Source organism: Pajaroellobacter abortibovis (assembly GCF_001931505.1).
Taxonomy (GTDB): domain Bacteria; phylum Myxococcota_A; class Polyangia; order Polyangiales; family Polyangiaceae; genus Pajaroellobacter; species Pajaroellobacter abortibovis.
Window position 1 is genome coordinate 1,107,657 of the sequence record NZ_CP016908.1, and the last position, 57,671, is coordinate 1,165,327.

48 protein-coding genes and 1 tRNA gene (1 of these 49 only partly in view) are annotated in these 57,671 nt (G+C 46.4%); 35 read left to right on the forward strand and 14 right to left on the reverse strand.

What is annotated here, in order from left to right; translation table 11 throughout:
* The 13 genes from BCY86_RS05560 to pnp form a co-directional block, all read left to right on the forward strand.
* Positions 1 to 174, forward strand: the 3' portion of a protein-coding gene (locus tag BCY86_RS05560) for a TolC family protein (protein WP_172824816.1). The gene continues 1,125 nt to the left of window position 1, outside the view; only the last 174 of its 1,299 coding nucleotides appear in the window; the start codon falls outside the window, past its left edge; the stop codon is at positions 172 to 174.
* Positions 171 to 1,358 carry an efflux RND transporter periplasmic adaptor subunit gene (locus tag BCY86_RS05565; RefSeq protein WP_075276848.1) on the forward strand — a complete coding sequence of 396 codons (1,188 nt, stop codon included), beginning with the start codon at positions 171 to 173 and terminating at the stop codon, positions 1,356 to 1,358. Before BCY86_RS05560 ends, BCY86_RS05565 begins: the two co-directional genes overlap by 4 nt.
* Positions 1,359 to 1,362: 4 nt before the next feature.
* On the forward strand, positions 1,363 to 4,467 hold the full coding sequence (locus BCY86_RS05570; protein ID WP_075276849.1) for an efflux RND transporter permease subunit: 3,105 nt from the start codon (positions 1,363 to 1,365) through the stop codon (positions 4,465 to 4,467).
* Entirely contained in the window at positions 4,464 to 5,618 is a 1,155-nt protein-coding gene (locus BCY86_RS05575) for a DUF2786 domain-containing protein (RefSeq protein ID WP_083604221.1), read from the forward strand. Before BCY86_RS05570 ends, BCY86_RS05575 begins: the two co-directional genes overlap by 4 nt.
* Positions 5,619 to 6,991: 1,373 nt before the next feature.
* Positions 6,992 to 7,456, forward strand: a complete 465-nt coding sequence (locus BCY86_RS05585; RefSeq protein WP_075276851.1) for a c-type cytochrome — start codon at positions 6,992 to 6,994, stop codon at positions 7,454 to 7,456.
* A 142-nt stretch (positions 7,457 to 7,598) separates the two neighbouring features.
* On the forward strand, positions 7,599 to 7,793 hold the full coding sequence (locus tag BCY86_RS05590) for a hypothetical protein (RefSeq protein WP_075276852.1): 195 nt from the start codon (positions 7,599 to 7,601) through the stop codon (positions 7,791 to 7,793).
* Positions 7,794 to 7,907: 114 nt separating this feature from the next.
* On the forward strand, positions 7,908 to 8,363 hold the full coding sequence (locus BCY86_RS05595; protein ID WP_075276853.1) for a DUF507 family protein: 456 nt from the start codon (positions 7,908 to 7,910) through the stop codon (positions 8,361 to 8,363).
* A gap of 214 nt (positions 8,364 to 8,577) precedes the next feature.
* Positions 8,578 to 9,441, forward strand: a complete 864-nt coding sequence (locus tag BCY86_RS05600) for a YicC/YloC family endoribonuclease (protein ID WP_245776204.1) — start codon at positions 8,578 to 8,580, stop codon at positions 9,439 to 9,441.
* Positions 9,438 to 10,076, forward strand: a complete 639-nt coding sequence (gmk, locus tag BCY86_RS05605; protein WP_075276855.1) for a guanylate kinase — start codon at positions 9,438 to 9,440, stop codon at positions 10,074 to 10,076. Before BCY86_RS05600 ends, gmk begins: the two co-directional genes overlap by 4 nt.
* 59 nt (positions 10,077 to 10,135) lie before the next feature.
* Positions 10,136 to 11,053: a PfkB family carbohydrate kinase gene (locus BCY86_RS05610; protein ID WP_075276856.1), complete on the forward strand. Its 918-nt coding sequence runs from the start codon at positions 10,136 to 10,138 to the stop codon at positions 11,051 to 11,053.
* A 314-nt stretch (positions 11,054 to 11,367) separates the two neighbouring features.
* Positions 11,368 to 11,892: a membrane dipeptidase gene (locus BCY86_RS05615; protein WP_075276857.1), complete on the forward strand. Its 525-nt coding sequence runs from the start codon at positions 11,368 to 11,370 to the stop codon at positions 11,890 to 11,892.
* Positions 11,893 to 12,350: 458 nt separating this feature from the next.
* Positions 12,351 to 12,620, forward strand: coding sequence for a 30S ribosomal protein S15 (rpsO, locus tag BCY86_RS05620; protein ID WP_075276858.1), 270 nt, complete (start codon positions 12,351 to 12,353; stop codon positions 12,618 to 12,620).
* 294 nt (positions 12,621 to 12,914) lie between these two features.
* Positions 12,915 to 15,161, forward strand: coding sequence for a polyribonucleotide nucleotidyltransferase (gene pnp, locus BCY86_RS05625; protein ID WP_075276859.1), 2,247 nt, complete (start codon positions 12,915 to 12,917; stop codon positions 15,159 to 15,161).
* 676 nt (positions 15,162 to 15,837) lie between these two features.
* Here the strand turns inward: pnp and BCY86_RS05635 are convergent.
* Positions 15,838 to 16,287 carry a septal ring lytic transglycosylase RlpA family protein gene (locus BCY86_RS05635; protein ID WP_075276861.1) on the reverse strand — a complete coding sequence of 150 codons (450 nt, stop codon included), beginning with the start codon at positions 16,285 to 16,287 and terminating at the stop codon, positions 15,838 to 15,840.
* Between the two features lie 124 nt (positions 16,288 to 16,411).
* Here BCY86_RS05635 and BCY86_RS05640 point away from each other — a divergent pair, with 124 nt between their 5' ends.
* Positions 16,412 to 18,928 carry an insulinase family protein gene (locus tag BCY86_RS05640; RefSeq protein ID WP_075276862.1) on the forward strand — a complete coding sequence of 839 codons (2,517 nt, stop codon included), beginning with the start codon at positions 16,412 to 16,414 and terminating at the stop codon, positions 18,926 to 18,928.
* Entirely contained in the window at positions 18,925 to 20,067 is a 1,143-nt protein-coding gene (locus tag BCY86_RS05645) for a phospholipase D-like domain-containing protein (protein ID WP_075276863.1), read from the forward strand. The genes BCY86_RS05640 and BCY86_RS05645 overlap by 4 nt, the downstream gene beginning before the upstream one ends.
* A 990-nt stretch (positions 20,068 to 21,057) precedes the next feature.
* Here the strand turns inward: BCY86_RS05645 and BCY86_RS05655 are convergent.
* Positions 21,058 to 22,698 carry a VanW family protein gene (locus BCY86_RS05655; RefSeq protein ID WP_075276865.1) on the reverse strand — a complete coding sequence of 547 codons (1,641 nt, stop codon included), beginning with the start codon at positions 22,696 to 22,698 and terminating at the stop codon, positions 21,058 to 21,060.
* A 291-nt stretch (positions 22,699 to 22,989) separates the two neighbouring features.
* On the opposite strand from BCY86_RS05655, the gene ychF reads away from it, so the two are divergent.
* The 9 genes from ychF to BCY86_RS05700 all read left to right on the forward strand — a co-directional run bounded on the left by ychF (position 22,990) and on the right by BCY86_RS05700 (position 33,909).
* Entirely contained in the window at positions 22,990 to 24,096 is a 1,107-nt protein-coding gene (gene ychF, locus BCY86_RS05660) for a redox-regulated ATPase YchF (RefSeq protein ID WP_075276866.1), read from the forward strand.
* Positions 24,097 to 24,313: 217 nt separating this feature from the next.
* Positions 24,314 to 24,832 carry an NADH-quinone oxidoreductase subunit NuoE gene (gene nuoE / locus BCY86_RS05665; protein ID WP_075276867.1) on the forward strand — a complete coding sequence of 173 codons (519 nt, stop codon included), beginning with the start codon at positions 24,314 to 24,316 and terminating at the stop codon, positions 24,830 to 24,832.
* Positions 24,829 to 26,184 (forward strand): NADH-quinone oxidoreductase subunit NuoF, encoded by a 1,356-nt coding sequence (gene nuoF / locus BCY86_RS05670; RefSeq protein WP_075276868.1) that lies wholly within the window; start codon positions 24,829 to 24,831, stop codon positions 26,182 to 26,184. Before nuoE ends, nuoF begins: the two co-directional genes overlap by 4 nt.
* Positions 26,185 to 26,220: 36 nt before the next feature.
* Positions 26,221 to 26,781, forward strand: coding sequence for an NADH-quinone oxidoreductase subunit J family protein (locus BCY86_RS05675; protein ID WP_075276869.1), 561 nt, complete (start codon positions 26,221 to 26,223; stop codon positions 26,779 to 26,781).
* A complete protein-coding gene (gene nuoK, locus BCY86_RS05680) occupies positions 26,778 to 27,080 on the forward strand; it encodes an NADH-quinone oxidoreductase subunit NuoK (protein ID WP_075276870.1) in 303 nt (100 codons plus the stop codon). Before BCY86_RS05675 ends, nuoK begins: the two co-directional genes overlap by 4 nt.
* A gap of 21 nt (positions 27,081 to 27,101) precedes the next feature.
* Positions 27,102 to 29,645, forward strand: a complete 2,544-nt coding sequence (gene nuoL, locus BCY86_RS05685) for an NADH-quinone oxidoreductase subunit L (protein ID WP_075276871.1) — start codon at positions 27,102 to 27,104, stop codon at positions 29,643 to 29,645.
* 23 nt (positions 29,646 to 29,668) lie between these two features.
* Positions 29,669 to 31,564: a complex I subunit 4 family protein gene (locus BCY86_RS05690; RefSeq protein WP_083604222.1), complete on the forward strand. Its 1,896-nt coding sequence runs from the start codon at positions 29,669 to 29,671 to the stop codon at positions 31,562 to 31,564.
* A gap of 5 nt (positions 31,565 to 31,569) precedes the next feature.
* Positions 31,570 to 33,051, forward strand: coding sequence for an NADH-quinone oxidoreductase subunit N (locus BCY86_RS05695; RefSeq protein ID WP_075276872.1), 1,482 nt, complete (start codon positions 31,570 to 31,572; stop codon positions 33,049 to 33,051).
* Positions 33,052 to 33,057: 6 nt separating this feature from the next.
* Positions 33,058 to 33,909, forward strand: coding sequence for a hypothetical protein (locus tag BCY86_RS05700; protein WP_075276873.1), 852 nt, complete (start codon positions 33,058 to 33,060; stop codon positions 33,907 to 33,909).
* Here BCY86_RS05700 and BCY86_RS09780 read toward each other — a convergent pair.
* Positions 33,862 to 34,176, reverse strand: a complete 315-nt coding sequence (locus BCY86_RS09780) for a tetratricopeptide repeat protein (RefSeq protein ID WP_156865101.1) — start codon at positions 34,174 to 34,176, stop codon at positions 33,862 to 33,864. The two genes, BCY86_RS05700 and BCY86_RS09780, sit on opposite strands and share 48 nt — an antisense overlap.
* Before the next feature lie 232 nt (positions 34,177 to 34,408).
* Between BCY86_RS09780 and BCY86_RS05705 the strand changes: the two genes are divergently transcribed.
* On the forward strand, positions 34,409 to 36,097 hold the full coding sequence (locus tag BCY86_RS05705) for an adenylate/guanylate cyclase domain-containing protein (RefSeq protein WP_075277609.1): 1,689 nt from the start codon (positions 34,409 to 34,411) through the stop codon (positions 36,095 to 36,097).
* Between the two features lie 59 nt (positions 36,098 to 36,156).
* Entirely contained in the window at positions 36,157 to 37,125 is a 969-nt protein-coding gene (locus tag BCY86_RS05710; RefSeq protein WP_075276874.1) for an acetyl-CoA carboxylase carboxyltransferase subunit alpha, read from the forward strand.
* A 127-nt stretch (positions 37,126 to 37,252) separates the two neighbouring features.
* On the opposite strand, the gene BCY86_RS05715 is transcribed toward BCY86_RS05710, so the two are convergent.
* The 6 genes from BCY86_RS05715 to BCY86_RS05745 all read right to left on the reverse strand — a co-directional run bounded on the left by BCY86_RS05715 (position 37,253) and on the right by BCY86_RS05745 (position 39,518).
* Entirely contained in the window at positions 37,253 to 37,576 is a 324-nt protein-coding gene (locus BCY86_RS05715) for a hypothetical protein (RefSeq protein ID WP_156865102.1), read from the reverse strand.
* Positions 37,577 to 37,808: 232 nt separating this feature from the next.
* Positions 37,809 to 38,165: a hypothetical protein gene (locus BCY86_RS05725; RefSeq protein ID WP_075276877.1), complete on the reverse strand. Its 357-nt coding sequence runs from the start codon at positions 38,163 to 38,165 to the stop codon at positions 37,809 to 37,811.
* Between the two features lie 87 nt (positions 38,166 to 38,252).
* On the reverse strand, positions 38,253 to 38,474 hold the full coding sequence (locus BCY86_RS05730) for a hypothetical protein (RefSeq protein ID WP_075276878.1): 222 nt from the start codon (positions 38,472 to 38,474) through the stop codon (positions 38,253 to 38,255).
* A gap of 33 nt (positions 38,475 to 38,507) precedes the next feature.
* Complete coding sequence (locus BCY86_RS05735; protein WP_075276879.1) at positions 38,508 to 38,687, reverse strand: hypothetical protein; 180 nt, start codon at positions 38,685 to 38,687, stop codon at positions 38,508 to 38,510.
* Between the two features lie 105 nt (positions 38,688 to 38,792).
* A tRNA-Thr gene (locus BCY86_RS05740) sits at positions 38,793 to 38,864 on the reverse strand.
* Between the two features lie 243 nt (positions 38,865 to 39,107).
* Complete coding sequence (locus BCY86_RS05745) at positions 39,108 to 39,518, reverse strand: hypothetical protein (RefSeq protein ID WP_075276880.1); 411 nt, start codon at positions 39,516 to 39,518, stop codon at positions 39,108 to 39,110.
* 728 nt (positions 39,519 to 40,246) lie between these two features.
* Between BCY86_RS05745 and BCY86_RS05750 the strand changes: the two genes are divergently transcribed.
* From BCY86_RS05750 to BCY86_RS05775, 6 genes are all read left to right on the forward strand, one after another.
* Complete coding sequence (locus BCY86_RS05750; protein WP_075276881.1) at positions 40,247 to 41,569, forward strand: Stp1/IreP family PP2C-type Ser/Thr phosphatase; 1,323 nt, start codon at positions 40,247 to 40,249, stop codon at positions 41,567 to 41,569.
* 117 nt (positions 41,570 to 41,686) lie between these two features.
* A complete protein-coding gene (locus BCY86_RS05755) occupies positions 41,687 to 42,052 on the forward strand; it encodes an ATP-dependent Clp protease adaptor ClpS (RefSeq protein ID WP_075277610.1) in 366 nt (121 codons plus the stop codon).
* Positions 42,027 to 44,288 (forward strand): ATP-dependent Clp protease ATP-binding subunit ClpA, encoded by a 2,262-nt coding sequence (gene clpA, locus BCY86_RS05760; protein ID WP_245776205.1) that lies wholly within the window; start codon positions 42,027 to 42,029, stop codon positions 44,286 to 44,288. The genes BCY86_RS05755 and clpA overlap by 26 nt, the downstream gene beginning before the upstream one ends.
* Positions 44,289 to 44,340: 52 nt before the next feature.
* The gene (locus BCY86_RS05765) at positions 44,341 to 44,823 is read left to right on the forward strand and encodes a universal stress protein (protein WP_075276883.1); all 483 of its coding nucleotides are present in this window, start codon (positions 44,341 to 44,343) and stop codon (positions 44,821 to 44,823) included.
* An 89-nt stretch (positions 44,824 to 44,912) separates the two neighbouring features.
* Positions 44,913 to 46,787, forward strand: coding sequence for a M1 family metallopeptidase (locus tag BCY86_RS05770; protein WP_075276884.1), 1,875 nt, complete (start codon positions 44,913 to 44,915; stop codon positions 46,785 to 46,787).
* Positions 46,772 to 47,704, forward strand: a complete 933-nt coding sequence (locus tag BCY86_RS05775) for a hypothetical protein (RefSeq protein ID WP_075276885.1) — start codon at positions 46,772 to 46,774, stop codon at positions 47,702 to 47,704. The genes BCY86_RS05770 and BCY86_RS05775 overlap by 16 nt, the downstream gene beginning before the upstream one ends.
* Here the strand turns inward: BCY86_RS05775 and BCY86_RS05780 are convergent.
* Positions 47,648 to 49,156 carry a glycogen synthase gene (locus BCY86_RS05780; RefSeq protein WP_075276886.1) on the reverse strand — a complete coding sequence of 503 codons (1,509 nt, stop codon included), beginning with the start codon at positions 49,154 to 49,156 and terminating at the stop codon, positions 47,648 to 47,650. The genes BCY86_RS05775 and BCY86_RS05780 overlap by 57 nt on opposite strands.
* A gap of 79 nt (positions 49,157 to 49,235) precedes the next feature.
* On the opposite strand from BCY86_RS05780, the gene BCY86_RS05785 reads away from it, so the two are divergent.
* Complete coding sequence (locus BCY86_RS05785; protein WP_075276887.1) at positions 49,236 to 50,288, forward strand: pseudouridine synthase; 1,053 nt, start codon at positions 49,236 to 49,238, stop codon at positions 50,286 to 50,288.
* A gap of 80 nt (positions 50,289 to 50,368) precedes the next feature.
* On the opposite strand, the gene BCY86_RS05790 is transcribed toward BCY86_RS05785, so the two are convergent.
* The 4 genes from BCY86_RS05790 to BCY86_RS05805 form a co-directional block, all read right to left on the reverse strand.
* On the reverse strand, positions 50,369 to 51,700 hold the full coding sequence (locus BCY86_RS05790; protein WP_245776206.1) for a ParA family protein: 1,332 nt from the start codon (positions 51,698 to 51,700) through the stop codon (positions 50,369 to 50,371).
* Between the two features lie 49 nt (positions 51,701 to 51,749).
* Complete coding sequence (purH, locus tag BCY86_RS05795; RefSeq protein ID WP_075276889.1) at positions 51,750 to 53,321, reverse strand: bifunctional phosphoribosylaminoimidazolecarboxamide formyltransferase/IMP cyclohydrolase; 1,572 nt, start codon at positions 53,319 to 53,321, stop codon at positions 51,750 to 51,752.
* A 387-nt stretch (positions 53,322 to 53,708) separates the two neighbouring features.
* On the reverse strand, positions 53,709 to 53,843 hold the full coding sequence (locus BCY86_RS10775; RefSeq protein ID WP_420814553.1) for a sigma factor-like helix-turn-helix DNA-binding protein: 135 nt from the start codon (positions 53,841 to 53,843) through the stop codon (positions 53,709 to 53,711).
* 854 nt (positions 53,844 to 54,697) lie between these two features.
* Complete coding sequence (locus tag BCY86_RS05805; protein WP_075276890.1) at positions 54,698 to 55,399, reverse strand: response regulator transcription factor; 702 nt, start codon at positions 55,397 to 55,399, stop codon at positions 54,698 to 54,700.
* Between the two features lie 157 nt (positions 55,400 to 55,556).
* On the opposite strand from BCY86_RS05805, the gene BCY86_RS05810 reads away from it, so the two are divergent.
* Entirely contained in the window at positions 55,557 to 56,198 is a 642-nt protein-coding gene (locus tag BCY86_RS05810) for a DUF47 domain-containing protein (RefSeq protein WP_075276891.1), read from the forward strand.
* Positions 56,191 to 57,216 (forward strand): inorganic phosphate transporter, encoded by a 1,026-nt coding sequence (locus BCY86_RS05815; protein WP_075276892.1) that lies wholly within the window; start codon positions 56,191 to 56,193, stop codon positions 57,214 to 57,216. The genes BCY86_RS05810 and BCY86_RS05815 overlap by 8 nt, the downstream gene beginning before the upstream one ends.
* Positions 57,217 to 57,671 lie beyond the last annotated feature (455 nt).

The following is a 57,671-nucleotide window of genomic DNA, read 5'->3' on the forward strand; positions in this document are numbered from 1 at the left end:
CAAAAACTCGCTCAAGAGATTGAAACGGGTCATATCGGAATCCGAGATGCACTTTTTATGCAGGAATCCATGATTCAATTTTTTGTCGATCATATTGAAGCCAAACGCCTCGCTTGCATCGCTGCAGTCGAATGGGCTCACGCTTCAGGTGCTCCTCTCGAGGCTTCCCTATGAATCCAATTATCCAACGGGTGGTTGTGGGATGGGCCGTAGCCCTTTCCCTCCTCACATGCAAGAAAAAAGAAGCTCAAAAGAAAGAAGAAATCACGCTTGAAATTTCCGGACACGTCGATGAGCCTGAACATAAACCGCTTTCGACACTCATTCATCTCGAGCACACGGTGATCAACGAGGCTAAGATCCAAACAGAACCGGTACAGAGGGGCAAAATCGCCACTATCCTCACACTGTCAGGAGAGATCGTAGCCGATCCTGATCGAAGTGCCCAGATCACGGCCTCCTTAGCAGGACGGATCGAGCGGATCATCTCTTTAAAGGAAGGGAAAGTAGTCAAGCGCGGTGAAATGCTCGGTATGATCCGCACTCCAGAAGCTGCCAAATTAGGAGCCTCTTTTTTAACCACCTCTAAAAAAGCAGCCGCTGCCCGCTCTAACGTGGAACGACTCGAAGCACTCAACCAGATGAAATTGATCCCTGACCAAGAATTGATCACCGCACGGGCTGAAGCAGAAGCCTTAGAGGCCGATCAGCACAGCGCTGAAGAACAGCTTCAGACCGTAGGTATCTCACCCGAAAAGGTAGGCTCCCTCATCCCTCTTTTTGCACCTATTTCAGGGACTATTGTGGCACGAAATGCCGTGTTAGGTCAACCCGTAACTCCAAATGAGAGCATAGCGACGCTGGTCGATCTCAACGAAGTGTGGTTTGTTGGCCGGGTTTTCGAAAAAGATCTCGAAAAAATTAGGATTAACGCACCCGCTGAAATAGAATTGAATGCTTATCCCCGCGAACGTTTTGAAGGAACGATCGAATATTTAGAAAAACGGATCGATCCCTCCGTCCGCACCATCCAGGCTCGGATTCGACTGACTAATAGGAGAGACCTCCTGCGGATCGGCCTGTTCGGAGTCGCGCACGTGACCCTTCTAGAGGAGGGAAATAGGCCTCGTACCCTTGTCATCCCCCGTCAAGCCATTACGGATGTAGGAGGTAGTCCCGTCGTATTTGTCCAGCAACCAGATGGTGATTTTCAGCTTCATTCTATTGTGACAGGAGATGAGGCTGCAGGAAAAGTAGAAGTGATCTCAGGGCTAAGGGAGGGGGAGATGCTGGTGACCAATGGAGTCTTCTTACTCAAAAGCGCTGTCCTCAAAGGAAGCATGAAAGAGGAGGACTAACCGCGTGTCTTTGCTCTCCACGATCATCCACTGGTCTCTTCGCAATCGACTGCTCGTTCTTGTACTGACGCTCATTGCGTTTGTACTCGGGATTCAGTCGGTATTGAAACTCCCCGTAGACGCCCTTCCAGACATCACCAATGTTCAAGTCCAGATTATCACCTCGACCCCCGCCTTCTCCCCCCTTGAAGTAGAGCAGTACTTAACGATTCCGATTGAACGCGCCCTCGCCGGCGTACCTCATTCGATCCAAGTACGGTCGCTCTCCAAGCACGGATTATCCGTCGTAACCGTCGTTTTCGAAGAAGGAACTTCCATCTATTTCGCTCGCCAACAGATCAATGAGCGATTGCGAGAGGTCGAGAGAAACATCCCGGCAGGGTACGGCAAGCCCGAAATCGGCCCGATTACAACAGGGCTCGGGGAAATCTTTCAATTCACATTGCATAACGATCACCTTAATCTCATGGAACTCAAGGAACTACTTGACTGGACGATTATCCCCCAACTTCGCACTGTACCGGGCGTCACTGAGGTGAACAGTTTTGGAGGAGAAGAGCGGCAGTACAAGATTATCTTGGATCCCAAACGGCTTCAGGCTGCTGGAATTTCTATCGCGGAAGTGGCCAAGGCACTGCAGCGCTCTAATGCTAATACAGGAGGGGGCTATATCGAACACAACCAGGAGCAGTGGATCTTCGGATCAGAAGGTCTAGTCAAAGATTTAGAAGACTTAAAACGGGTTGTGATCGGAGCGACCCCTCAAGGGGTACCGATCACTGTTGCTACGGTTGGCGAAGTCCAATTTGGACGGCGGCTGCGGATGGGGGCCGCCACAGCCAATGGTCAGGGTGAAGTCGTGATCGGGGTTGCCCTCATGCTTTTGGGTGAAAATCCGCGGACGGTCACTCAGAGCATCAAAGATAAGTTGGCCCTTCTTCAACCTTCCCTTCCCCCCGGAACCCGCATCGAACCCTTTTATGACCGCATGCTCTTCATCGACCAAACGCTCTGGACTGTTACTAAGAATCTGATCGAGGGCGCCCTTTTGGTCATTGCCGTCTTGTTCTTGCTCCTAGGGGATTGGAAGGCAGGTCTCGTCGTCTCAGCATTAATTCCTCTCTCTTTTTTATTCGCTCTGACGATGATGAATCTCTTTCACATCTCAGGAAATCTGATAAGTTTGGGTGCCATCGACTTTGGTCTCATTGTCGATGGAGCAGTCATTATCGTAGAAAATGCTGTGCGGCGCCTTGGTCTCAAGAGAAAGGAGCTCGGGCGAGCTTTAACTTCCGAAGAACGTATTACTGTTGTGCAGGATGCAGCCACCCAAGTCCGAACAGCCAGTGGGTTCGGAGAGGCGATCATCGCCGTCGTATATCTCCCTATCCTCACCTTAACCGGAACAGAAGGGAAACTGTTTCAGCCGATGGCGATTACGGTGCTGTTCACCCTTGCAGGCGCTTTTGTGTTCTCGCTCACGCTGATCCCAGTGCTGGTCAGCTATGTGATTGTCCCTTCCACCCACCTGCATGAGACTAAAATATTCAATGTTATCCAGCGCCTCTATCAACATCTACTGCACAAGACCGTGCACTACCCCAAGCTCGCTGGGTTATGTGGGGGGGCTTTGCTGCTCTTGTCTACAGCCATATTTGCTCACCTGGGGGCAGAGTTTGTCCCTACCCTCGATGAAGGAGATATCCTGATTTACGAGGCGAGGAGGCTCCCCGGGATCTCCCTGACGGAATCCCTTGCAACGACCACACGTCTTGAAAAAGCGTTTCTAACCGTCCCTGAAGTATCTCAAGCAATCAGCAGGACAGGAGCCCCCCAAATCGCCACTGATCCGATGGGGGTCGAACAAACCGATATTTATATCCTTCTCAAAGAAAGGAAAAAGTGGCGCGAGGGATTTCCTAAGGAAAAGATCGCTGAAGAGATTATTCGGAGCGCACAACACTTAGTCCCCGAAGTGAATGGTTCGATCTCACAACCGATTCAGATGCGAACTCACGAGCTTATTGCGGGAGTCCGCTCGGATGTGGCCTTAATGCTGTACGGCCCTCGTCTTGAACAACTCACCGAACTGGCTCAGAAAATGGGCTCGATCCTGTCCACTATTCCCGGGGTGGTCGATCTCCGGATTGAACAGATCGATGGCCTCAAGTACCTCAGGATTATCCCAGATCGAGCGAAACTTGCACGGTATGGCCTTACGATAGAGGATATTAATCAACTTACGGACACCATCGCTATAGGACATCCCGTTGGGATGGTGCTGGAGGGGGACCGACACTTTAGCATTGTCATCCAAATTCATGAAAGTTTCCAAGAAAGTGCTGAATCATTACTCAACTTACCGCTTAAAGCCATTACTGGTCAAATGATCCCTTTAGGGGACGTGGCTGCGATCCGGTTTACCCCAGGACCCGCTCAAATCAGCCGGGATCAACAATCGCGACGCCTGTCGATCGAATTCAATATCCGTCAACGCGATATGCTCTCCGCAGTAGAAGAAGCCCAACAGAAAATTCATGAGCAGGTCAAGATCCCTATCGGATACTGGATCGAATGGGGCGGCCAATTCGATCATTATCTCACAGCCAATCGACGCCTTGCGCTTATTATCCCGCTTGTGCTTGGGCTGATCCTGTTGCTTCTCTGGCTAGGGATAGGCTCCCTACGAGATGCTTGCCTAATTTTTGCTCATATCCCTTTCGCCGCTATAGGAGGAGTCCTCGCCTTAGCCATCCGAGGGATCCCCTTCTCCATTTCAGGAGGGATAGGGTTCATCGCATTATTCGGTGTGGCCGTCCTCAATGGCATTGTTTTGATTGGATTTGCCCATGAACTCGAAAGAATAGGTTTCAGTCGCATGGAGGCGATTTTGAAATCCGCTAAAGAGCGCCTCCGTCCCGTCCTGATGACCGCGGTAGTTGCCTCCCTAGGTTTTATGCCTATGGCTCTGTCCATCGCGCCAGGGGCAGAAATCCAAAGACCGTTAGCGACTGTCGTCATTGGAGGGATCCTCTCTTCCACACTTCTCACCATTTTCCTCCTGCCTGTAATCTACGCAGCTACAGGACCCAAACGTACAGCGATATGAGCCATTCTTCATCCGACAAATCACACTTCTCCACTCCTGAATCCTGGAATGCTCATCTCGAGACATGCCTCCTTCGAGAACTGCTCGCCCATTGGAAATCGATTAATTTCAGGCAATTTAAAAACCAAATGACCCCTCCCCTCTTCCGATTGAGTGAAAGCCAGACTAAATTGGGAGAGTGGAATGGAGCTTTACGTACCCTCGAACTTTCCCGACCTTTCCTTCTGAATAATCCCTGGTTAGCCGCGGTCGAAGTCCTCAAACACGAAATGGCCCATCAATACGTAGAAGAAATTCTCAAAGTTCGCAGAGAACCCCCTCATGGACCCACTTTTCAGAAGATCTGTCACGAACGAGGAATTGATGCAAATGCAGCAGGTTCCCCTGCTGTACCCCCCCCTCCCTCCGAACACACCCCTTCCAAGAAACTCCACGAACGGATCCTTCATCTTCTCGCTCTAGCGAAAAGTCCCAATCCTCATGAAGCAGAAGCCGCTGCTGTAGCCGCCCAACGCCTCATGCTCAAGTACAACATCACTGTTCTTCAAAGTGGACAAGCACTCTCGTACAGCTTTCGCCAATTAGGCCAACCTAAAAGGCGCGTTTTTGAAAACGAACGACTTTTATCACTTATTCTAACTAAACATTTTTTCGTAGAAGCGATTTGGGTGCCTGTATACCTACCCCACCTGGCTAAACGAGCCACTGTCTTAGAAATCATGGGGACACATGAAAACCTCGAACTGGCAGAGTACATCCACACATTCTTAACGTACACATCAGAACAGCTGTGGAAACAACAGAAACGTCAATGCCCCGGAATTCATTCAGGGCAGAGACAAACTTTCTTGGCAGGAGTTATGAACGGATTTCTTGACAAATTGTCCTCCTCCAGCAATAGAAAACATTCTTTAGAATTGGTACAGGTCAAAAACCAAGAGCTGACCTCTTTCTCACAACGTCGCTATCCCGCTGTAGAGCGCGTTCGATATAAAGGACAAACCCACAATGAAGTATACGCCCAAGGGAAAGACGTAGGGAGCCGCATTGTCCTTTTCCGAGCTATTCAAGGCGAAACTCGCTTTCAAGGGAAAAACCTACCCGTCTTCTCCACAATTGCCTACATTAATTTACAACAAACGACCAGGTAACCTTAATATCTCCATCAACTCTAACAAAAAAATATATAAAATGATCGGAGACTTTCATTCTTTTTAAAATAGGATATACTTAATCATCAGATATATTTAGCATCCTGTTTGATAATTCTTTAAGGGAAAGCAATAAAAAAGTATTTTTTCAAAGTCAAACGTCATTTTTTCTATTTTTCACAATGTATCATATTATCTTATGCCCTGAATGGATATTCCCATGGGACGGAATCTCCCTACTCAGGTGCTGCAAGTAAAGTTGATGACGACTTTAAGAAAGAACTCAGGGAATTATCAGCGCGAGGAACGAAAAATCCGCTAAATATCTCTCTCCATAAGATCATCTATTTAGAACATATCACAACACTCAACATGAAAAGAACCCATGTAGTCCTCCTTCCAGAAAAAGGAGCTCAAGATCAATTAAATAAAATGAGGAGTGCGATAAGAAATTTCGAAGGTGCACTGAAAGCAACAACAGGCATAGTACCAACATACTCTAAAGATAACGATAATGAAGGTCATTTCACACCACCTACGATGTTTATTTGTGAAAAGTTACAGTCAGCATCCAAGCCTCAATGAAAGATATATCATCTTTCCAAGGACTCAAGTTCAGAACAAAATTAGATATGCTCACCGATATGTCTAACCCAAAAGCAGGCTGGAACGTAGTGTTTCTACTAGAATTAGAAGTAGAAGACTCAGATAAAAAGATATCTCGATATGGTTAGGAATCTCGCGCAGTTATACTTTTCCACAATTTTCAGTAGTCGAGAGCAACTTTAGACTTTAACCAATGAGAATTCCATTAGCAAAAAAAGCAATTCTTTTTTTAGGAAAATACACATAACTCTATTCCAGTTCAATCCACTACCCGAATTAAAAATTCACGAAATAAAAGTAAGAAATGGATCTTATGCTCCTACGAAATATCAGCGCGATGAGGATCTACAAAAACCAGAAAAAGAACTAAATGTTCCATTAAGCGATTGTACTATCATCATGAAAAAGTCAAATGTTCAATCTCCCGAATTAACAATAGCAGGTTACTTAAAAAAGACGAGATAAAAAAGAATTCGCAATAATTCATGGTTATTTACTTTCAAACATTCAATCTATCCTTTTGATAGGATATCATTATGTGCCAGGTCACTCTTTAAAAGAGAATCTAAGATTTATGAATAATTGGAAGAACAGAGGTGAAGATAACATGCTCAAAAAAACAGAGATAAATAAATCTGTTTGCACATTAAAATCTATTTAGAATCTTCCTTACTTTTCTTAAATTCCAATCTATTTGATTCAAGCATGTCTCGATGCGTGGTACAAAAAAAGCCAGGGGATGACACCCCCTACCTAGCCTAACCTCAATGAGCCTATCCTCGATCCAACCTCTCTCACGTTTCTTTCTTCTTCTCTCTTTAGGAGAGCTTTTTTTCCATGCTCACTGTCAGCAATCCAGCTGTCGATCTTCTTCCTCTCATGAAGAGCTCAAGACATGGACCCCTGATGAGCACAAAAATGCTCAACAGCCCCCTTCCTCTTCCACTCAATCTCCTGCCCCTAAGGAGCAAACGAATAGCCTCTCTCCTTTGATCGCGATCACGTGGGGGCAAAAGTGCGCCATATGCCACGGCCTATACGGACGGGGAGATACACCGCAAGGGCGTATCATGGGAGCTGCTGTGCTCACAGACAAGAACTGGCAGGAAAAGACAAGCGACAAGAGCATCAAGGAGACGATCCGCCACGGAAAAGGGAAAATGCCACCCTTTGATCTCCCCGATCACGTCGTCGAGGAACTCGTCCAACACATCCGCTCTTTGCCCCAGTAATTCCAGCACAAAAAGAGCCACGTTGGGTTTTTGCTTGATCTCTCCCCTTCTTCTTCCTAGGCTAGCCCTCCACGATAACCTACAGCTATAGAATCTCATGGCGTAAGCAATCCATTTAGATCCATTTATTTTGCGGGGAAGAATGAAATCAGTTTCTTGGTTGACAACTGCAGTAGCTCCCCTCACTCTCGCAGGAGTATGTGGGGCTCCTCTTGGACATGTGGCTGTCCTCGCAGTAACATTCAGTATTTTCCTAGGTACCCTTTCTCTAGATCGAAAAGAGTCCACTCAACCTTCTCATTTTCAGTCGATTGCACACTATCCCGAGCCTGAATAGAAACCCGTCGACTTTCTCTTTTCTCCTTTTCACGAAAATCTATATACGCACAAGCTCCTTGTCCATTCCCCTGTTTGAGAATCTACTTAAATGTAGATGTGAGGAGAGTTATGAATGAAACTATATAGCGGCAATGTTACAGCAATTGCGGCTGAAGCTGTTCGCACACCGACTTCTTATGTCGATATTGAAACGATTTCTCCTCATGAAGTCATTCACCATGTGGAAGCACCTCTCAAAAACTATCTTACGGTTGAACGCGAAGTCAACAATAGAACCAAAGAGATTCTCAATCAGACAGGGCAGCCTCGCTTGCAACAAGGAAGAGTTCGAGAGCTTGTCGCCCAAGAAAAATGGATTCGATTAGGGGGGGAGACAATCGATGGCTTGCTCGATCAACTGATTGCACACCTCTCTCAAGATGACCAAGTCGAAGAAATCTACGTTTCCGATCTTGAACTTCAGCGGAAAATGGCCTCCATTTTAAGAAAACATATGGAAGTCGATAAAACCATTGACGCAGAAGTGAGAGCCTATCTTAAGCACATGATGGAAGACTCCCAAGAATGAGATATTGAACATGCACGCGTTGCAGAAAAGATAAGACGCAAAAAAAGACTGCTTTAACTCCACTAACCCTTTTGAGCTCTTCTCGAGCTCATAATCAAACAGCTGCAGGTCAAACTTTTTTTCTATTGATGATGGATCGGACATTCGCTTCACCCTCACAACTCACGAGATCCTCTCGTAAGCACTCTTCTTCCTGGTGACGTTCATGCGAAGCATGACGGGATTCGGTTTAGGAGAATCTTTCTTAGGGGAAGGGAAAGTCACTGTCGAAATTCGCAGTCTAAACCACCGTTTTTTAGACATCCGCCTCCGTCTTCCTCGACCTTCAAATGATCTCGCTGCTTTTATAGAACAGTTAGCAAGGAATCAGCTCCATCGAGGTCGCTATGAGATCACCGTACGAGCAGAAGGTCCCCCTTTCGAAACCAACATGCTTAATATAGAGCGAGCCCACGCGGCTTATCAGTCTCTATGTGCAATTCGCGATGAACTTTCTCCCCACAGTGAAGTCCCTCTTGTACTCTTAAATTCAATTCCCGATCTATTTATTTGCGCGTTTGAAAAAGAGATCGATGCATTGCGCGCAAGCTTGCGGAAAGCATTTGAATTTGCCCTTGATTCACTCAACACCATGCGCATCCAAGAAGGGTGCCTTCTGCATGAAGATCTATGTCAAAGACTCAACCGTATACGCCATTATACCGCTAGCATTCAAGAGCGAGCCCCCCATGTATACGATCTTCACCGCAAGCGACTCCTTGAAAAAATAGACCGCATCCAACTAACCACCTCCATCGAGATTAACTTCGACCGGCTGGAGCAAGAAGTGGTCTTTCTTGCAGAACGAATGGATATTGCCGAAGAGCTCACTCGGATTGAAAGCCATTGCGTACATTTTTTAAACATTGCCTCAGAGTCTGAAGCGATTGGACGGAAGCTCGATTTCTTGCTTCAGGAGCTGACACGAGAAATTAACACCCTAGGCGCAAAAAGTTATGACGTTTTCACCAGCCATGCGGTAGTAAAGATGAAGGCAGAACTTGAACGTATGCGCGAACAAGTCCAAAATATCGAATGATTTTAGATTCCTCTGAGTTTCTCCTGATTGTCCTCTCTTCCCCAAGCGGTGCAGGGAAAACAACACTCACCAATCGACTGAAAGAACATTTTCAGGATCTTCAATTCAGCATCTCTCATACAACAAGGCCTCCCCGCACCACCGAAATAAGAGGTCGCGATTATCACTTTGTAAACCGATCGGAATTTGAGAAGCTCGCCGAACAGAATACTTTTATCGAATGGGCAGAAGTGTACGGAAATCTTTATGGCACTTCCCGAGACGAGATCGATCGGGCACAGAAGATACCTGGTTGTCGAGGGTTGATCTTCGACATTGATTACCAAGGCGCCCGGCGAATCAAAGCCCAACTTTCTGATGTGCTCGGAATTTTTATTCTACCCCCTTCCTTTCAGGAACTAGAGTACCGGCTCAAAAAACGTGCAAGTGAAACGGAAGAGCTAATTCAGAAACGTTTTGCAAAAGCTAAACTAGAAATTGAACATTATGCCCTCTTTGATTTCATCCTGATCAATCACGAATTAGAACGGGCGTTTTCAGATCTTTGCACAATCGTCCAAGCAGAAAGGATGCGCCGCTTTCGTCAAGCGCAGCTTGCTGAAGCTCTTCTTCATAAGGGGAAGATTTTTCCTTAAAGTTAAGTTCCCAAGAAAAGAGATTCTGAATACTTCATTGCTTTTTTAAGGAGGTTCCTTTGTCATCCAACAACCATGTTTTAATTGTAGGCTCAATCGCTTTTGATGATCTTGAAATGCCTACAGGTATTTATGAAAATGTATGGGGAGGAGCTGCAACCTACGCTTCCATCGCAGCTTCTGTTTTCTCCAAAGTTCATATTGTAGGGGTGGTAGGTGATGATTTTCCCATTTCTCTACTGAATTCGTTTAAAGAGCGGGGGATCGACACGCAAGGAATTGAACGAGCACCGGGCAAGACTTTCCGCTGGCGTGGTCGCTACTCTCATGATCTGCTGAGTCGTATTACGCTAGAAACCCATCTCAACGTATTCTCTCAATTCTCCCCCACCATCCCCGAGAGCGCGCGTCATGATCCATTAATCCTGTTAGGGAACATCCATCCTCGCCTTCAACAAGAGGTATTAAACCAATTGATTGCTCCCCACATGGTGATTGTAGACACCATGAACTTCTGGATCGCTCAAGAGCCCACTGCACTCAACCGCCTCTTAGAAAAAACAGACGTTCTGGTCATCAATGAAGAAGAGACGCGAGAACTATCAGGTATCCACAACCTTGTCAAAGCTGCAAAAAACATTTTAAAACGAGGCCCGAAGCAACTGATCATCAAACGAGGAGAGCACAGTGCGCTTTTATTTGATCAAGAAGACATCTTTTTCGTACCCGCTTATCCTCTTGAGGATGTACTCGACCCTACAGGGGCAGGTGATGCCTTTGCAGGCGGTCTCATCGGATACCTCGCTACCTGCACAGATATATCGTCATCCACCTTGCGAGAAGGAATGTATTATGCGACTGCACTCGCTTCGTTTTGTGTCGAAGGGATCGGCACAGAACGACTCCTCGCTATCTCCACAAACAATCTCATCGAGCGAACCAACAAATTAAAAGAGCTTGTTCTTGTTCACAGATAAGTACCTTCATCGACAGACTCAGCACGACAACTTGTTGAGACGATCAAAAGATTTTGAATGTGAAACTGCGTTTTTTTGAAGCTGCATAAGTGCTGTACAAGCGTCACCTGGCTAGTAATCTTCACACCGATATGTCGATGTGGTTACGGTAGGCTGGTTATGATCTGACTCGCAAGCACTGGCCCCCACCATCCCCCGAGTCACTTTTACAGGCTATGTGGATATTCCACGCATGAGAGTTGGAAATATGGAGGGACAATTCTTTGGGCTTGTTTCCATCCCAGTAAGCGCGCACGGTTGCTGCCCAGCGATCCATGAACAGATTGATCTGCTTGAGCAAGCGATCCATCTCTCCCCCGCAGTCAAGCTTATCCAGAACAAGAAAGGAGATGGAGGTTGCCAATGCAGCTCGTTTGATCGGTGTATTGCTCGGAATCGAAGGGACACACGCGCTCGACGGAGATAGAGAAGCCATAGGCCCATTTGGTCAGCGGGACGTCCGCTACGTAGGCCTCCTCCACGTTTGCGCAAGCCGATTAGGGTTCCCAGCTTATGAATATGGACGACAAGATCACCAAGGACTGACTTCATGGGGGAAGGGATTAATAGAACAATGCACCGCTCACCGTGTGCTGATCGATTTAGCTCATGTCAATTCAAAGGGATTCGAAGAAACATATGCCCCCTCAATATTCCCTCCAATCGTTAGCCACACAGGAGCTCATTTGGTGTTTCGTCATTGGAGAAATATAGAGGACGATCAAATTCGAGCCACTGCTCAAAAAGGGGGTGCATCGGCGTTCTCTTTGCCACCCAATATCTCGGAGGAAGATGGATAGAAACCCTCTGTAGCTCATGTCGAACAGATTCTTCGTATCGGAGGAAAAGATACCCCCGCTCTCAGAAGTGATTGAGACGGCATGATTGTCCCCTTGGGTTAGAGAGCCCACAAGGCCTTCCTCTGGTCGTCAATGCAATATTCGAAAAAGAAATGACGGAAACAGTCACTGACCAAGTCCTCCGAGGGAATGTGTAACGCGTACTAGGAGAGCTGAAATAAATTAGGAATATGGTTCCTACCTCGCCCATATGATCAAAAGGTCTCGGGGGAATCCCATCGTCCCCACGTTACTTGTTGCTCAAGAATCGATCGCCAAAGGACTGAAGGTAGAGATAGAAAACGTTGTCTTGTGTTTTTCTCTCTTGTCAAAATAGTCATTTGTTGTGCTAATGAAGGGATTTTCATTAAGTGTGGATATACCTCGACCGAGATATTTATTATAAAGGAAATGTGTTCATGACTGTTGCTGAAGAAGAAAAAAAAGAAATGATTGAAAAATTCCGCTTGCATGAGAAGGATACTGGTTCCTCAGAAGTACAGGTTGCCCTACTCACAAGCCGTATCCTCCGCCTGACTGAGCATTTCAAAATTCACCTAAAAGATCACCACTCGCGCCGTGGTTTACTCCAGCTCGTCTCCCAACGACGTTCCCTGCTCGATTACTTAAAAAGAACTGACTTAGAACGCTACCGCAAACTCGTGCAGGCGCTGCATCTAAGGAAGTAATTGACTCGCCAAAGAACAGCCTATGGGAAATTGTTTGCTAGATTTTGCTATCCTTTAAAAAGTGGTTTATATTTTTTCTTGCCTAGTTTCTGATAAATTAAGTTATAGAAAGAATGTTGGTTTTTATTTCTCCCGAGTGAAGCTGGTAACCGGCTCGCCTTATCATTCTTATCCTTTCCATTCTATGGGAATCCAAAAGCACCTAAGGCATTCATCAATTGCTACAAGAGATATTCTCAGCGCTCGGCGTTTTGACCGCACGCAGCGGCTTGTTGCGCAAGGAGCGCATTTTATATGACATTTGTGCGCGAGTCCGTTGAGATCAATGGCAAGCCTTTCACCATTGAAACAGGTAGACTAGCAAAGTTCGCTCACGGTTCAGTCGTCGTCACTTATGGTGAAAGCGTCGTCCTGGTAACTGCTGTATCAGGAGAAGTTCGCCCTGGGCTCGATTTTTTTCCATTGACTTGCGAATACATTGAGAAAGCAGCAGCAGCTGGAAAGTTTCCAGGTGGATTTTTTAAACGTGAAGGGAGACAGCGAGATGAGGAAATTCTCGTCAGCAGGTTGATCGATAGGCCCTGTCGTCCCCTATTTCCTGAAGGATACAGAAATGATACCCAAGTGATTGCAACTGTGCTCTCATTGGATCGAGACAATCCAACAGATGTACTTTCTGTGACTGGGGCAGCCGCAGCACTTCATATTTCCAACATCCCGTGGAATGGACCTCTGTGCGGCATTCGCGTTGCCCGGGTCGAAGGGAAGTGGATTGCTTTCCCCACTTTCGAAGAACAAGTTAAAGCAGATATTAACTTGGTAGTCGCCGTTTCAAGAAATGCGATTGTTATGGTCGAAGGGGAAGCGAATGAAGCAACTGAAGAAGATATTGTGGCAGCGCTTGAATTCGCGCGCCAAGCCTCTGAACCTGTCCTCCACTTGATCGATCGGATCCGACAACTTACAGGAAAGGAGAAACAACCGTTTGAGCCCGTTTCCCTAGAAGAAAAGATTGCCGAACGTGTCCGAGAAATCTGCGATCCTCCCCTCAAGGAAGCTACGCTGATCAAAGAGAAAGAGAAGCGCTATGAAGCTTACAAGGGGATCAAAGAAAAGCTGTGCGCTGCGCTGACTTCAGAGTTAGGGGAAGAAGCATTCTCCGATCTAGAAAAACTTATCCGCGAAGAATTCGAGGCGCGCAAGTACCACCTGGTTCGGGACTACATCCTCACCCAGCACACCCGCATTGACGGGCGCAAAGCAAAAGAAATTCGACCTATTGCTACAGAAGTAGGATTGTTGCCTCGAGCACATGGTTCAGCGCTATTCCAAAGGGGAGAAACCCAAGCGATGGTAACCACAACCCTTGGCACTTCAAGCGATGAACAAAAAATCGATGCGCTCACAGGAGAACGGTGGAAACGTTTTCTGGTTCATTATAATTTCCCACCGTTTGCTACAGGAGAAGTCAAACCATTGCGAGGTCCGAACCGACGTGAAATTGGCCATGGCGCCCTGGCAGAACGAGCGCTCGCGCATGTAATCCCTTCCCAAGAACATTTCCCTTATACCATTCGAGTGGTTTCAGAAACCCTTGAATCGAACGGTTCTTCGTCCATGGCTGCTGTATGTGGAGGAACGCTTTCTCTGATGGACGCCGGTGTTCCTATCAAAGCCCCTGTGGCCGGAATTGCAATGGGGTTAATTACAGATGGAAAACAGGCCTTTGTTCTAAGCGATATTCTAGGAGATGAAGATCACCTAGGGGATATGGACTTCAAAGTTTGTGGTACAGCTCAAGGAATCACAGCGATCCAAATGGACATTAAAGTTTCTGGATTAAAATCAGAGGTTTTGATGGAGGCCCTCGCCCAAGCAAGAGAAGGAAGGCTCTTCATTCTTAATAAAATGCTCGAAACGCTGAATTCCCCAAGAAATGAGTTATCAAAGCACGCCCCGCGGATCACAACGATCAAGATCAATCCTGATCAGATTCGTCTCGTGATCGGTCCAGGTGGAAAAACGATCAAAGGGATTATTGATCAGACGGGCGTTGCGATTGATGTTGAAGATAACGGCATAGTCCATGTCGCCTCTTCCGATTCAGAAGCGGTCCAAAAAGCACTTGGGATAATCAAAAGGATTACAGCTGAACCAGAAGTCGGCGCGATTTATAAGGGAATTGTTCAACGCATTACCACTTTCGGCGCTTTCGTAGAGCTTCTCCCCGGAATCGATGGTCTCCTTCACATTTCCGAAATCGCTCACCATCGCGTCGAACGCGTGGAAGATGTCCTCAAGGAAGGGGATTCGATTGAAATCAAAGTGATCGAGATTTCGCGGGATGGGAAAATCCGCCTGACCCGCCGAGAGCTCTTGCCCTCTCCCGATGGAGAAAAAGGAGAATGGACTCGAGAGCGGATGATGGCTGCACGTGAAGTAGGGACCTCAGGATGCGGAGGAGATTACCCGAGGGGTTCAAGCAGATTGGGAGACCGTCCACGGCGTGATTCACCGAGATCGAGCTCCCGGCGTGGTTAAATAACCTCTCATTCACCAAAACCAAAAAGGGGGAAAGAGCTCTCTCTTCTATCCTTTTCCATGACTTATCCCTGTTAGGGAAATACAGTTTAGTTCTTCTTTTTTAAGGAATGGGGAAACCCATATTGTGTCCCAATTGCCATGTTTCTTTCCATTCCAGAAAATTCAAATACGTTACAATTTAATTTTCCAATATACTCCAAACATTGTTTCAGTATCCGTGATTCTATCGGATCCTTAGATTTAACATTAACGCCGTGCTTCTGTGCCATCTCGGAAAGGGCATCCTGTCCAAACTCTGGTAGGCCTTTTATTGAAATATCACAGGCCTTTATCTTCCTACACACACTAATTAACATGCGTTGACGGACTTCTTTTCCTACAATATCTTCTTTCCCTGACTGCAGTGTCTCCTCCGATTACACGGATTGCGAGGATTCTTCATCCCCTCCACAACCGTTAATTCCTATTCTTATCCGCAGCAAAAAAATCCATTAATAAATTCATTATTCCTCCAGTTTAAATTCTTATTGATAAAATATATTTATGAACAAACTTCTTTAATAAGAATATTAATGTATACTTTTATATATAATTTTAGCCTTCAAAAATCGATTCCTAAACCCTACAGGGAACTTATTTAAATCAACAATTGCTATATAAAAAAGACCTTGTTTTATTTCCTAGCTGCGCGAATTACCCTTAATTCGACCCGCGTAACACCCTTATGAATCATCTTTAATTTCGCAGCCGCAGCTTTTGAAAGATCGATAATTCGGTCACGACCCGCGTACGGTCCACGATCGTTAATCCTAACTGCTACTGTTGCATTCGTGTCGAGTCTTCGAACCTGAAACCATGTACCAAACGGTGCAGAACGGTGAGCTGCCGTAAGAGCTCTCGGATCAAAAACCTCGCCATTAGCTGTTTTACAACCAGCAAAACCAGGCCCATACCAACTAGCGAGCCCCACCTCCATATATCCCTGTGAATAATTAGCACCCCAGCGAGCAGTTCGGTGAGACACACAACCTTGCATACAAATCACCGCAACCGCGATCCATTGCCATCTTAAACCATTGATAAAATGAGCAGGAGTGTTCTTTTCACGAAAAGGATTAAACATTCAGAATGAATCCAGTCAAATAAAAATATTTTTTCATTCTTACTTTTTATCTCTGTTATATATTCCTAAGATAGTGCAAACCAAGATTCCAACTCCACTTATCTATCGCCTTCTAATAAGGTATATGAGCTATGGATTGATCTTCGTCTTATTCAGATGCTCTTTTCCCTCCCTTCCCAACTCCCATTTCTCTTCTCTGTTAAAGGAAAATTCAAGAGAGAAATCACCCATTGAAGTACAGACTTTCAGCAAAATCCCTCCTCTCGTTACGATTGAGCGAGAAGGGGATCCTCAAGCTGCAATTGGATTAGCGGTCGTCACCCTTGGAATCGACTCTCAACGAGATACTGAGGTCGCCATCGCTCTTTCCTCTCTGCTGGAAACCCGCCTCCAAAGAAACGGTATGACCAATATCACTGTCATTCCGATGGTAGATGGGTATCGAATCCATCGATTCATTCAGAACGCAGAAGAAGGGGAAAAAATCATCTCTTTACTCCATCAAGCCCTTTTATCTCCGATAGCCCAAGGCAGTGAACAACTGACAGCCCTTCATCAACAGATGGAGTGGCTTCAAAAACAGCCTAGCCTTCTTCCTTCCCTATCAGCCATGGCTCGATGTGAAGGGAAACCGTACCTTCTCCATCCTAATCAAGACGCTTCAAGCAGAAATAGCTCCTCTTTTTTAAAGCCCAATCCTTCCACGATAGAAAGCTGGAGAACACATGCTCATACAGTGGGACGGATTGCATTTGGCATTACGGGAACAGCTTCTACCATTCAACGCGTCTCAAAAGCCTTGATATCCACAGGAGCTTGGCCAGAAGCCCAACAACTTTCTATTTTTACACAATCCCCTCCCCCCATGCCTACTCAACCGGTTTTATCTTATAGTATCGATCCATCTGTACAAAATCAGGCACGTGTTACTCTCGCCTCATGGATCTATTCGGGGTCCAAAGCTGTTGCTATTGCAAATCACATTGTGCATCAGCAAAACTCTTTTATAGCCCGTTTAAACGCGAACTGCCCTCTGTTCTCGATTCAGCAGGTAACAGCCACTGCTCATCCAGAAGGAGGATGCCTCGTCGTTACGATGAACTCTCCATTGTTCCCACCTTCTACAAAAGAAGAAGAGGTCCCCTTCAATTCAGCCTTAAATACATTAAGCGCATGGACAGCTATTGCTGAACAAGAACTGCAGATTACACTGAACACAGAATTCACGGACCTCTTTTCCATCCCCAATATTGTGCTCACCACATCCGATCCGAGAGAGGCTTCCAGTCTCGGAGCATGGTGGGCTCTCGCCAGTCAGACGAATCAGCGCTATCCCACTGCTTCCCCTTCGATAGGAATTTCCTTAGAGATTCCATCCACAGCCGAAATCAAATCCTCTCAAAATCCTTCAGAAAAAAATCAGAATTTTCTAAAAAATTGGGCACGAAACACCATTGCTCTCGCGACCCCTCAGATTGCATTCAAAACCAAAGTAGAGCAAGGACAGGGAGAAATTTGGATACTCCTCGCCTCTCCCTGCGGGACACTCCACGAGAGCGATGAAACGGCAGGACTGACTGCTATGGCGACTCAGTTTGTAGCGGAATATGCAAGTACACGTTTCCGGTCTAAAGAGGTGACGATCGAAGAATGGATCTCAACTGAAGGGGTCGGATGGATAGCGCACACCCCTCGACAACCTCTCGAATCCTCTCACCAGCACGCTCAAAGAATAGCTGATGCTTTAGGGCAAAGCTTGTTTGCAATCCCTCTCGATAGCCTTACCATGGCTCAAACAAGAATAGCAATCCTGGCCAGAAGAGACAAGGATTTTAAAAAAGAGATAGGAATTCCATTGGCAAAGAGTCTCGCTCCAGGACGGCTTGCGTGGTTATTCCCTTTCGGCTCCCCCTCCGTACAGGAAAGGATATCAGATGCAGCTTTGCGCGCCAGCATCTCTTCACTTCAGCAAGGCCCTCTACGGGCTTCTATCCTCGTCAATCAAGAAGATGGACAAGCCCAGGAGATAGCCCGTTTGCTCGATCGATGGGCCAATCATGATCTCGATACACAGCGACACTGCCACGCCACTCCACCTGCCGTTGCTCCACGACCTGGCAGCTATGCGATCAGACTCCCGTCCGGCTCAAGTGCGGAAGCATGGATCGCCTTCCCCCTCTCCCCCAACCATCCCGGACAACAAGAAATCGCTCAGTTGATCGCCATTCTCCTCAATCAAGAGGAGGGGATATTCTCACAAACCTTGAGAAAGAGCAGAATTATTCATCAATGGGGGGCTCGGGTGATCGGCTCCTCCCTTTCCTCAGCCCTTGCAATCAGAATGGAGACATCCCCTGGCCAGCTAGAGAGTGCTGTCGATCAAGCCCGAGCGATTTTGCAACGTCTCCGTCAAGGGGACATCACTCAGGAAGAACTGAGCCAGGCCATTCATCGCTACCAAGAATCCAACTTAGAAAAATTAGTTCATCCCTCCGAGCGCCTTATTGCACTATGGCGCAATGACCCTCCTTTTTCTCTGTATACTCACTCCATGCAGACCTTTCTTAAAGCCATCACTCCCTTTTTAAGTGAAGCTAATATGATCGTTCTCCTAGCCCGCCCAACACCTCCCTCTCTATGAAGATCGATTGCCCTACTCTTCACACTGTTCCATGGTTTTCGGTAGGAGAGGATCGGCTCCGCTTGTTACGGAATGGTGAACAGGCATTCCCAGCAATGCTCGAAAGCATCGAAAATGCACAAAAAGAGATCCTGATGGAATTTTATTGGATAGGGGCCGATCCCATCGGAGCGATGTTTCGAGATGCTCTGACCAGACGTGCAAAAGTAGGTGTGTGTGTCCGCGTAATCTATGATGCCATCGGCAGTTTAACAACCCCTTACCTCTGGTGGCAGCCCCTCCTCCAAACAGGAGGAGAAGTGAGCGTATATCATGCCTTATGGCCATTTGACCCTACCTTTAAACTATCTCTCCTCGAACGGCGTGATCATCGAAAACTCCTTCTCGTCGATGGACAAGACGGATTCATAGGAGGGATCAATCTTGCCTTATCCTGGCTTCCTATTCACCTCGGGGGAAAAGGATGGCGAGATGATTTGGTACACATTCAAGGAGCAACAAGCCAACAGATCCGAGCCCATTTTTACCTTACCTGGCAATCACTCACAAGGAGTCTACCCCCTGTCGATGTACACCGAATTAGCCGGAAAAATGACAGTCCTGTCTATATTTTAACAGACTACCTCCACCATCGACAGAAAATCCATCGGGAATATCTAGCGCGCATGAGCGCCGCAAAAAGGAGTATCGATATTGCCAATCCCTATTTTGTCCCCAACCGTCTTATCCGAATGGGCCTTTTTCGAGCGGTGGCCAGAAAGGTACGCGTCCGCGTGTTACTTCCTGCTAATGGAGACGTTTCTTTCGTTCAATTTGCCACGGAAGCCTTAATTGATTCCCTTTTAAAACACGGAATCGAACTGTACACACTGGCGAAACCAATGATCCATACTAAAATTGTCATTATCGACAATGAATTCACCATGCTCGGTAGTTACAATTTGGATGAGCGTTCCCGGCATAAAAACCTAGAAATGAATTTAGCCATTCAGGATACAGCGTTTGCCGACTATGCAACCCAAGGATTTGAACAAGATATCTGTTCAGCGACCAAATTGGATCTCTACACATGGCGACAACGCCCCTTTTTAAACCGCACCATCGAATGGGTAGCGTGGGGGCTAAGAAAGCTATGGTAATTCATTGAAGAGAAAGAAAACCAAAGGAGATACGAAGGTGTACCTGAGTGCAAAAACAAATATCAACGTGTCCATGTCGATTGCACTCTTGAGCGTCGCTTTATTAATGACAACTCACTGTGGTTCAGAACGATCATCCCCAAATGGAGATACAAAGAAACCTCATCATCAAATCCAATCCTGCAAATCCAGAGGAAATCATTTCTTCTTCTCCACCATAAATTCAAGTAAATTATACGCCAGACAATTCGAAAACGGATCAGCCTAGTGCCTCAACTCCCTCTTATGGCTCTTGCCCTCCGGGAACAACCTCCAGCAACAATAGTTGTATTCATATCTTGCTCATAAACCATGCTACAGTAAATGGCGCTCCTCACCCTCCCCCACAAACTCCAGCCAGTGCACCAATCGTCCCTTCTGCTCTTTCCTTTCGAAGGAACACAGACCAAGATGAACTTTTTGGTTATGGCATCGTCGCTTGTAATATTAGTGTGCAAAGAACAAACAAAAGATCCTAAAATATAAAACCATGATGTTTGTTCCTATTTTATGGACTAGTCCTTACGAATTGCTAGATGGGGTCTAGAACGATTTTAAAGGGAACCATCCTTATCCTATTGTCCTCCCCAATGGGAGCTACGTTGCTACAGTCGGTGAATTCCCACATGGAAACCTAAGCTTCAGTTTGGTCAATTCACACGACGGAGCGTCAAGAGACACTTGCTGCGGAATGACGCATGGACAGGCTTTAGCAATTCAAAATCAAAGAACTGAATGGATGGTCAAGTACAGTTGGGATGGGAATTTATGGAAATGCTTCCAGCCAGGGCCCTGAGCTACTAAACATCAACACTGTGAAATGCGATAAATTTAAGAGATTGCTCTGCATCTCGTGGGGTCAATGGCCAGCGGGTGTTTCACTACCTCAAAGCATCGTAAGCCAGGCAAGACACATTAAAAGCATTTTCGAGACAGTCAAGGAAGACGGGATTAAGGCAGTACCAGCTTACTAGGTACTGCGGCTTCTTCCTGTGGTTTGAGACGCCCCCCTACATCAACTAGAGGCCTTGCAAGCCCCTCTCTGACCGTCCATCCATAGGTTCCATATTTTCCTGGAAACTTCCTCTCCACCATTCCTCCCCCCTTTTCCACTTCTTGGGAGCGAGGAGTATGAACGGTGGGACCTTGGGTAATTTGGAGGTACTCGTCCGCAATGTATTCGGGGCGTTTATTTTCTTCCGTAATGCAAGGCAGGTTTGGATTTCCAGTGCCGACACGCCAAATTTGAGCTGTTGGAGGATAGACATCATTGAAGCGCTCACGCACGGCTGATGCACCTTCTTGCATGACGCGGAATCGCGTAATGCGGAAGCCAGGGATGCCTCGTTGCACCAAAAGACGTTCTCCCACAGGAAGTTGTGGATCTGGCTGGTCCCGTTCAGGGAAGGGAAGGACCTCATTGATCCGGCGTACAAAGGTAGTCGTTTGACGACGGGCAGGACCTAATATTTCAGCCCGAACAATCCCCTTGACAACAGTCTCATACAATACCACCGGAAAAGGATAAGGATTGCGGAATCTTAAAGTAATGGTGGGATACGCCACCGCGGCATCCAATCCCATCTTGATATAAAAAATAGGGCGGGTGTGAGGACGTCGTTCGACAATATCGAGGCCTGCAAAAAAAGCTGCAGCATGCAAGGTGCTGGCGATCTGACAAGTGCCTCCTCCTACTCCATCAACCATCTCCCCTCTCGCAATGACCGGAGCGACTTTATACCCGTTGACCTCCGTACGGGGTCCAACCACTTCATTAAAATCAAATGTCTCCCCTGGTAGCAACACATAACCGTGAATTTTAGATGCAGCTAACCGAAGGTTGAACGTGCGTTCTTCATGCTTGAGATCTCTCACATAGCGGGTTTCGAGGTACCCTAATACGTCATCAATCAAAATACCGTGGAGCAAGGAGCTTGTCCTCGTCGCCTGCACCACCTCAACAACTACCTGCGCTTGATTGAGGCCACTAGAAAAAGCCTCTTCCAGGCATCCAAGTGTAGCGTAAAGATCCATACGGCGGCCCGGTTCATCAGGAAGCACCTGCCTGCGCTCCAAGTCAAGGCGAGCATCCCGAGGGATCCGATCTATCCTATTTTTGAGGTGTAGCAAGAATGCCATCGCCCGATCGTGTTCAATCGCTATAGGAAGCGGCAAAATGATCGGTTTGCCAGCTTTTTTCTGCTGATGAATACGAATCAGAGCACTAGAAGGATCTAATACAGAAGCGACTAATTTCTTCAATCGCGGCATATCGAGTACCGCACCCATCTCTTCAGGTGTGTAGAAAGAAGGGGATGCATCTGCAATCTGAAGGCTGAAAGGGGTTGTTAAATACTGCCTCACAAACGTCTGCGCCTTGTCTTCAAAATCCTCCCCGGGCGCTAAAGGCAGAACTTCCTTTCCCGTTAAGAGAACTGACACATCAGGAAAAGCGCTCTCTTTCTCATTCGGTACGAAAGGAGGAACCAACAGGTAACCAATCCCTCCCCCAATCATGACAAAAGGGAGGAGCCACAGAAAGAAAGCTATCCAGCCTTCCTGTTTCCACGCAGCAACTCTAGAAAAACTCATCTCGGCATCCGAAAAATGATTTTTTAGCCAAGCTGTTGCTGGCGATAAGGATTCTGAGTCCTTTCATAATTTCCAAAGGTTACCACGAAAACTCTCACAGGCCCTATCAGAAAGAAATCGTCGTTTTCGCTTACATCTCCTTTCCTTTTCTTCAATGTATCCACTATAAGGCTAACATCTCCCTTCTTTCATTGAATAAGCAAATGAAAACGCTGCAGTTGATCAACTAAATCCCCTCCACCTCGACATCTTTATTCTACTTAATTCTGGATTATGGATTATGAGGAAAACATGAGCCTTTCTATCGGCCTGGTCGGTTTGCCTAACGTAGGGAAATCAACCCTCTTCAACGCAATCAGCAAAAATAAAGCAGAGGCTTCCAACTACCCTTTCTGTACAATCGAACCAAATACAGGGATCATTCCTATCTCCGATCAACGCCTTGAAGCGCTTAACAGTGTTATCCACACTGAAAAAATTGTCCCGGCAACGCTTCAAATCGTCGACATCGCCGGCCTCGTACGAGGAGCCCATAAAGGTGAAGGGCTAGGGAATCAATTTCTGAGTCATATCCGGGAAGTAGATGCCGTCGTGCAAGTTGCTCGATGTTTTGAAGATAACCACATCATCCATGTGGAAAGCCAAGTCGATCCGATCCGAGACATCACGATGATCACGTTTGAGCTCTGTCTTAAAGATTTAGAGACCGTTCACAAACGGATCGAGCGTGCAAAAAAGCTAGTCAAAGGGAACCAACCGCTTGAGAAGCTAGCCCTCACCATTTGTGAACCTCTTTTGACTCATCTGAACGAGGGAAAAAATGCAAGCACTTTTCCCCTACCCGATCATGAAAACGCGCACTCCATTTTTCAAGCGATGCATCTGTTGACTGCAAAGCCTACTTTCTTTGTGGCCAATGTGGACGAATCTTCTATCAATCACCCTGAATCCAATCCTCATTACATGGCTCTCAAAGCATACGGGGAGCAACAAAAAACCGATGTTATTCCGATATGTGCTAGGGTAGAAGCACAGATTGCTGAACTCGAACCAATCGACCGCCCTGCCTTCTGGGAAAGCATCGGCCTTAAAGAACCAGGACTGCACGCCGTTGCCCGAGCTAGCTATCATACTCTAAACTTGCTCACTTTCTTCACAGCAGGAAAACAAGAAATTCATGCCTGGACCGTTCCTAAAGGAGCGCGCGCACCCCAAGCAGCAGGGGTCATTCATACCGATTTCGAGCGAGGTTTCATTAAAGCAGAAGTTATCAAATGGGAAGACTTCGTGCGGCATGGAGGTGAAGGAGGATGCCGAGAAGCCGGCAAACTTCATATACAGGGGAAAGGTTATGTGGTCGAAGATGGAGATGTGATCCATTTTCGCTTCAACCTATAGAATTTCTCTCAAAAGCCTACCTTGACAAGATTCTCATCTCCCGCTACGCCTATTTTTGTCTTAGATTTTATTTTATTGCACCATCGTTCAATCTTTCTTCAACCATTCTTCATGCAATGGAGGAAGAGGCAGGCAGGCAGCTATCCTCCTTCCATTCATTGCACTGGATTGTCGGTGTACTTTTGTATTCTCCTATTCTACTCTTCCCTGGTGTCTGATGTCGTTTCATCTCTCTGCAGAACGCGAACGCGAGCTTGAGCAAATCATCCAGCGCTATCCAACCAAAATGGCTGCATGTATCCCTGCCCTTCACTTATGCCAAGAACAAGAAGGATGGATCTACGATGAGGTGATTCAATTCGTTGCAGAGCGTCTGGAGTTAAGTCCAGCCCACGTCAAGGGAGTGGTTACTTTCTACTCTCTGTTTAACCAGAAGCCAGTAGGGAAACACCAAATTTGGGTATGCCGTACCCTCCCTTGTGCCCTTCGAGGCGGGTATGATATTTTACACCATTGTGAAAAGCGATTAGGAATTCACGCTGGCGAAACAACACCAGATAGTAAAATCACCCTACGAACAGCAGAGTGTCTCGCCAGCTGCAGTACTGCTCCCATGATGCAAGTGGATAAAGAATATCACGAAAATTTGACGACTGAACGAGTTGATGAAATTCTCGATAAACTTTATGAGTCAAGTGAGTCTCACGTTCACCATCCAACACTTTTTTCTTCATGATTCGAAAAACTGACTATCTCACCCGAAATTATGGAAAGCCTAATGGCTGGACGCTCGATGCTTATATGCAAGCAGGAGGCTATGAAGCAATCAAAAAAGCTTTTGCTATGACTCACCAAGAGGTCATCGAGGAAGCGAAAAAGGCAAACATCCGAGGGCGAGGAGGGGCAGGATTCCCTGTAGGAATCAAGTGGAGCTTCATGAAGCCCCACCCCACTAAGCCTTCTTATCTCGTCATCAATGCAGATGAAGGGGAACCGGGTACGCACAAAGATCGAACCATCATGGAGCAAAATCCCCACGCGATCCTCGAAGGATGTATGATCGGATGCTATGCAATCGGTGCTCACACCACCTATATTTATGTGCGTGATGAGCTGCATTTAAGCAAGGCCCGTTTGAACCAAGCGATTCAAGAGGCTTACGCCCGCGGATATCTAGGATCCAACCCTTCTTTTGCGCCAAACTATCCAATTCACATCCATGTCCACACGGGAGCAGGTGCTTATATCTGCGGAGAAGAAACCTCCCTTCTTAACTCACTCGAGGGGAGACGAGGCGAACCTCGATTAAAGCCACCTTTTCCAGCTCAAACGGGAGCATTTGGATGCCCCACTACAGTCAACAATGTGGAGACCATCGCTACGATACCTACTGCCATTCTGTTAGGGGGAGATGCTTTCTCTCAGCTCTCTGCTCTCCACTCGTTTAAAGACGGAGGGGTTCGCCTATTCGGAGTTAACGGTCACGTTAAAAACCCAACTGTAGTTGAACTGTGCATTGGTGTGACGATTCGAGAGCTGATTGAAGAGATCGGCGGGGGGGTACTCCAAGATCGATCTATTTTAGGAGTCATTCCAGGAGGATCGTCGACCCCCATCCTCCTTCCTTCCGAAACGATCTACGCCCCGGATGAAAAAGATCCGATGCATCCTTGGCACGGCAAGAGCGTGTTGGATGTACCCATGGGGGTAGATACCATGCGTGCTGCAAAAACCATGTTAGGGACCTGCTGCATCACCGTACTCGCAGAAGGGACCTGCCCTGTGCTCGCAATGCAAAATCTGATGCAGTTCTACCACCATGAGTCGTGCGGTCAGTGCACTCCGTGCCGAGAGGGATCAGCGTGGTTAGATCGAACTCTTATCAAAATATTGAACGGGAAAGGTACCCTCGACGATCTGAATCAACTCAGCGATATCGCAAGTCAGATCATGGGGAACACTATCTGCGCCTTCGGCGAAGGGACAGCGATGCCTGCTCTGGCGTTCCTGCAAAAATTCCGCCCCTATTTCGAAGACTATATCCGTAGTACAAGAACGAAAAAAGATGCGAAATTAACCGTTTCCTAATTCCAATTTCACTAGAAACAGGTTCTATTCAAAACAATGAGTGAAGCGACATCAATCTATTTTTATGGATGCAGCGGGATAGCTCTTGCAGGGGCTCTGATCACGAGTGCAAGTTCCAACCCTATACGGAGTGCCATGGGCCTCATGATGGTTATCGTTGCTATCGCTGCCCTCTTCCTCCCACTCCATGCTGAATTCTTAGCTGCAATCCAATTGATGGTTTACGCGGGGGCAGTCGTTGTTCTCTTTCTTTTCATTATCATGCTGCTAGGAGAAGGAGCCATCAGTGAAGATAAACGCAACATCTCTTGGATCCGTAGGCTCAGCCCTCTTGTCTTTTTAATTCCATGGATTGCAGCGATAGGGATGTTTACCAAACACCCAGATGTCCTCCCCTCATTTGAACTCCTTACTGATCATTTCGGAACAATCGAAGGGATCTCCCATACCCTCTTCGAGCAAGAACTTATCCCTTTTGAATATTCGAGCGCACTCCTCATTGTAGCCGCCTTAGGAGCTTTTACGGTAGCCAGAGGCAAAACCATTCTCCCGCTTTCTCAGCCTTCCCCCTCTCATTACGAATCACAGGGATCATGAATACCCATCACTATATCCTCTTAAGTATGCTCTTATTTACGGTAGGAAGCACTGGCTTTCTGATTCGGCGCAATGTGCTCATCGTTCTGATGAGCATTGAATTGATGCTCAATGCGAGCAGTGTAGCGTTTGTTGCATTCAACTGCGCTTATCCTCACAACCAAACAGGTCAAGTTTTCTCTTTTTTCGTGATCGCCATCGCTGCAGCAGAAGCCTCTGTCGGTCTCGCTCTTCTTCTCTCTTTTTATCGTCTCAACCGAAGTACAGATACAAACGAGGCCAACTTATTAAAAAATTAATACTCCCGCTGGTAAAATGCAATGGAAGTCCACGAAGCCACATCTTTATCCATTTTTTTCGGAGCTGATCCAAAACAATTCGAACTGATTGGCGTAATTCTAGGGATGCCTTTGTTAGGAGCTTTTATCAATGGCATCTGGGGTAAACATCTAGGAAAATCCGCAGTTCGCTTGATGGCTCTATCCGCTATCGGCATGAGCTTTATCTGCTCTGTTTTCACATTCTGCATCCTCAAGTCCGGCATCGCCCATTCTGCTCAAGATAGTCGCGAGCCCTTAAAATTAGCATGGACAGCATGGGAATGGATGCACACGGACGGGACCAAGCGCCTTACTCAGCTCTCCATCCCAATTCGGTTCTCCATCGATCCCCTCAACAGCATCATGATGCTGATCGTGACAGGGATCGGATTTCTCATCCATCTTTATTCCACAGCTTATATGGAAAAAGATGAGAGCTATTGGCGGTTTTTCGCTTATCTAAATCTATTCGTTTTCTCGATGTTGGTTCTCATTTTAGCCGATAACCTTCCCGTTTTATTCATCGGATGGGAGGGGGTAGGGTTGTGTTCCTACCTGCTGATTGGCTTTTGGTACAATTATCTCCCCAATGTAGCGGCAGGGAAAAAGGCATTTATTACGAATCGGATAGGAGATTTTGGCCTCATTTGCGCGATGTTTTTACTGGCCCACTATACAGGAGCTTTGGATTGGGTTGGCATTTCAAAACGAGCTTTCTCTTTGATCTCCACTGCCCCTTCTCATCAGATCCATTTGTGGCCTCTAGGAGGGATTCATTATACAGGATTCTGGAAATTCCTTCAACCTGATTCCCCTTTCACCATCTCTGCAGCAACCGCTATAAGCCTCTGTTTATTTCTCGGATGTACAGGAAAGAGTGCTCAGATCCCTCTCTACGTATGGCTTCCTGATGCTATGGCGGGCCCTACACCGGTGTCTGCTCTCATTCACGCAGCAACCATGGTCACTGCAGGGATCTATTTGATCTGCCGCCTCTCCTTTGTATTTATCCTATCCCCCTTCACCATGATGCTGATTGCATGCGTGGGAGCAGCAACAGCGTTTTTCGCAGCGACGATCGCTCTGGTACAGTTCGATATCAAGAAAGTATTAGCCTATTCCACAGTCAGCCAGTTGGGCTTTATGTTTTTAGGAGTAGGAGTGGGAGCCTTCACAGCAGGATTCTTTCACGTTTTTACGCACGCCTTTTTTAAGGCCTGCCTCTTCTTGGGATCGGGAAGCGTGATTCATGCAATGCACGCCTACTACCACAATGATGCTCAAGCCCAGGATATGCGTCTCATGGGTGGATTAAGGCGTCACATGCCCGCCACATTTTGGTCTTTTACAGCAGCTACAGCAGCGATCATAGGATTCCCATTCACAGCAGGATTCTTTTCCAAAGATGAAATCCTTTACAAAGCCTTTACGAATCACACCATCCATCCTTTCAAAAACTATCTAGAAGAGCGCGGTGTCTCTGTTTTTGAGCCCCCTTCATGGCTTGGTCCTACCCTCTACACAATAGGGGCTTTAGCGGCCACAATGACAGCGTTTTATATGGTTCGCGCTCTTCTGATGACGTTCTTTGGAGAGTTCCGAGGGTGGCAGATCGATGGTGCAGATTCCACTCCTATCTCCTCTAGGACGGAGTCTGTCTCAACCTTGCTACATGCTTCCGCATCCTCTCATCATGATGAAACCCATGAGGGATATCCAACGCATGCCCCTGCGCCTCATGAATCTCCCTGGACAATGACCTTGCCACTTCTACTGCTCGGAGCTGCATCGCTCTTTGCAGGTACGCTTTCGATGGGTCCATTCCACATCCAGCCTCTTGAGCACTGGTTAGAACCTTTGTTCGAAAATGCTGTCAAAAGGGCTGTCTATGTGAGCGAAGAGGCAGAACATTTAGAATGGCCGCTCGCTGCTGGAGGGATTGGTGCGTTCGCAATAGGAACAAGTCTCGCCTATTGGATGTATATCCTTAAGAAAGGAGAACCCGGAAAGCGACTCTTTTCTCTCTTCCCAGGTCTTTATCAATTGATTCTCCACAAATGGAAAATTGACGAACTCTATCAGTGTACAGCGATCGCTTTCGTCAAGAGGATGGCCAGCATCACTGCAATTTTCGATCAATGGATCGTAGATGCTCTTCTTGCGCGCTTTTCTAGCTTTATTGTATCCAGCCTAGGTGCACTTCTGCGCACTTTACAGACAGGAACCATTCATGTCTATGCATTCGCCATGGTCTTAGGATTTTTTTCCCTCTCTTGGTTCTTTGTACAACCGCATGTCGACGCAACGATCACACATGAACCCAATGGAGATTGCACCGTGCAAGCTAAATCGGGACTCGGCTACACTTATCGCTGGTATTCACATAGAAACGATCGCCCTGACACAGAGCAATATGGCACTGAATCTTCCCTAACCATCCACCTGCCCGAAAATATCGAGCAATCTGTCCGCCTTGAGATCAGAAACGCATTTGGACAGCAAGCATCCAAAGACTTTCTACTCTCCAGGAAAGAGACTAATTAATAACAAGAAAGGGAGACGAACTCATGGATATCAACCCTATCAATCAATTCTCTTCCCAATCTTGTTCTAGAACAATCAAGATCCACTCGTATCTGCTTCTATGCCTTGTATCGATAGGAGCAGGAGGACTCACCTGGGCTTGTGGGCAAACAGGATGGATCGGCTTTGCCGCACTGCTCGGTGTCCTCGCAAGTCACTCGTACCCGCTCAAGAATCGAATCATAAACGGCGCTATATCAGCGCTCTCCGCCCTATTCATTAAACAACTCTGGAATCATTCTATCGCTCTCCCAGAAGGGCTTCCTATTCAGACCTACCCCCTCCTCTCATGGCTCATAGGGATCCCGATCGGATGTGCCTTCCTCCTTCTTTTCCTTCCTAGACAAGCTCTCCGAACGCTTCAGACGTTAACCTGTTTTGTCACGTTGTTCGTCTTTACAATCAGCCTTCTGCTCCTCAAAGTGCCCATGGGAAAAGAATTTCACTGGGTTCAGAAAATCCATTGGATAGAGTCGTTCGGCATTTCTTACCACGTAGGGCTCGATGGCATCTCCCTCTGGCTCGTTCTCCTCACAACTTTCCTATTCCCCATCGCAGCCTATTCTTCTTTCGGCTCTATCCACACACGCCAGAAAGAGTGGTGCTTCTCCCTCCTCCTCCTCGAAGGGGCACTCGTAGGAGCTTTTGTAGCGCTCGATCTCTTTCTCTTTTATGTCTTTTGGGAACTCGTTCTCATTCCGATGATTTTCATGATCGGCATATGGGGGAGCACCAAGCGGATCTACGCCTCGATCAAGTTTTTCATTTACACGATGTTCGGCTCCGTATTGATGTTGGGAGCAATCATCTATCTCGCTTACAGCTATAGCATAGCTACTCAAGGTTCTCTCTCTTTTGACTATTTTGAGCTTCAACGCGTTTTGATCCCCTACTCTATCGAACGATGGCTCTATACAGCTTTTACGCTCTCATTTCTGATCAAAGTCCCGATGTGGCCTGTGCACACGTGGCTTCCCGACGCCCATACAGAGGCTCCTACAGTGGGTTCCATTTTACTCGCGGCCATCCTCCTCAAACTAGGCACGTACGGCTACCTGAGATTTAGCATAGGGCTCTTCCCCGAAGCATCCACTGAACTCGCCCCCTATCTAGCAGGCATCGCTGTGGTTGGAGGCATTTTATACGGCGCTCTGTGCGCCTGGAAGCAAGAAGACGTCAAACGGCTTGTCGCCTATTCCTCCGTAGCCCATCTTGGATACATCATGCTCGGCCTCTTTGCAGCCACTCCCAGCTCTGTAGAAGGGGCTGTGCTTCAAATGATCAACCACGGTATTTCGACAGGTTTTCTCTTTCTCCTGATCGGAATGCTGTACGATCGGCGACATACTCGACAGCTCAGTGAGTTTGGCGGATTGGCAAAGTCTATGCCTGTATATACAACCTTTTTTGTCATCGCCACGATGGCAAGTATCGGCCTACCTGGAATGAATGGATTCGTCGGAGAATTCATGATCATCGTAGGGACATTCGCAAGTCACACGCTGGGGCAGCTAGGAGGGCTTCAAGCTGTAGGAGCAACAGCAGGCGTAATTCTAGCTGCTGTCTATATGCTGAATCCCGTTGAACGTATGTTTTTTGGCTCCGCTTCGCGTGTAGAAAACAAATATCTTCCCGATTTATCAGGCCACGAATTGACCACAGCATTCCCATTTCTCGTGATGATCTTTACCTTAGGCCTTTTCCCACACATCTTCCTGTCTGAAATTCGAGGTGCAGTAACCCGCATTCAGCAGGAAACACAAATACGCCTCACCCGTTATCCAGGGCTAGGTTATTACGAAGGTCCCGTTCAGCTCCTACCTAAAAAGGTAGAGCCATCCGCTCAACCCTCTTACATCCCATGGAAACCATCTAAGTAACTCTCATGGAAGTCCTTCTCTCCCTCTCCCCCTTTCTCTGTCTCGCTGTAGGCACGCTGCTATTGATGCTCGTCGATGCTTTCTCGAAACAGAGTCCAGGGCTCCCTCTAGGTCTTGCCCTCACTTTTCTTGCGAGCGCAGCTTTTTCTGTTTCAATCTGGTTTTATGGGGTTGAACGACTCGAACACGCCTCTTCTTTCCTATCTCCATGGCTGCTCATCGATAGAACTACCCTTTTTCTGATCGCTTTGCTCTGCCTAGGAGGTTGTCTCTCTGCCCTCTTAGCAGGAGGTTATCTAAAGGAACACCTCCTCGAGCGGGGAGAGTTCTACCCCCTTCTCGCTTTTTCGACGTTCGGTGCGCTCATGACGGCCGCAGCAGGAGACATGCTTACGCTCTTTTTAGGGCTTGAAACGATGTCGATCGGCGCATACGCGATGATCGGTTACCGTCGAGGCTCCTTGCGTGCAACCGAAGCCGCTCTCAAATACTTTCTCCTAGGCTCTTTTGCAGCAGCAATCATGCTCTATGGGATCGCGTTTCTATACGGAGCCACAGGTCATACTGACCTCGCCGGATTACGCACAGTAATCACCCAGCATGAACAAAGCCCCCTAGTTGTGATAGGGCTCATGCTCCTCCTTGTAGGGTTACTCTTCAAAGTAAGTGCTGTCCCCTTCCATATGTGGACTCCAGATGCCTATGAAGGGGCCCCTACTCCCTCCACAGCTTTTATGGCAATTGTGGTCAAAGGGGCAGCATTTGCGATGATCCTCCGAACTTTATTGGGAGTCTTTGGAGACGTCAACGCAATGTCTTGGGCAGCAGGATGGCCTCCTGTGCTCGGCGTCATTGCCTTCGCAAGTATGACTTTCGCCAACTTAATTGCAGCTCGACAAGAATCCGTCAAACGGATGCTCGCGTATTCCAGCATTGCCCATGCTGGATATATACTTGTAGGCGTGCTTATCAATTCTCCAGGCTCCACAGTGGGAAGTGCAAGCGTCCTTTTCTACCTAACAGCATACACCGTATCGACTGCAGGAGCTTTTGGAAGCTTAATCGCATGCGGCAGCCGCAATGCAGAAGCAGTCAGCTACCAGGACCTCGCTGGACTTGGACGACGTCATCCGATGCCCGCATTGGCCTTCTCCTTTTTTATTTTATCCCTGGCTGGGATCCCCCCCACAGCAGGATTTCTAGGTAAATGGTTTATCCTTCAAGCCACCATTCAAGGAGAATGCCATCTCTTTGCACTATTCATCCTATTGAATAGCGTCCTCGCGGCTTACTATTACTTACGCGTCATCGTTTACTTGTACATGAAAGAGCCAAATGAGTGGGATCCTGTCGCACGACCGATGCATTCCTCTTATGTGACAGCGGCTCTCGTTATCAGCGCTATCTTAGTTATCGCGCTCGGGATCAGCCCATCTTACCCCCTCGCTCTCGCTTCTGCTGCAGCAGTCATCCCTGCAGGTGGATAAATACAGATGGTTCTCACCCCTCATTTGGGTGCACTTTTCTCTGTTTTTTTCTTTTCTCTCTTTCATTGTCACCGCTCCACGCCTGAAATTTCATCCAATCAACAGAGCCACGAATCCAAAAGCACTCCTGCCCCCATTCAAACCTCTCCAGTTCAAGCATCCGTTGAGCAGGAGATCAACCCTGCCCATCTACCTCCTTACCAAGGATTCACCGGGTGTATTAAGGGGCGCATTACCGTCCAAGGGGTTCTCCCTCCCCCCCCTTCAAGATCTCCTTCAACACAATGCCCCCCCCTTTCAGCCTACTCAAAATCAACTTCTCAAGCGAAACGTCCCCTCGCTGACGCGATTGTCATCGTGACGGGTTACGCAGACTTCTATATTCCCGAAAAACAAAAATCAAAACTGATCACTATAGAATCATGTGAGACAATACCCCGCATTATCACGCTCACCATGGGACAAGATCTCAATATTCTCAACCAAAGCAGTCTAATCTTCGCACCAACCCTCTCTCAAGGACTCAATTCATTCGCCGCAGTAGCCATAAAAGGAGGTGAACCTATCCGCTTATCCCCTTCCCGCCCTGGTCTTATGCACCTCATCGATCGACTAGGCGATTCTTTTCTGAACATCAAGCTCTATATCTTCCGCCATCCCCTTCACACGTCAAGCAACTCAGAGGGAGAATACACATTACAAGGAATTCCTCTTGGAAAACTGAATGTAACTGCACATGCAACTTCATTCATAGGTGAACAAACCCAATTGATACAGATGCAAGAAGGGCCTTGTCAGAGCGTCCATTTTTCATTTCAAGCGCCCGCCCCAACGACCAGACAATCGGGCTCGCACTAATTCCAAGCGAGCTTGAAGAAACGGATCACCCCCACTCAACCGTAATGCTTCCTGATAAAAAGCAACCGCACGATTCCAATCCTCCTCCTGCTCAGCAAGAGAGCCCCTAAAAAAAGAAGCATACACCTCCGGCGAAATGGCCGGCCCATCACTGATCTGGCCCTGAAACAGACGGCGAACCGGCATAGTAGAAACGCAAGCTTGCACACTCGCACCCATTAACAAACCGATCATCTTAACCAGCCAAGCGTTAATTATCTTCCCCATTTACCTGGATGGAAATACCGTTGCGCTCTGTCCGCTCTCGTCCATGAGACCATCCAACTATCATACAACAAAGGAGAGTTGCCCGATAGAAACAATCATCTCCTTTGTTTTTTCTTCTGTTCTAGGCAAAAATTTTCTAAAAGGATCCTTCTTTCTTACCTTTGTGTTAAGTTCAGCTCCTTGCGCCGCAATTGCAGTTCCATTTAAGCCATTCCATTTCAACGCAAGTCATATGGCCTGTCTCGTTCTCTCAACTCCTACGAAACAATACACGATTGAACTAGAATCATTTAATAGTATAGGGCGCCATCCCCTCAATACCATCCAACTCCTCGATAAAGTGATCTCAAAGGAACACTGCGTCCTTGAGCGCCGAAATCACCAATTTATTCTGCGCGATCTAGGAAGTTTAAACGGAACCTTCGTCAACGGCAAGCGGATCACAGAGGAACATCTGCTCCAGCACGGAGATCAGATCACGTTAGGTACAATACAAGCTCGCTACGAAGATCATCCCCCCTCCCATCCTACTCACACCAAAGATCATTCCCCTATTCCTTCCTCTCCTCCTTCTCTCGATCAGAATGAAGGCGACACAGCTTCCGCTTTTAGCCCAACTCACCGCACTTCTCTACTCAGTCAGACACGAGTGGATATGCTGAATTCCACTGGAGGGATTATTGGAGCCCAAATCGCTTCAAGTTGTCAATGTTTCCTCCCGTTCGAACAAATCCAGCATGATCCCACTCAACTTCGACTAGATTACGAGCGCTTAAGAATCAGCTGGGAGCTCACCCGAGATATTAGCCGCGAACGAAACCTCGATCCCCTCCTCGAACGCATTCTTGAAGCTCTATTCAAATTTGTCAAAGCGGAAAGAGGGGTCATTCTTTTACAGGACAAAGAAGGGATCCTACAGCCACGCGCAGCAAAGCGAAGAGATGGTCTTGACACCCCCATCCAAATTAGTTCCACGATCCTAAGCCATGTGATCGAACAGAAGGCAAGCTTGTTCACTCACAACGCACTCTCTGACTTTTCCGCAGGAAATGCGAATTCCATGATCATCAACTGCATTTCAAGCGCCTTGGTTACTCCACTTATCCATGAAAACAAAGTCCTCGGTGCGCTTTGGTTAGATTCCCCCGCGCTCGCTCAATTCGAACCTAAAGACTTAGAGATCATCTCCTCCATGGCAAGTCAAGCAGCGATGTTTATCGAGAACAATATCCTCTCTCAACAGATAGAGCACGAGATCATTACACGCGATCGATTCGCTCGGCTGCTCTCACCGAATGTCGCAGAACAAGTTGTCTCTGGAAAATTAGAAATCAAAAAGGGGGGAGAAGCGATTGATCAATGTACAGTGTTTAACAGCGATATTCGAGGATTCACCCACATGAGCGAGGGAACTCCCGCAAATGTGATATTGGATATCCTCAACGAATATTTTGAACAGATGGTTGAAATTATTTTTAAATATGAAGGGACTTTAGACAAATTTATGGGGGATGGCATTCTCGCTTTTTGGGGTGCCCCTGTCGCACATCCGGATGATGCAGAACGAGCTGTCTTATGCGCCCTCGAACAAATGGAATTCCTTAAACGATTCAATGCCAAACGGACTCTGGCGCACCAGTGTCCTTTGGAGATCGGAATCAGCATCCACACAGGTCCTCTCGTAGCAGGATATATAGGGAGCTCTAAAGCGTTGAGCTATACGATCATAGGAGATACAGTCAATACATGTGCTCGACTTTGCTCTCTTGCAGCAGGGGGAGAAATTATCATCACCGAACAGACGCTCGCCCGCATCGGAGATCAGTTTGAAGTGGAAGCCCTCCCACTGGTTGCCTTAAAAGGGAAAGAACACCTCAGCCAATCGTTTAGAATCAAAGGGAAGAAAGAGAACAACACTTAGTTCATCTTTTTGGATGGGAGGTTTCCGTGAAGAATTTTGTGTGCTAGCTTTTAATTTTGATGGCCTCTCATGTTCTTTCTTTTGAAAAACCGGTTGTTGAACTGGTTGCACGTGTTCAAGAATTGCGTTCTCTCGAATTAGAAGATCAACATCTCGAACAAGAACTCCACCAGATTGAAAGCACAACCAACGCCCTAGCGCGAGAGTGGTTTTCAGAGCTGAGTCCGTGGCAAAAAGTGCAGCTCTCTCGACATCCCTCTAGGCCTTATACACTCGATTATATCCCGCTCATCTTTTCCTCTTTTTATGAACTCCACGGCGATCGCGCCTTCCGAGATGATGCATCTATCGTCGGAGGCCTCGGTCTCTATCAAGGCAGAAGTGTAGTCATTGTCGGCCATCAAAAAGGGCGGGGGACGAAAGAAAATGTAGAACGTAATTTCGGGATGCCTCATCCCGAAGGATATCGTAAGGCTCTGCGTCTCTATAAGATGGCTGATCGCTTCGGACTACCGATTCTGACTTTTATCGATACACCAGGTGCCTATCCAGGGGTTGGTGCAGAAGAGCGAGGCCAAAGTGAAGCAATTGGTAGCTGTATCGCCACAATGGCTAAAGCGCGTGTTCCTATCATTGCCACGATCATCGGCGAAGGAGGAAGTGGAGGGGCTCTGGCTCTGGGAGTAGCCAACCGCGTCCACGTACTTGAATACGGCACCTACAGTGTCATTTCACCAGAAGGGTGCGCTTCTATTCTATGGAAAGATACTACAAAAGCGAGCGAAGCTGCTGTTCACATGAAAATGACAGCGTCTGATCTGCTCGAGCTAGGTATCGTCGATCGAATCGTACAAGAACCACCGGGAGGAGCCCATCAAAATCTGCAGCAAACTGCACAAGTCATCAGTGAATCAATTGGCTCTGCGCTCGAAGAACTAGCCCCCCTCAGCCCTAAAGAGCTCATCCAGGATCGCTACAGGCGCTTTCGACAACTTGGTTCTTTTAAAGAAGCACTATCCACATCTTAAAAGAATGTTCTCCCTTCCCATCACTCCGTTCTGTTGCCGTTTAAAAATACAAATCTCTTGAGATACACTCAAGTGAAGCTGAGAACGTGACCAGGTCTCACTTTCAAAGCGAGAGCGGTGTGCTATTTCATAGTTTTCTCGTCCTCCATAAAGCTAACCAAAGTTCTTGTTGAACGATCATCCTCTTGAAGTTTGCGCTGAAGCGAGGGGAGCTTAATCCCTTTTTTCGTTCCAATTCCTCTTCACTCAGGAGATAACGTTCTGCCCATACTGTGGGGATGGCAATCCAATCTGGTTTTCTCTCTTCCACATCAGCATAAGCGGTTTGGAGCTCTGTAATACCAAGGAGAGGATTTCGTACTCCGAGTGGTTCAACAGTGACTCGCGATATTCTTCTCCCTGGAGAGAACCTAGGTTGATAGTCGTAGTGAGGATCCATCCACAGACTCATCTCCAAGGAAATACATCAGTACAACAATCATCCCCTAATTTCACTTAAAATCCCAGCCAATATCCAGAGCCAAGTGCTATTTTTGATTCTAGACCACTCATACTCACATCGATTGCTGCACAAAGGCTGCAAATGATTATTTGAGGTAAGAGAAAACGATCCTCCGTCCAACCAGCAAAACAATTAAAAAAAGAGTAAATGAAAGAAAGGCAAGAAGAGGTGTGATCATCGGTCAAGCCAGCCCATCCATCCCACTTATATCGATCGCGATTCCAATTCTAAGGATGACCAACACTCCCACAACAGGAGGATAATAGAGAGAAAAGTGGAGGATACTACCTCGAATAGTACGACCTGCACCAACTATCCCTCTTGGGTAATAGTAGTAGTCACGACTTGCCTGTCCTAACAGAAAGTGAATTCTTTTCAGAAAGCCACTTGGATTGAAGAAAGCACCATCCAACAAGAGCACAGCTCCTATTCCCAATAGGCAGGATAGACTAATATCTTTGACAATCTGTTTTATTTTTTCATGGGACTGGATCCGATAAATGCCAAAAAGCAAAACAGGGATTGTAAAAAGAAACAACGCATAGGCTTGATCCTTCTCGCGACCGCACAATCAACGGACAAAAATGACCATCGAAGATACCGAGAAGAATCCTGTTTAAGGCCTCTAAGAAACAGCCACAATCACCACAAAGACCAAAATAGATAAGGCACATCCAAATTGGATGTGTGTGAATAATAAGTTAGAATAAGATTGAGACTTGCTATCGCTGTAGCCCAGATTCCCGTTCGAAGGATGCTGATCTTCTCCGAGCTTCCCCATGAAAAGGAGAATCCCCAAACACATCACAACAGAAACAACCCGAGCTACCACACTAAGGCTCGTCATCACCCAAACATGGACAGTCCAAAAAAGCTGATATCACATCAATGCTAGCGAAGGAGCACCGATCAGCACTAAAATCCAAATAGGCACAGTGAGAACAGTCAAAATAAATAAATGAAACGGTGGATAAGTGAAGTACTCTCCAAGCGCTCGAGCCTGATAGAGTCCGACAAGAAAATCGCGCGGGGCTACCCCATCATTATCCCAGCCATTCACTTGCAGAAACTCCCCATCCTATCCCTGCAATACGCAATAAAAACACGCTAATAAGAACCCACCCATAACCACATCTCAAGGCTTATCTTAAATCGATCCTCACAGAGCCGCCTTGGGGAATTGAACCCCAGACCCGCGGTTTACGAAACCGCTGCTCTACCTCTGAGCTAAGGCGGCCAACAACCATACGACTTATTTATTTCTATTTACTTGCTCATTATCTAACCCATTTCACATCGGAATCCATGCTCAAATCAGCCAAAGCTCACATAGTACTGCAAAACTACACTGTCACAAAAAAATAATGCTTCATTGACGAATCAGTCCAAGCGCAAGCAACATGGTGAGGTGCTTAAGCCAAGATGAAAGCAGCAACAATCTCCAAACACCATGAGCGAACCCGAGCATTAATTCTTTGCCTCAATCATCATCACCTTCGTCTTCGGTTTCATCGAGGAAGAGCTTATTTTCATCTTTTTCTTCGAACTGCTCCTCCTCGTCTTCGGTTTCATCTATTTCTTCCTCATCATCGTAGCGATGATGAGCAGCAGCAGTTTTTTCTAGTTTTAGATCAACTCCAACCTCTCCCAATTGGGCATCAAGAAGTTCGAAAAGTTCATCCACTTCATCACCGGACCACTCTTCTAAAAGATCTGCAACGAATTCGAAGAAGTCTCCATTATCGAGACGACGCTCGATCTCTTCCACCTGATCCTCTGTAAATGCATCAAGGATATCTTCCCGCAAAGTTTCCGTATCCCCCGCCTCGATCGCATCCTGCGCCGAGACACGGATTTGACGAACGGCGCGTTTATCGAGGTAAATTTCCATGCTTTCTCCTCCAACAAGAATGATGCGTACTTTATAGTGGGTTATCGACCTCAATCAGAAAGCACGCAAAGTATGAAGGGGCGAATACGCGAACCCCCCCTAGGATGTCAACTCCCTCCATAGTTTTTACGGCATTTTTTATCAGTCTATCTATGGATAAAACAAGAACAAGATTCATTCCAACCTTAAAAATCGCTGCTTCAAAGCGCTAGCTCGCTCGATTCACCTTCATGACTCATTTTGGCCTCGGTTTCCAGAAAATAACTTTCGTCATGCATACTAGCTTCTTCCTTTTATTAGCAATCTGCTTACTAAAAGAAAAAGCTCATCCTTAAATTGGATGGGAAATAGCAAATCGATAATAAGGAAAGATGTTCTTATTTTTGGCACATCATCCGTATTTTGGTATGCTCAGAATGCGAGCAAAAAAACTTGAAGGGCATTTTATTTAACCCAAGATTGAAACTGTTTTAAGTCAAGAATAGAATGAATTCATCTACTTCCTTCTTTAAATCACCTTAAGTAAGTATTTCCAAGAAGTGAAAGTTTATCTTTCAAAATATCTATTCTTTTTCTTTAACTAGATTTCTTTTGCTCAAGAGATCGCTACACAAGATCGAAAGGAGTAACATTGAAGAATGGTAATCTATCGTGGATAGAGATGCGGTTTTTCCAAACAGGCCAATTATCTCTGATGTCTCATTCCACTTATTAAAAAGGGTCTGAGTGTGACCTACATACCTGAATCCGTAGTCAAAGGAGAAGTGCATTCCGCCGTAAGAGAAAAATTTACGTCGGGCAATGTATACATACGTTTCCATACAAAAACAGATGTAGGGCAGGTGCGGAAGCACAATGAAGATAATTTTCTTCTTGCAGATATTACCCGAAAAATACGTCAAGATGTAAATCGCACTTATAACTACTTGGTAGGAGAACAGGGTGCTCTATTCGCCGTATGTGATGGGATGGGAGGGGCTGCAGCAGGAGAAATAGCAAGTCAATTAGCTGTAGATGTCCTCTACCAGCGTATGACTGAAAATCTTTCGACCAATGCTCCACTTTTGCGAGATGAACTAGCTTATCAACTCATTCAAGCTATCCAACACGCTAGTTTCCAAATTTTTCAAGAAGCCGCAATTGATAAGACCCGCCGAGGTATGGGAACAACCATCACAGCAGCAGCTCTTGTAGATGACTGCCTTTTCCTCGCGCAAGTGGGCGATTCAAGAGGATATATCTTTAGACAAGGGCGGCTCGTGCAAGTGACCCGCGATCAGTCTCTCGTCAATCAATTGATTGAAGCTGGACAACTCACGGAAGCTGAAGCCAAAAATTTTGAACTTAACAACATTATCCTGCAAGCACTTGGGACTTCAGAGTCGGTACAAGTCGATCTCACATATGTTCCTCTCTATCAACAAGATACCTTACTCCTCTGCTCAGATGGTTTGTCAGGAATGCTAGAATCCGAGGAAATAGAGACAATTCTAGCAATATATAAAGATCCAGAAGAAATATGTAAGGTCCTAGTAGAGCAAGCGAATCAAGCGGGAGGGCAGGATAATATTACTGTGATCATTGTACAATTCAATGGTGATGGCCTTAGTCCTCCAAACGCATTGCAAGAGAATCCACAATACTGCAAATATGCATTCCCAGAGACATACAAACCTTCTTCACAGCAGGATGAACACCTCCAAAATTCTGCACACAACCATCAAGATCATCAACAGTTTCAACTCTACCCAACCACAAAACCTTTCTCTCACCACTCTCCTTCCTCCTCACAGGAATCGTCTCCTGAGAACCCCAACCACACCTTTATATACCCCAATCAACTAGAGTTAATCCCATCCGATTCGTTCTCGGACCATCCTCCCCTCAAACAGAATCCATTACTCCCGCCTTTTGTGGTGGAATCGTGGACACCCTCTAGTCGCAAGCGCTTGTTTTCTCAGAACCCTTATGTCAATGGCTCGGTTTTTCTACTTCTTCTAGGGGTGATTGCTATCTTGATCCTAGGCTCCCTTGCTTTCTCTTTCTGCTAATCTTCTTTTAATTTAGGCAAGAAATTGCTTTATCTTGGAGAATTCTATCCATCTCCCAACAGCGTAACAAAGCGAAAAGTCATCTACAGAAAAGCAAATCTGAGGTATAAAACAGATATGCCTACAAGTTCGTTTTTTCCTTTCAACCAGGAATCTGAAACAGAACAAGAAACCACTTCTGATACCAAGCAAGAGCTGCGTTCTCCTCGGAAATACAAAGTCATCATTCACAATGATGACTTTACAACGATGAAGTTTGTGATTGATATCCTTAGACAGTTCTTTCATAAGACAGAGACAGAAGCAGTACACATCATGCTTACTGTACACAAAAAAGGGAAGGATGTAGCCGGCATCTTCATACGCGACATCGCAGAAACCAAAATTGCCGATGTCACTAGATATGCTCGAGAGCACAGCATGCCTTTACTTCTCACAGCAGAACCAGAAGAACAACATGATGAAGATAAGTCCAGAAGTTGAAATTGCTCTCTCTGTAGCCGCAACCGAGGCAAATCGCCGATGTCACGAATACATCACGATAGAACATCTTTTGTATGCTCTTCTTTTTGACGAAAAGGTTGCTACTCTTCTAAAAAATATGGGGGCGAGCGTCCAGGATATTAAGAAAAAACTCGAAGATTTTTTTGAGAAAGAGCTTGAAGCTTTACCTCACAGGAATCAAGTGCAAAGCCTATCGCTAGGGGTCAATCGGATCATCTGTCGCGCTGCAATCCATGTAGAATCATGTGGCAAGAAAGAGATCAGCAGCCAGAGCATTCTCATCTCCCTTTTCGGGGAACGGGACTCATTCGCAGTGAATGTGTTAGAAGCCACAGGGATCAGTCGTCTAGATGTCCTCACTTCCATCACACACGTCCAAAAAAAAGAGAATGAGACAAGAAATACTCGTTATGAGCCGCTTCCGGCAGAAAACAACTCCTCCTCCGCGTTACAGAATCCCCTTCTCACATTTACAACTAATCTTAACGAGGAAGCGAAACAGAAACGAATCGACCCCATTATTGGACGACAAAAGGAAGTAGAAAGAATAAGCCACATTCTTTTACGGAGAAGAAAAAACAATCCTCTTCTCATTGGAGATGCGGGAGTGGGGAAAACAGCGTTGGTGGAAGGATTGGCTTGGAAAATTGTATCAGGAAATGTTCCCTCTCCTCTTCAAGGTGCAACGATCTACGCTCTCGATATAGGCTCCTTACTGGCAGGAACCCGCTATCGAGGAGAATTCGAGGAACGCCTCAAAGCGATTATCCGAGCACTTCAAAAAATAGAGCGAGCAATTCTTTTCATCGATGAAATCCATTTGATTATTGGAGCAGGTTCAACGGGTGGAAACAATCTTGATGTTTCCAATTTAATCAGAGGTTCTCTCGCAGCAGGAAGCTTGTGTTGTATTGGCGCAACAACATTTCAAGAATACCGTACTTACCTCGAGAAAGATCGAGCCTTCATGAGAAGGTTTCAGTATGTCGAGGTAAAGGAACCTTCGCCGGAAGAGACCATTCTCATCCTTCAAGGGCTTCAGGAAGAATATGAAGAATATCATGGCATTCAGTTTACAAAAGAATCGATCGAATCAGCCGTCCATCTTTCCATGCGTCATCTACACGATCGAAAGCTTCCCGATAAAGCGATCGATTTGATCGATGAGGCAGCAGCTTCCGCAAAACTCTCTCCACAGCCAAAAGCTTTGGTTGAAGTTACTGATATCGAACAAGTACTCGCCCATATTGCTCAAATCCCGCCCCGCCAAGTCTCCCTTCACGACAAGGAACACCTGAAAGAGCTCGAAAGCATGATGAAGAAATCGGTGTTTGGGCAAGACCAAGCGATCGAGCAACTGTCGAGAGCAATTAAAATTGCTCGATCGGGGTTGCGGAATCCCGAGAAACCGATCGGCTCATTTCTGTTTACAGGCCCTACAGGAGTAGGAAAAACTGAAGTCGCCAAAGTGCTTGCACAAGCGCTCGGCATCCCTCTTTTTCGATTTGATATGAGCGAATATATGGAAAGGCACGCTGCCTCTCGTTTAATTGGGGCCCCACCCGGATACATAGGATTCGAGCAAGGAGGTCTTCTCACAGACACCATTTCCAAATCACCTTATTCTGTTTTGCTGCTCGATGAGATTGAGAAAGCCCATCCCGATATCTTCAATCTTCTGCTCCAAGTGATGGATCACGGCCGATTGACTGACATGAATGGGAAAGTAACGTATTTCCGACATGTCATTTTGCTGATGACCAGCAATGTAGGAGTCCGGGATTTGACCAAGCAGACACTTGGATTTTCTAGAGAGCCCCACCAATGGCATCAAAACGATCAAGAATACAAACGGATCTTCAGCCCTGAATTTCGAAATCGTTTAGATGCTCGGATTGCTTTCAATCCTCTCTCCCCTCTCATGATGGAACGCATCGTCGACAAGTTCTTGGGAGAACTTCGAGAAATGCTAGAACAGAAACAAATTTCACTTGAAATAATGCCTGCAGCACGTTCTTACCTCGCCGCTAAAGGATACGATAAAGCATACGGAGCTAGACCTCTCGCACGGGTCATTCAACAAGAAATCAAACAGCCTCTCAGTGACGAGATCTTATTTGGGAAGTTGGAGAAAGGGGGGAATGTGCAAATTGATATGCAATGTCAAGAATTGATCTTCTCTTTTCCTGTACAAAAAAGGATGTGGACGCTTTGATCTACACTTAAATTTATGATATGATAACGTTCCCTTCAGAAAGGAATGTACCATGTTTCCTCTCAAAACGATCCTAGTAGCTACAGACTTCAGTGAGATCTCCGATCGCGCATTAACTTATGCTGCTGAGCTCGCTGAGAAATTCAACGCGCGCATCGTTTTACTTCATGCGTACGAGATCCCTGTTTTTAGCTTTCCAGATGGTGCCGTCGTGGCAACCGTAGATATTATCTCTAAATTGACTAACTCTGCAAACAACGCTCTTCAAAAGAGTGCACAACAGATAGCACAAAAAGGGATAGCAATTGAAGCGCTGTTACGTGAAGGTCCCCCTGCAGAAGAAGTAAATCGCGCAGTAGCAGAAGTGGAGGCGGATCTCATTGTGATCGGGACTCATGGTCGACGAGGTATTGCTCGGGCTCTTCTTGGAAGCGTAGCAGAAAAGATCATTCACATTTCATCGCGTCCTGTTCTCGTGATTCATGAGGCTAAACAAACACCGAAAACTCATCTGACTCCTTCAACAAAGATTTGAAGTCCGGGGTACTTTTCTCTCTTTGTTGCATTGCTCTCCCTAGCTGTTTGTTGTGCTTTTACTCAAGCGCTGCAAGAGCTGAAAGATGGGTGTGCGGAGAGCTTCTAACGAATAGAGCGAAGCCTGAACAAGTAGCTTCTTACCAAATGAACGCTACCCTCAATCCCACAAACCACACTGTTTATGGGGAAGGGATAATTACCTGGCGCAATACGAGTTTGGTTCCCACACGTGAGCTATGGGTTCATCTCTATCTCAACGCTTTTAAAAACAGCGCTAGTGTCTTTATGCAGGAGGCAGTAAGCGGATTCCGAGGAGGGCAGAAACCAACAGACTGGGGTAAAATAGAGGTCCAACGATTCTCTTTGCAAAAAGAAACCAGCAAAGTCGATTTATGGGCAGTTGCAGATATTCACCCAAATGGCGATCAAGACGAAACAGACATTCGTATCCCTCTCCCAGATGATGTCAAACCCGGAGACGAACTTGTTATCGACGTGGCATGGGAAGCCAAGCTCCCCAGCATCGTACTCCGAACTGGTTATTGGGACACATACCATTTTATGGGGCAGTGGTTCCCCAAGATAGCGAGACTCGAAACGGATGGAAAGTGGAGCCACTTCCCTTTCCATCGCTTAAGTGAGTTTTACGCAGATTATGCACATTATGACGTCACCTTAGATGTTCCAGAACAGTTTACCATCGGTGCCACTGGTCCAATCATCGAGGAGAGCATTGCAAATGGAAGGCGACGAGAGCGTCATGTGCAAGACTCCATCCATGATTTTGCATGGTCAGCTTGGGATCAATGGCAATCGAGAAAAGAAACCATAGGCCATACAGAAGTAACTGTTTTCTATCCAAAAGGTTTCCATTCCGTAGTCGAACGACAACTTGCTACTTTGCGTTTTGCTTTCCCCTACTATCAAGAGCGCTATGGGACCTATCCTTACTCGGTACTGACGGTGATCCACCCTCCAGAACATGCTCATGAGTCTGGAGGCATGGAATATCCAACTCTGATTACAACAGGAGGGGCTTGGTATACCCCTTCCAGTTTTCTCATGCCCGAGTTGGTCACCATTCATGAATTCGGACACCAATATTTTTACGGTCTTCTTGGAAGCAATGAAGTGGAATGGCCCTTCCTCGATGAAGGATTAAACGCATACGCTGAACAGGAAGCGTTGGCTCATTTCAAAGGGTCCGGTTCCTTCATCAATTTTTTCGGCTTGACCATCAGCGACACAGCCCATGCATTAACAGGCAATCAAGCAACCCATCAAGACAGGGTGGCGCAACCAGCTTTCTTATTTCAATCCGGAACAACATACGGCAAACTTGTCTACAGCAGAACTTCCACGCTTCTTGAAACGCTAAGACGAGTCTACGGCGATGAAAAAATGCGTGCGGCACTCACTTTATATGCCCACCGCTATCGATTCCTCCACCCAACTCCAGACCAACTGCTCGATACTCTGGGCCAATGCTTAGGGGACGCAGCAAGAGAGAACGCCCACCTCGTGCTTTTTGAACGGGGGTGGGTGGATTACCGAGCAGAAGCTATCGCCTCTCACCCTACTCAAGACCGAGAAGGTTTCTTTGACCAAACGGATCAAACCCCAACAAATGCAACCAATCAAGGAAAAGATCCATACACAGGATGGGTGCTTGTAACACGTCGGGGTACACTACATTTCCCTATCACCATCGAATTGATTTCAAAAGGGGGCTTCAGACAACGCATCCCTTGGGAAGGCATAGAAAACTGGATACGCATTCCCTATCGAGGGGCAACCCCTCTTGAGGCCGCAATAGTAGATCCAGATGAGCAGATTCTGCTCGATCAAGACCGCACCCATCAATTTATAACCACACCCACTTTCAAAGGGCCTGGCTTATTTCGCACGGGGGAACGACTCTTTTATTGGGTTCAAGTACTCCTCCAATGGTTACTCCCATGATCCCTCAAGAGATTTCACACCACACCCACGACACAGAAAAAGCTCATCACTATTCACTACCCACATCTCTTCAGGTTGTTTTTAAACACCACTGGTCACTCCTTGGGTTTTGGGCATGGCAGGTCGCACTTACTCTTGCCGTAACTTCCCCTTTTCTGTTTGCACTTCACAATGTGTATGGCAATCATCCCTCAGGGGACCAACTTTTATGGAAACCAGGAGGGGTGGCTTTACAGGATCTATTGGATCAATATAAGATCGTGATCGATACTTTTTTACCTACAGTCACTTTATGGATAGGATTTGCCTGGTTCGTTGGGCTTATCCCGCTAGCCATGCTGATTCAAGCACTAGGAGATCGCACTCAGCACCTCTCTTTTGTATCCTTCTTAAAAGAGGCACTCCGCTCTTTCCGTCCTTTAGCTACTTTAGCTCTCATCTTCATCAGTACAGAACTGTTAGTCGCAGGGGGAGGTGCTTTTTTTTTGCTGAAAGCTGCGGATACATGGACGATTGCATTGGGAGAGAGAAATGCGGATTTGATCAGTTTCGTGGGAATTGTGTTCTTCTTGATTGGTTCGAGCATCCTAGGTGTATATCATGATATCAGCCGCGTTGAAGTTGTGTATAACCGAATGACCATGGGACAAGCTATGTCCTATGCCTTTCGCCTACCTTGCTCGAAGGTGATCGCGCTCTATGGAACGTGGGCGTGGAGAATTTGTTTAAACGGAATACTCTTAATGGGAGGAGGCTTCCTTGCTCAAGTTTTATCGAGTGAAGGAAAAATCACAATCATTGCATTAGGTGTATTGCATCAATTGTTCCTCTTCACTCAAATTATTTTAAAAGCCTCCTGGCTAGCGAGACTGATTCAAACCTCCTCTTCTCGATCTGTCGTTTTCCAAACCATCTGATGTTCTTCTTAAGAGCAGGCGATAAAGTTGTTCATATTGCCGTGCAGGACGATCCCAACTTAAATCGAGTTTCATCGCTTGACGCACCAACGTAGGCCATCGAGGTGATTGTTTTGCAGCAAGGGCTCGCTCTATTGCTTTCAAAAAATGGCTTACCCGTTTTTCATAGAAAAGAAATCCCGTCCCATTTTCAAACTTTTCATCACAATCGATAATCATCTCATGCATCCCATGAGATGCATAAGCCACAGGCAGTGCACCATATCGCTGGAACCAAAGAGGCATGTCGCGAAGGCGTTTTGGATAAGCCGGGATCAGAGCAATGTCTGCTCCCGCAATTAAGCGATGCAAAAGAGTAGAATCAACGGTAGGTACACAAATGATCTTTCCTCTCGATAAAGAAACAAGCTCATCAATCTCTTCCGAAAGAAAAGAGGAAGAAGGAAAGGTACTGATGATCAAAGAAAAATCAACTTTATCCACTGCTTTACGCAAAGTAGAAAGAAAAAGAGACTTTTCTTCATTCGAGATCCGATACAAAATAGTGAGAAGAAGTGGAGCATCTACCTCACACTCAAAACCATACTCTTCCTGAAGGGCAATCTTACAGTTAGCTTTATGAGTCGGATCTTCTGCATCATAACGAACCACAAGAGCAGGATCAATAGCTGGATTCCATAGGCTATAATCAATGCCGCATCGAATGGTCGCAGTAGTTCCCCTTTCTGCTTTATAGGCCGCAAAAGATTCTTCCAATTTCTGTTCGATCCTTTCTCGATGGGCTTCGCTATTGCTCGTCACTGCATCTACATTTGTGATCCCCTCTTCGACCCACCAAATCTTCTGACGTTGGTCAGAATGGAACAGATCAGGGAAAAGTGCATCGAGCGCAGTACAAGAAAACCACTGGTGGTCCACTTCATGATGAACAGTGAGCACCGTCTTAGGACAAATAAAATTCCGCTGTGTTTGATAGAATTGATTCAAAAAAAGAGGGAAAGGTGCGGTTTGCCATCCATCGCAATGAACAATATCAAATGAGAATCCAGAGACAGTTCGCTGTTTGATCAATTCGAGCGAAGCGCGTGCAAAAAGCAAAAAGGAGCGAGTCACTTCAAGAGACAATGGGCTCCCTTGCCTTCTGATCTCTTTCTGGGCCCCTTCAGGGAATCGCTCAATTCCTCCAATGGCGATGATGTCTACCTGAGAAGCCAACTTGCCATCAAGTACTGTCAATTCGACCGATTGACCCTCTATTTCTAAAACCAGCGTAGTCAATCTGCGCACCATCAAGAGACCGTTGGTGTCTAGTACTGGAGAATAAGGCAAGCACACTGTGACGGAATGTCCTAAACAACGAAGCGATTTGGACAGAGCGACAGAGAAATGAGTGAACGTTCCCCATTCTTCCATCAACACAGAGGTTTCAGCAGTTAGGAAAAGAATATCCATTGGATGATGTTTTTAGCACGCACTTCATTAGAATAAGCTAGAGTGTTTAAGAGAAAAAATTTAAAATTGACAATAAAGGATGAGCAGGATTCGTGTTTCTGATGAAGAATGCATATCCCCTCCTGATATGCCAGACAATGCAATACGAAGTGTTTTTCAAGTCGCCCCTGAACAGGCAGGTCAACGCGTTGATGTTTTTCTCCGTCATGAGTTAAGGCGAACAAGCCGCACACGCGCACAAAAGATTATTCGGATGAGCGCCTACGATGAGCAAGGGAGGCGGGTACGTCCTGGGGAACGCGTGCGAGCAAAACAAAAAATCACTCTCTGGCGGCCACCTTGGGATGAATCCGAAGTTCCAACGGACATCCCTATCCTCTACGAAGATCAGCATCTGTTAGCAGTCAACAAACCAGCCCACCTCCCCGTCCATCCTACCGCACGGTACCACCATAATACGCTGATCAAGCTATTGCAAGTTAGCAGACCGGGGCAATATCTTGTGCTCGCACACCGACTTGATCGAGAAACAAGCGGAGTCATTTTGGTTGCGAAAACGCCTACGTGCGACCGACTTCTCAAGCGTCAGTTCGAGCGACGACAAGGGCTCGAAAAAGAGTATGTCGCCTTCACTTGTGGTATTCCTCAATGGGAACCAAAGGAAGCCATCTTTCGTTGCGAGAAAAAGATGGAGCTCGATCCAGCAAGTTTATCAAAAGTAAAAATGCACATCAGTGAAGGCTCCTCTGCCCTATCGGCTACAACCTGTTTTCTTTTGCAAGAAATAGCACAAGGACCTCAAGGAAAACGCTATGCCAAAGTGCAATGCCTTCTTGAATCAGGCAGACAACATCAAATTCGCCTCCACCTCGCTTCATTAGGTGCATTTATAGTAGGCGATAAGCTCTATGGACTGGATGAAACATACTTCATGCGGGCAGCTGATGGTGAGCTTAAAGAAGAGGATTGGGAACAGCTTGAACTACCTCGACACGCTCTCCACGCCATTCGATTTCAAGGAGAGCATCCTATTACCAAAAAACCATTTGATATCTATGCCCCCCTTGCAGAAGACATGAAAGTGTTCTGGGGTAAACAGACACCTTTGTGGAAAAATCCAAATGGACGTTAGTGTACATCTCACTGAGGATAAAAGTCCCTTCTCAGAAGAAAAAAGCGAGAATTGATCGCGCGAGGTAATAGCCCACCTTTTTATTCTGTAAGCCAAGGATTCTTGGATCCCAGACGAAGAGACGCCTGCCCATCCTCCTCCCTCTTTTCTCTTTCACAGGGAGAAAAGCCAGCAGGGCCTTCCATAATAAAAGAAACTGTCCTCCGGTAATCTTCGGCAGCGTGGGAATCGGGAGCATGTTCAAAGATCGTCCGACCTTGAGAGGGCGCTTCCTTCACTTTGATAGTGGCACGTATAGGAGGGAGACAACGAGCTCCAAAGTGTTGTTTTAAAGTATCCATCGCATCACGGCAAATGCGAGCGCGCGCGTCATAAAAAGTTGGCAAGACACCAAAGATCTTAATAGGATGCCGCAACAGCGAGTTCACATTTTTCAGCGTTCTGATCACCTGCCGAACTCCTACCAAAGAAAGGAAGTCACACGCTACAGGAACCAAAATTCCTTCTGCAAACACGAGAGCATTCTGATTGAGCAGTGAAAGAGAAGGCGAGCAATCCAAGATGATGATATCGTAATCTTGCTCGAAAGGGGCTAAGCGCTCGCGTAAGATACGATCCCGATTCTTACGTCCAGCCAAATAAAGTTCCGCAGCCGCTAACGATTCGTCCGAAGGAACAATATCCAGATTCGGCCTCACTTGAACTCTAGTATCCTGAACCACCACTCCCATAATTAAAAGATGATAAAGAGAACGCTCCACTTTCACTTGAAACGAAACGCCCACATTCCCTTGCGAGTCGGTATCTACCAAGAGAACGCGCACTCCAGACAAGGCAAGACCTGCTGCAATACTGACTGATGTTGTGGTTTTACCTGTCCCCCCCTTATGATTAAAAATAGCAAGTCGGGATGGCCCATAAAGCTTACGCTTGCTTATCCTTTCTTCCGTCTTTGTCTGTATTGGATCGGACAAACAGCTGCCTTGCTCCCGATCAGGATTTTCTCTTTTTGATTCTACTTCCACTGCAGATACAGACGAAGAAGAAGGAGAGGACGACAAAACAAACTCCCCCAATTTGGTCCCCTTTTCTTCTTCAAGCAACTGTTCCCGACAGGAAGGAGAGCAGGCGTAACGACGCTCATTCCCTATCTTCACAACCTGAGAAACGAGATCGAGCGCAAATTGCTTGCGGCACGCATCACAGTGAACTCCCCCCTGATGCTTCCCAGAGAGAGCAGCCTGATAACAAGGATGGCTACAATAAAAGGCAAATCCTTGCTCGTGCTCTTCCATCTGATATCGGAACTGGACTTCGAATTGTTTCCCACATACGGTACAAGCTTCAGTCATTCCAGACATTCGGTTGGATCCTTTCCGCATACCACGCAATTGCGTGAAACGAGCAGTCACTCATCGCGCAAATTACTAGCAGGCGTATACTATTTGCGATCTGTCTTCATCAGCCATGGAGAAAGTGCCTCGTGTTGGTGAAGATCATCGCCAAGCCATGCGCATCGGCAGCTGCAACTACTTCTTGATCTTTTATACTTCCACCCGGTTGAACAATGGCTAAGATCCCCACGTCAGCGGCCGCATGAATCCCATCAGGAAATGGGAAGAAAGCGTCCGAAGCGAGCACTGCCCCTTTCGCTTGCTCTCCGGCTTTCATGCAGGCCAACTGCACAGAGACTACTCGAGACATCTGCCCTGCGCCGATCCCCACTGTCTTTTTTTCCTTTGCGAATACAATGGCATTGGATTTCACATGCTTACATACTCGCCAGGCAAATTCCAGATCATCCAACTCTGCAGAAGTAGGCTGGCGTTTGGTGACAATAACCCCCTTTTTAACTTCTCCAGCACAGGTGACATCCCGACTCTGCACCAATAAACCTCCATCGATTGACTTGAACACCAAAGAGGTGGGGGAGGAATGAGTCCAACCCTCCAACTGAAGCAGCCGAAGATTCTTTTTAGAATGCAAGATTGGCAGGGCTTCCTCTGCAAATTCAGGAGCAATCACACATTCTAAAAATGTCTGTACTAACAATAGCGCAGTCTCTTTTTCAACTTTACGGTTGAGAGCGACAATTCCACCAAATGCGCTAGTAGGATCTGCCTCTCGAGCAACCAAATAGGCCTCAGCCAACGTAGGACGAACTGCAACACCGCAAGGATTTGTATGTTTGACAAGAACAGCAGCAGCCTCTTCGAATTCGCGCACAGCTTCAAGCGCTGCATCTGCATCTACCCAATTATTAAAGCTCATCTCTTTTACAACCTCATTCACTTGACGAGCCTGCGCAAGAGATCCCACTGCATCTGATCGCTCTTTATAAAGAGCTGCTGCCTGATGCGGATTTTCACCATACCGAAGAATTGTAGCGCGTTCAAATGAAAGCGCCAACTGAGTTGGAAAAGAGAAAGATGAAACGCCCCCTTTCTGTGCTTCTTTGGTAGAGAAATAATAAGCAATAGCTGCATCATAAGCAGATGTATAAGAGAAAGCTTTTGTAGCCAGTCGTAGACGCAAAGAAAGATTAATCTCTCCCTTTTGGGTAAGCTCGTCGAGAATAAGAGCATAATCCTCAGGATCCCAGACAGCTGCAACACGATCGTGGTTTTTCGCTGCAGCTCGGAGCAGAGAGGGACCACCGATATCCACATCCTCAATCGCTTGTTCCCAACTTGCTGCAGGATCTGCAATGGTTTTTTTGAAAGGATACAAATTGACAACCACCAGGTCAATGGGAGTAGCTCCTAGTTTCTTCAGATCATCTTGATCCAAAGTAAGCCGAGCCAAGATACCACCATATATCCGGGGATGAAGCGTCTTGACTCTCCCTCCCATGACCTCTGGAGAATCTGTATAATGCTCGATCGTTTCTATAGGGATCCCCTCTGCAAGCAATGCTTTGGAAGTTCCCCCACTCGAAAGAATGTGCACACCCAAATTGCTGAGTTGTCGCGCAAAATGAAGTAGGTGCGTCTTATCAGACACAGAAAGGAGAGCAGTATACACTTTAGACATGCTTCTGTTCCCCCTAGCGCGATGCGCTCTGACGGTCAATCAACACTTTCATATTCCGAAAGAATTTATACAATTCCCCATTTGTGCGACAATTTTGGTGCCTTACGGGGAGAATTGACATACGCAGTTTTCTGTCAGAGAACCTACTGCTGAATATCCTATTCCTCTACACTCATCCAATGAAAAAGAGCATCGCACAATAAACAGAACATGTTGAAATGTCTCTTTTCACTTTCAAAGACTTTAAGAACTATCTAAACTCAAGCCTCTGTCTTCTTCTTTTGTCTCGTCCTCCTTCCGCACAAGCAAATTTTGGCTAGAACGTCCTTTTGTAAGCGAAGATTTGACCTTCATGGAATGAAAGTCATATTTCTTTCAAATAGGCTTTCATCCATATCCTCTCGGAGCTGCAGCATGTCCTCCCAATTTAGCCAAACCCTTCACCTCTACTTGGCGTATCCACTCGTGGGTTAAGCTCATGATAACCCCCACCTCTTCAAGAGGTAATCCCTCCCCTATCAGCTACGTCAAGAGCACATGTCCCCTCCATTTCCCAAGCTCCAAGATCATGAAATTTTAGCTTAATAGCTCTTGTCTTCGAAAATACATCCAAGTCAGATGATGCTTACAAGACACATAAGGACAAGGCCGGTAACCCATTGTACATCCGTCCAGAATTTTAGGATGAAACTCCACTTTCACTTCAGGCATAGAGCAAACGTCCCACTTCGAGTTCACGTTTGTTCTATTCGTTTCGTAACTGCTCGTTCGAGCGCATATAACGCGTCTACGAAACGACCGCGACGATTCTTTTATATGATCCTGATGTAAAGTATATGATCCTGATGTAAAGGCTGACCCATAGATACAGTCTCCCTTTGGATCGTTCATCTCTTCTTTCGCTGTCTTCTTCATGACGGGAACACTCCTCTTTAGCTTGAATTGCCAACATACAATTCCGTTCAAACTGCTTGCCGCTGGCCTTTAGAAACTGCCCTGTCATCCCCTTGATGCAGGGTGAGACAGAAGACTGGCAGATTCAGCAAAGAACAAGCCAAGCTAGGCCTATCGGATCTCTATTCCCCCAAAATAGACCAATCTAAGTCAAAAAGATAAGAACCAATTAAGCTAGCTAATAGGCGAAGAAAGAAAACCACCCACACAAGGGGAGCAAAACACAATCAAGCGAAGAAAAAAGAAGGAAGCCCCTTCTCTGAGGCACTTCTAGAAACTCTTTACCTCAAAGTTAAGAACACTGAAGTTAACGAAAATTTATTAAGGCATATCCTTGATCATCCTGAATGTCAATCCAAGCATGACTTTTTTTATTTTTTAATGGGTTGTTCGAATCGCGTATCAGGATACCGACATAAACATCAGGATAGGAGCTTATGGTACGCTTCTTCTAAGAGAACCATCCATGGTTTTTTGATGAAATCAAAAGGGGGTCGATAAAGTGTTCGAATCATCAGTTTTGCTTCCTTCCAGAGAGCAAGACGGCTTAAGGCTTCGACCCCCCGCAACTCATCTACCATGACATCCACCATGCGACCTTCCGCAAACCAGACATTAGCTAAAGAAGAAGAGGATGAAAGAAAAACAGAGATTGATTTGTTAAACGAAGCACATTCCGCTAAAAAGTCGATAATGGGTAAAGCGCTCATGGACCACATTACGTATCGTTTCGTATCTGCTCTAGAAACGGAAAAAGATAGACTCTTAAGTAAGCGATGGAGAAGAACATATTCCATCTGATATAAGATTTCCCCTAACCGGAGAGAATTTTTTCGCTCAAAGGAAGACAAAGGATCGGCAAGAAACTCGGGCTCCTGTTTAAGATAAAGTAGAGCAGGCTTTTCTCCTTCCGATAGTCCGTGTAAACATCGGAACAGAATCGAATCATAAACCTGCATATCAAAATGAGAGTCGACCAAAATAATGTCGAACTGGATTGCATCCAGTGCAGCACCTTCTTTCGGAGCCATCTGGATCTGGTATCCTTCCAACGTAAGATAAGCCTCAAGGACATTCGCTACTTCAACTTTCTGCGTCACTAATAAAATGTTCCCCTTTTTCACCCTGCTATCCCCCTTTTTTGCAATCAGCTTTCTTTTTCTTCGAGCTTCTACGCCCTTAAAAATGCTATTCCCCGCTTATTTAAAGACACACAGAAGAAAAGTAGAAGAATGCATCTCAATGCAAACAATATTTGGTTAATAGGCTAGTTCAATCTTCATGAAACTTCAAGAACTCATCCGTCTATTGCTCCCCAAAGAAGAAATCTTTTTTAACATTATCGAGCAACAAACTTCGATTGTTTATGAGGCTGCTCAAGTCCTGGCGCATTTTAGCCAGAATGTCTTTGTTAATACGACTGTACGAGACACCATTCAAGAACTTGAGCATCAAGGGGACCGATTAATCCAAGCTTTAGAAGAGTCATTAGCTCGTACCTTTATTACACCTATTGATCGAGAAGATATCCACAAACTGGCTATTGAGCTAGACGATATTCTCGATTTAATCAATCTCACTGCCCGCTCTTTCTTTCTGTACGGAGTCGAACAACCTTCTACTCCCATGAAACAATTGGCTGGACTTTTAGTAGAAAGTACAGCCATTCTTAAAGAAGCAATTCCTTCCCTTCGAAAACATGATTACACAAAACTGAGAGAAATCAAACGAGCAGTTAAGAAAATTGAAAAAGAAGGTGATATCATTTTTCGAGAAGCTATGAGTAATTTGTTCCACGATTCTCATATCAGTGCCAAGGTGCTCCTGCGGGAAAAAGAGATCCTAGAGTCCCTCGAAGCAGCAATTGATCACTGCGAAGAGGTTTCAGAATTCTTAGCTAATCTAGCGGTGAAGCATGGGTAGCATCCTAATCATTGTCATTATTACTGCACTACTCTTCGATTATATCAACGGCTTTCACGATGCAGCCAATGCAGTAGCCACTGTTGTATCGACCGGAGTCCTCCCCATCCGGATAGCAACAACCTTAGCAGGGATTTTAAACTTTACAGGAGCGATCACAGGTGTAGCAGTAGCTAAAACGATTGCGTTCGAATTCACTAAACCAGAATGCATCAATCTATCGATTATCCTAGTGATCCTGCTAAGCGCTTGTATTTGGAATCTCATTACTTGGTGGCACGCTATTCCATCAAGTTCCTCTCATGCTCTTATTGGCAGTCTTGCAGGAGCAATTACGGCTCACTCAGGATTCAACAGTTTTTCGTGGAACACTTTAAAAACCAAGGTTCTGGTCCCTCTTTTTCTCTCTCCCACGCTCGGTTTCTTAATCTCTTTTTTCTTTATGATCATCCTTCTTTGGATTGCTCGTCCCCTGCGGCCTCTTGTGATCCACGAAATTTCTCGATGCCTCCAATTGGTATCAGCAGCCATGATGGCCCTCTCTCACGGTTCCAACGACGCTCAGAAATCGATGGGGATGCTTACACTTGCGCTGACCATATCTACTCCATCGTTATCCAGTGGATCAGTACCGTCTTGGCTTTTTCCTAAAGCACCTTATGAGGTACCCACTTGGGTCATCCTTGCATGCGCTCTTGCCATCAGCCTCGGGACCATGGCAGGAGGTAGAAAGATCATTAAAACGATGGGTACAAAGATGATCCGGATCACTCCCCTCCAAGGGTTTGCAGCCGAAACAACAGGCGCTGTAACCATTCTCACGGCAAGTCAGTGGGGCATCCCAATTTCGACCACTCACTGCATCAACGCTTGCATTATGGGGGTAGGAGCCAGCAAACGCTTATCTGCCGTGCGCTGGGGTGTAGCAGGAAACATCATCACAGCGTGGGTCCTCACTCTACCCCTGAGTGGACTCATCGCTTTCATGCTGATAAAAGTAGTCTATCTTTTCTGCTAAAAACGCCCGCGCTTATTTTTCCATCCGCAAGGCAAAGAAGAAAAGAGTCACCAAATTCGCATTTCTGAAACACGCGGCTATAAAAATACTAAGCCATGTTCATACAGTTGAAAGATACTGAGCTATCATAAGTAGGGAGACCATAACTTTCTCAGGGCGAGTACACAGATAAGAACACCTGGCAGAAGGAAAACCTACAATCCACTCTAAAGGGCTCTCTGCATTAAATATTGATACTGTTTAGCCATGATGGCCTTTGATGTATGAGTTAGCTCGCCAACACAGAGGAACTTTCAATAATGGGTAGAAATCGATATCTTCTCATTCCTTTAATGGGAATGGAATTGGTTGCATGTGACAGATTGGATGGATCCAACATCCAGGAACAGAGCCAACAAGACGTAACAGATAAGAAGAGCCCATGTTTGCTCCATCAGGGGAGGAGCTTTGACCCA

Excerpts from the sequence above, each read along its gene's own strand:
- BCY86_RS05565 (WP_075276848.1), top strand. The coding sequence starts at position 171 with ATGAATCCAATTATCCAACGGGTGGTTGTGGGATGGGCCGTAGCCCTT.
- BCY86_RS05575 (WP_083604221.1), top strand. The coding sequence starts at position 4,464 with ATGAGCCATTCTTCATCCGACAAATCACACTTCTCCACTCCTGAATCC.
- BCY86_RS05585 (WP_075276851.1), top strand. The coding sequence starts at position 6,992 with ATGAGCCTATCCTCGATCCAACCTCTCTCACGTTTCTTTCTTCTTCTC.
- BCY86_RS05590 (WP_075276852.1), top strand. The coding sequence starts at position 7,599 with ATGAAATCAGTTTCTTGGTTGACAACTGCAGTAGCTCCCCTCACTCTC.
- BCY86_RS05595 (WP_075276853.1), top strand. The coding sequence starts at position 7,908 with ATGAAACTATATAGCGGCAATGTTACAGCAATTGCGGCTGAAGCTGTT.
- BCY86_RS05600 (WP_245776204.1), top strand. The coding sequence starts at position 8,578 with ATGACGGGATTCGGTTTAGGAGAATCTTTCTTAGGGGAAGGGAAAGTC.
- gmk (WP_075276855.1), top strand. The coding sequence starts at position 9,438 with ATGATTTTAGATTCCTCTGAGTTTCTCCTGATTGTCCTCTCTTCCCCA.
- BCY86_RS05615 (WP_075276857.1), top strand. The coding sequence starts at position 11,368 with ATGAACAGATTGATCTGCTTGAGCAAGCGATCCATCTCTCCCCCGCAG.
- rpsO (WP_075276858.1), top strand. The coding sequence starts at position 12,351 with ATGACTGTTGCTGAAGAAGAAAAAAAAGAAATGATTGAAAAATTCCGC.
- pnp (WP_075276859.1), top strand. The coding sequence starts at position 12,915 with ATGACATTTGTGCGCGAGTCCGTTGAGATCAATGGCAAGCCTTTCACC.
- BCY86_RS05635 (WP_075276861.1), bottom strand. The coding sequence starts at position 16,287 with ATGTTTAATCCTTTTCGTGAAAAGAACACTCCTGCTCATTTTATCAAT.
- BCY86_RS05640 (WP_075276862.1), top strand. The coding sequence starts at position 16,412 with ATGAGCTATGGATTGATCTTCGTCTTATTCAGATGCTCTTTTCCCTCC.
- BCY86_RS05645 (WP_075276863.1), top strand. The coding sequence starts at position 18,925 with ATGAAGATCGATTGCCCTACTCTTCACACTGTTCCATGGTTTTCGGTA.
- BCY86_RS05655 (WP_075276865.1), bottom strand. The coding sequence starts at position 22,698 with ATGAGTTTTTCTAGAGTTGCTGCGTGGAAACAGGAAGGCTGGATAGCT.
- ychF (WP_075276866.1), top strand. The coding sequence starts at position 22,990 with ATGAGCCTTTCTATCGGCCTGGTCGGTTTGCCTAACGTAGGGAAATCA.
- nuoE (WP_075276867.1), top strand. The coding sequence starts at position 24,314 with ATGTCGTTTCATCTCTCTGCAGAACGCGAACGCGAGCTTGAGCAAATC.
- nuoF (WP_075276868.1), top strand. The coding sequence starts at position 24,829 with ATGATTCGAAAAACTGACTATCTCACCCGAAATTATGGAAAGCCTAAT.
- BCY86_RS05675 (WP_075276869.1), top strand. The coding sequence starts at position 26,221 with ATGAGTGAAGCGACATCAATCTATTTTTATGGATGCAGCGGGATAGCT.
- nuoK (WP_075276870.1), top strand. The coding sequence starts at position 26,778 with ATGAATACCCATCACTATATCCTCTTAAGTATGCTCTTATTTACGGTA.
- nuoL (WP_075276871.1), top strand. The coding sequence starts at position 27,102 with ATGGAAGTCCACGAAGCCACATCTTTATCCATTTTTTTCGGAGCTGAT.
- BCY86_RS05690 (WP_083604222.1), top strand. The coding sequence starts at position 29,669 with ATGGATATCAACCCTATCAATCAATTCTCTTCCCAATCTTGTTCTAGA.
- BCY86_RS05695 (WP_075276872.1), top strand. The coding sequence starts at position 31,570 with ATGGAAGTCCTTCTCTCCCTCTCCCCCTTTCTCTGTCTCGCTGTAGGC.
- BCY86_RS05700 (WP_075276873.1), top strand. The coding sequence starts at position 33,058 with ATGGTTCTCACCCCTCATTTGGGTGCACTTTTCTCTGTTTTTTTCTTT.
- BCY86_RS09780 (WP_156865101.1), bottom strand. The coding sequence starts at position 34,176 with ATGGGGAAGATAATTAACGCTTGGCTGGTTAAGATGATCGGTTTGTTA.
- BCY86_RS05705 (WP_075277609.1), top strand. The coding sequence starts at position 34,409 with ATGGCCTGTCTCGTTCTCTCAACTCCTACGAAACAATACACGATTGAA.
- BCY86_RS05710 (WP_075276874.1), top strand. The coding sequence starts at position 36,157 with ATGGCCTCTCATGTTCTTTCTTTTGAAAAACCGGTTGTTGAACTGGTT.
- BCY86_RS05715 (WP_156865102.1), bottom strand. The coding sequence starts at position 37,576 with ATGAGTCTGTGGATGGATCCTCACTACGACTATCAACCTAGGTTCTCT.
- BCY86_RS05730 (WP_075276878.1), bottom strand. The coding sequence starts at position 38,474 with ATGACGAGCCTTAGTGTGGTAGCTCGGGTTGTTTCTGTTGTGATGTGT.
- BCY86_RS05745 (WP_075276880.1), bottom strand. The coding sequence starts at position 39,518 with ATGGAAATTTACCTCGATAAACGCGCCGTTCGTCAAATCCGTGTCTCG.
- BCY86_RS05755 (WP_075277610.1), top strand. The coding sequence starts at position 41,687 with ATGCCTACAAGTTCGTTTTTTCCTTTCAACCAGGAATCTGAAACAGAA.
- clpA (WP_245776205.1), top strand. The coding sequence starts at position 42,027 with ATGATGAAGATAAGTCCAGAAGTTGAAATTGCTCTCTCTGTAGCCGCA.
- BCY86_RS05765 (WP_075276883.1), top strand. The coding sequence starts at position 44,341 with ATGTTTCCTCTCAAAACGATCCTAGTAGCTACAGACTTCAGTGAGATC.
- BCY86_RS05775 (WP_075276885.1), top strand. The coding sequence starts at position 46,772 with ATGGTTACTCCCATGATCCCTCAAGAGATTTCACACCACACCCACGAC.
- BCY86_RS05780 (WP_075276886.1), bottom strand. The coding sequence starts at position 49,156 with ATGGATATTCTTTTCCTAACTGCTGAAACCTCTGTGTTGATGGAAGAA.
- BCY86_RS05785 (WP_075276887.1), top strand. The coding sequence starts at position 49,236 with ATGAGCAGGATTCGTGTTTCTGATGAAGAATGCATATCCCCTCCTGAT.
- purH (WP_075276889.1), bottom strand. The coding sequence starts at position 53,321 with ATGTCTAAAGTGTATACTGCTCTCCTTTCTGTGTCTGATAAGACGCAC.
- BCY86_RS05810 (WP_075276891.1), top strand. The coding sequence starts at position 55,557 with ATGAAACTTCAAGAACTCATCCGTCTATTGCTCCCCAAAGAAGAAATC.
- BCY86_RS05815 (WP_075276892.1), top strand. The coding sequence starts at position 56,191 with ATGGGTAGCATCCTAATCATTGTCATTATTACTGCACTACTCTTCGAT.